At 60.4% G+C, this 56,108-nt stretch carries 53 protein-coding genes (2 of these 53 running past the window's edge); 19 read left to right on the plus strand and 34 right to left on the minus strand.

Annotated elements, in window-relative coordinates; all coding sequences use genetic code 11:
- A protein-coding gene (locus SLW74_RS03590; protein WP_410928153.1) for a heavy metal translocating P-type ATPase crosses the window boundary here: on the minus strand, positions 1 to 1,203 show its 5' portion. Its footprint begins 1,143 nt before the window's first position; only the first 1,203 of its 2,346 coding nucleotides appear in the window; its start codon is at positions 1,201 to 1,203; the stop codon falls past the left edge of the window.
- A gap of 83 nt (positions 1,204 to 1,286) precedes the next feature.
- On the opposite strand from SLW74_RS03590, the gene cadR reads away from it, so the two are divergent.
- Positions 1,287 to 1,745 (plus strand): Cd(II)/Pb(II)-responsive transcriptional regulator, encoded by a 459-nt coding sequence (gene cadR / locus SLW74_RS03595; RefSeq protein ID WP_410928154.1) that lies wholly within the window; start codon positions 1,287 to 1,289, stop codon positions 1,743 to 1,745.
- A gap of 178 nt (positions 1,746 to 1,923) precedes the next feature.
- Here the strand turns inward: cadR and SLW74_RS03600 are convergent, their stop codons facing one another.
- Together SLW74_RS03600 and lgt are read right to left on the minus strand one after the other, a co-directional pair.
- Positions 1,924 to 2,757: a thymidylate synthase gene (locus tag SLW74_RS03600; protein WP_065986719.1), complete on the minus strand. Its 834-nt coding sequence runs from the start codon at positions 2,755 to 2,757 to the stop codon at positions 1,924 to 1,926.
- Between the two features lie 73 nt (positions 2,758 to 2,830).
- Complete coding sequence (gene lgt / locus SLW74_RS03605; protein ID WP_410928155.1) at positions 2,831 to 3,637, minus strand: prolipoprotein diacylglyceryl transferase; 807 nt, start codon at positions 3,635 to 3,637, stop codon at positions 2,831 to 2,833.
- A 266-nt stretch (positions 3,638 to 3,903) separates the two neighbouring features.
- Here lgt and SLW74_RS03610 point away from each other — a divergent pair, with 266 nt between their 5' ends.
- Positions 3,904 to 4,650, plus strand: coding sequence for an NRDE family protein (locus tag SLW74_RS03610; RefSeq protein WP_369318308.1), 747 nt, complete (start codon positions 3,904 to 3,906; stop codon positions 4,648 to 4,650).
- 55 nt (positions 4,651 to 4,705) lie between these two features.
- Here SLW74_RS03610 and ptsP read toward each other — a convergent pair whose 3' ends face one another.
- Together ptsP and SLW74_RS03620 are read right to left on the minus strand one after the other, a co-directional pair.
- Entirely contained in the window at positions 4,706 to 6,985 is a 2,280-nt protein-coding gene (gene ptsP, locus SLW74_RS03615) for a phosphoenolpyruvate--protein phosphotransferase (RefSeq protein ID WP_065986723.1), read from the minus strand.
- 21 nt (positions 6,986 to 7,006) lie between these two features.
- Complete coding sequence (locus SLW74_RS03620) at positions 7,007 to 7,486, minus strand: RNA pyrophosphohydrolase (RefSeq protein ID WP_062379340.1); 480 nt, start codon at positions 7,484 to 7,486, stop codon at positions 7,007 to 7,009.
- A 166-nt stretch (positions 7,487 to 7,652) separates the two neighbouring features.
- Here SLW74_RS03620 and SLW74_RS03625 point away from each other — a divergent pair, with 166 nt between their 5' ends.
- On the plus strand, positions 7,653 to 8,309 hold the full coding sequence (locus SLW74_RS03625; RefSeq protein WP_410928156.1) for an HAD family hydrolase: 657 nt from the start codon (positions 7,653 to 7,655) through the stop codon (positions 8,307 to 8,309).
- A gap of 81 nt (positions 8,310 to 8,390) precedes the next feature.
- Here the strand turns inward: SLW74_RS03625 and SLW74_RS03630 are convergent, their stop codons facing one another.
- Positions 8,391 to 8,819: a DUF2269 family protein gene (locus SLW74_RS03630; protein WP_065986727.1), complete on the minus strand. Its 429-nt coding sequence runs from the start codon at positions 8,817 to 8,819 to the stop codon at positions 8,391 to 8,393.
- Between the two features lie 123 nt (positions 8,820 to 8,942).
- Positions 8,943 to 10,457, minus strand: a complete 1,515-nt coding sequence (gene ilvA / locus SLW74_RS03635; RefSeq protein WP_410928157.1) for a threonine ammonia-lyase, biosynthetic — start codon at positions 10,455 to 10,457, stop codon at positions 8,943 to 8,945.
- 154 nt (positions 10,458 to 10,611) lie between these two features.
- On the opposite strand from ilvA, the gene rpiA reads away from it, so the two are divergent.
- Positions 10,612 to 11,283: a ribose-5-phosphate isomerase RpiA gene (rpiA, locus tag SLW74_RS03640; RefSeq protein ID WP_410928158.1), complete on the plus strand. Its 672-nt coding sequence runs from the start codon at positions 10,612 to 10,614 to the stop codon at positions 11,281 to 11,283.
- Between the two features lie 107 nt (positions 11,284 to 11,390).
- On the opposite strand, the gene SLW74_RS03645 is transcribed toward rpiA, so the two are convergent.
- The 4 genes from SLW74_RS03645 to SLW74_RS03660 form a co-directional block, all read right to left on the minus strand.
- Positions 11,391 to 12,302, minus strand: coding sequence for an SdiA-regulated domain-containing protein (locus SLW74_RS03645; protein ID WP_410928159.1), 912 nt, complete (start codon positions 12,300 to 12,302; stop codon positions 11,391 to 11,393).
- A gap of 139 nt (positions 12,303 to 12,441) precedes the next feature.
- On the minus strand, positions 12,442 to 13,341 hold the full coding sequence (locus tag SLW74_RS03650; RefSeq protein ID WP_410928160.1) for an SdiA-regulated domain-containing protein: 900 nt from the start codon (positions 13,339 to 13,341) through the stop codon (positions 12,442 to 12,444).
- Positions 13,338 to 14,006 (minus strand): fumarylacetoacetate hydrolase family protein, encoded by a 669-nt coding sequence (locus tag SLW74_RS03655; RefSeq protein ID WP_065987348.1) that lies wholly within the window; start codon positions 14,004 to 14,006, stop codon positions 13,338 to 13,340. Before SLW74_RS03655 ends, SLW74_RS03650 begins: the two co-directional genes overlap by 4 nt.
- Before the next feature lie 38 nt (positions 14,007 to 14,044).
- A complete protein-coding gene (locus SLW74_RS03660) occupies positions 14,045 to 15,439 on the minus strand; it encodes an FAD-binding oxidoreductase (RefSeq protein ID WP_410928354.1) in 1,395 nt (464 codons plus the stop codon).
- Positions 15,440 to 15,609: 170 nt separating this feature from the next.
- On the opposite strand from SLW74_RS03660, the gene serA reads away from it, so the two are divergent.
- Positions 15,610 to 16,839 (plus strand): phosphoglycerate dehydrogenase, encoded by a 1,230-nt coding sequence (gene serA / locus SLW74_RS03665; RefSeq protein WP_065987350.1) that lies wholly within the window; start codon positions 15,610 to 15,612, stop codon positions 16,837 to 16,839.
- A 104-nt stretch (positions 16,840 to 16,943) separates the two neighbouring features.
- On the opposite strand, the gene SLW74_RS03670 is transcribed toward serA, so the two are convergent.
- Both SLW74_RS03670 and SLW74_RS03675 read right to left on the minus strand, forming a co-directional pair.
- Positions 16,944 to 17,381, minus strand: coding sequence for a DUF4399 domain-containing protein (locus SLW74_RS03670; protein ID WP_192130840.1), 438 nt, complete (start codon positions 17,379 to 17,381; stop codon positions 16,944 to 16,946).
- Between the two features lie 180 nt (positions 17,382 to 17,561).
- A complete protein-coding gene (locus SLW74_RS03675) occupies positions 17,562 to 18,200 on the minus strand; it encodes a 2OG-Fe(II) oxygenase (protein WP_065987352.1) in 639 nt (212 codons plus the stop codon).
- A gap of 195 nt (positions 18,201 to 18,395) precedes the next feature.
- Here SLW74_RS03675 and SLW74_RS03680 point away from each other — a divergent pair, with 195 nt between their 5' ends.
- Entirely contained in the window at positions 18,396 to 19,136 is a 741-nt protein-coding gene (locus SLW74_RS03680; RefSeq protein WP_410928161.1) for a DUF2059 domain-containing protein, read from the plus strand.
- Positions 19,137 to 19,271: 135 nt separating this feature from the next.
- On the opposite strand, the gene SLW74_RS03685 is transcribed toward SLW74_RS03680, so the two are convergent.
- Positions 19,272 to 20,213: an alpha/beta hydrolase gene (locus SLW74_RS03685; RefSeq protein WP_410928162.1), complete on the minus strand. Its 942-nt coding sequence runs from the start codon at positions 20,211 to 20,213 to the stop codon at positions 19,272 to 19,274.
- Positions 20,214 to 20,378: 165 nt separating this feature from the next.
- Between SLW74_RS03685 and SLW74_RS03690 the strand changes: the two genes are divergently transcribed.
- Entirely contained in the window at positions 20,379 to 22,796 is a 2,418-nt protein-coding gene (locus SLW74_RS03690; RefSeq protein ID WP_410928163.1) for a penicillin acylase family protein, read from the plus strand.
- 250 nt (positions 22,797 to 23,046) lie between these two features.
- On the opposite strand, the gene SLW74_RS03695 is transcribed toward SLW74_RS03690, so the two are convergent.
- The 7 genes from SLW74_RS03695 to SLW74_RS03725 form a co-directional block, all read right to left on the minus strand.
- Positions 23,047 to 23,937, minus strand: coding sequence for an ABC transporter permease subunit (locus tag SLW74_RS03695; RefSeq protein WP_410928164.1), 891 nt, complete (start codon positions 23,935 to 23,937; stop codon positions 23,047 to 23,049).
- On the minus strand, positions 23,934 to 24,854 hold the full coding sequence (locus SLW74_RS03700; protein ID WP_065987357.1) for an ABC transporter permease subunit: 921 nt from the start codon (positions 24,852 to 24,854) through the stop codon (positions 23,934 to 23,936). The genes SLW74_RS03695 and SLW74_RS03700 overlap by 4 nt, the downstream gene beginning before the upstream one ends.
- A complete protein-coding gene (gene potA, locus SLW74_RS03705; protein WP_065987358.1) occupies positions 24,851 to 25,993 on the minus strand; it encodes a polyamine ABC transporter ATP-binding protein in 1,143 nt (380 codons plus the stop codon). The genes SLW74_RS03700 and potA overlap by 4 nt, the downstream gene beginning before the upstream one ends.
- A 56-nt stretch (positions 25,994 to 26,049) precedes the next feature.
- A complete protein-coding gene (locus tag SLW74_RS03710; protein ID WP_065987359.1) occupies positions 26,050 to 27,144 on the minus strand; it encodes a polyamine ABC transporter substrate-binding protein in 1,095 nt (364 codons plus the stop codon).
- A 274-nt stretch (positions 27,145 to 27,418) separates the two neighbouring features.
- Positions 27,419 to 28,516 carry a polyamine ABC transporter substrate-binding protein gene (locus SLW74_RS03715; RefSeq protein WP_065987360.1) on the minus strand — a complete coding sequence of 366 codons (1,098 nt, stop codon included), beginning with the start codon at positions 28,514 to 28,516 and terminating at the stop codon, positions 27,419 to 27,421.
- Between the two features lie 73 nt (positions 28,517 to 28,589).
- The gene (locus tag SLW74_RS03720; RefSeq protein ID WP_410928165.1) at positions 28,590 to 29,954 is read right to left on the minus strand and encodes an aspartate aminotransferase family protein; all 1,365 of its coding nucleotides are present in this window, start codon (positions 29,952 to 29,954) and stop codon (positions 28,590 to 28,592) included.
- A 71-nt stretch (positions 29,955 to 30,025) separates the two neighbouring features.
- Positions 30,026 to 31,384 carry a glutamine synthetase family protein gene (locus SLW74_RS03725; RefSeq protein WP_037016227.1) on the minus strand — a complete coding sequence of 453 codons (1,359 nt, stop codon included), beginning with the start codon at positions 31,382 to 31,384 and terminating at the stop codon, positions 30,026 to 30,028.
- Positions 31,385 to 32,035: 651 nt separating this feature from the next.
- Between SLW74_RS03725 and SLW74_RS03730 the strand changes: the two genes are divergently transcribed.
- Together SLW74_RS03730 and SLW74_RS03735 are read left to right on the plus strand one after the other, a co-directional pair.
- Positions 32,036 to 33,412, plus strand: a complete 1,377-nt coding sequence (locus SLW74_RS03730; RefSeq protein ID WP_065987362.1) for a glutamine synthetase family protein — start codon at positions 32,036 to 32,038, stop codon at positions 33,410 to 33,412.
- A 158-nt stretch (positions 33,413 to 33,570) separates the two neighbouring features.
- The gene (locus tag SLW74_RS03735) at positions 33,571 to 34,209 is read left to right on the plus strand and encodes a TetR/AcrR family transcriptional regulator (protein ID WP_296313786.1); all 639 of its coding nucleotides are present in this window, start codon (positions 33,571 to 33,573) and stop codon (positions 34,207 to 34,209) included.
- Positions 34,210 to 34,259: 50 nt separating this feature from the next.
- Here the strand turns inward: SLW74_RS03735 and SLW74_RS03740 are convergent, their stop codons facing one another.
- From SLW74_RS03740 to SLW74_RS03765, 6 genes are all read right to left on the minus strand, one after another.
- Entirely contained in the window at positions 34,260 to 34,475 is a 216-nt protein-coding gene (locus SLW74_RS03740; protein WP_410928166.1) for a TOBE domain-containing protein, read from the minus strand.
- A gap of 51 nt (positions 34,476 to 34,526) precedes the next feature.
- A complete protein-coding gene (gene ssuB / locus SLW74_RS03745; protein WP_410928167.1) occupies positions 34,527 to 35,336 on the minus strand; it encodes an aliphatic sulfonates ABC transporter ATP-binding protein in 810 nt (269 codons plus the stop codon).
- Positions 35,333 to 36,121 (minus strand): aliphatic sulfonate ABC transporter permease SsuC, encoded by a 789-nt coding sequence (gene ssuC / locus SLW74_RS03750; protein ID WP_410928168.1) that lies wholly within the window; start codon positions 36,119 to 36,121, stop codon positions 35,333 to 35,335. Before ssuC ends, ssuB begins: the two co-directional genes overlap by 4 nt.
- 26 nt (positions 36,122 to 36,147) lie before the next feature.
- Entirely contained in the window at positions 36,148 to 37,113 is a 966-nt protein-coding gene (locus SLW74_RS03755) for a sulfonate ABC transporter substrate-binding protein (RefSeq protein ID WP_065987366.1), read from the minus strand.
- Between the two features lie 387 nt (positions 37,114 to 37,500).
- On the minus strand, positions 37,501 to 38,139 hold the full coding sequence (locus tag SLW74_RS03760; RefSeq protein WP_065987367.1) for a peroxiredoxin: 639 nt from the start codon (positions 38,137 to 38,139) through the stop codon (positions 37,501 to 37,503).
- A gap of 142 nt (positions 38,140 to 38,281) precedes the next feature.
- Positions 38,282 to 39,664: an OprD family porin gene (locus SLW74_RS03765; RefSeq protein ID WP_410928169.1), complete on the minus strand. Its 1,383-nt coding sequence runs from the start codon at positions 39,662 to 39,664 to the stop codon at positions 38,282 to 38,284.
- A 796-nt stretch (positions 39,665 to 40,460) separates the two neighbouring features.
- On the opposite strand from SLW74_RS03765, the gene tauA reads away from it, so the two are divergent.
- The 4 genes from tauA (at position 40,461) to tauD (ending at position 44,055) form a co-directional block, all read left to right on the plus strand.
- Positions 40,461 to 41,438, plus strand: a complete 978-nt coding sequence (gene tauA, locus SLW74_RS03770; protein WP_410928170.1) for a taurine ABC transporter substrate-binding protein — start codon at positions 40,461 to 40,463, stop codon at positions 41,436 to 41,438.
- Positions 41,439 to 41,519: 81 nt separating this feature from the next.
- Positions 41,520 to 42,311, plus strand: a complete 792-nt coding sequence (gene tauB, locus SLW74_RS03775; protein ID WP_192130822.1) for a taurine ABC transporter ATP-binding subunit — start codon at positions 41,520 to 41,522, stop codon at positions 42,309 to 42,311.
- Positions 42,308 to 43,153, plus strand: coding sequence for a taurine ABC transporter permease TauC (gene tauC, locus SLW74_RS03780; protein WP_065987371.1), 846 nt, complete (start codon positions 42,308 to 42,310; stop codon positions 43,151 to 43,153). Before tauB ends, tauC begins: the two co-directional genes overlap by 4 nt.
- A gap of 68 nt (positions 43,154 to 43,221) precedes the next feature.
- The gene (gene tauD, locus SLW74_RS03785; protein WP_410928171.1) at positions 43,222 to 44,055 is read left to right on the plus strand and encodes a taurine dioxygenase; all 834 of its coding nucleotides are present in this window, start codon (positions 43,222 to 43,224) and stop codon (positions 44,053 to 44,055) included.
- A 362-nt stretch (positions 44,056 to 44,417) separates the two neighbouring features.
- On the opposite strand, the gene SLW74_RS03790 is transcribed toward tauD, so the two are convergent.
- Positions 44,418 to 44,858 carry a hypothetical protein gene (locus SLW74_RS03790; protein WP_410928172.1) on the minus strand — a complete coding sequence of 147 codons (441 nt, stop codon included), beginning with the start codon at positions 44,856 to 44,858 and terminating at the stop codon, positions 44,418 to 44,420.
- Here SLW74_RS03790 and SLW74_RS03795 point away from each other — a divergent pair.
- A complete protein-coding gene (locus SLW74_RS03795; protein WP_037016260.1) occupies positions 44,857 to 45,312 on the plus strand; it encodes a tRNA (cytidine(34)-2'-O)-methyltransferase in 456 nt (151 codons plus the stop codon). The two genes, SLW74_RS03790 and SLW74_RS03795, sit on opposite strands and share 2 nt — an antisense overlap.
- Positions 45,313 to 45,389: 77 nt before the next feature.
- Here SLW74_RS03795 and secB read toward each other — a convergent pair whose 3' ends face one another.
- The 3 genes from secB to SLW74_RS03810 form a co-directional block, all read right to left on the minus strand.
- A complete protein-coding gene (gene secB, locus SLW74_RS03800) occupies positions 45,390 to 45,884 on the minus strand; it encodes a protein-export chaperone SecB (protein ID WP_065987376.1) in 495 nt (164 codons plus the stop codon).
- Positions 45,885 to 45,960: 76 nt separating this feature from the next.
- On the minus strand, positions 45,961 to 46,215 hold the full coding sequence (gene grxC / locus SLW74_RS03805) for a glutaredoxin 3 (protein ID WP_065987377.1): 255 nt from the start codon (positions 46,213 to 46,215) through the stop codon (positions 45,961 to 45,963).
- A gap of 1 nt (position 46,216) precedes the next feature.
- The gene (locus SLW74_RS03810) at positions 46,217 to 46,630 is read right to left on the minus strand and encodes a rhodanese-like domain-containing protein (RefSeq protein ID WP_065987378.1); all 414 of its coding nucleotides are present in this window, start codon (positions 46,628 to 46,630) and stop codon (positions 46,217 to 46,219) included.
- 161 nt (positions 46,631 to 46,791) lie between these two features.
- On the opposite strand from SLW74_RS03810, the gene gpmI reads away from it, so the two are divergent.
- The 4 genes from gpmI to SLW74_RS03830 all read left to right on the plus strand — a co-directional run bounded on the left by gpmI (position 46,792) and on the right by SLW74_RS03830 (position 51,952).
- Positions 46,792 to 48,327 (plus strand): 2,3-bisphosphoglycerate-independent phosphoglycerate mutase, encoded by a 1,536-nt coding sequence (gene gpmI / locus SLW74_RS03815; protein ID WP_410928173.1) that lies wholly within the window; start codon positions 46,792 to 46,794, stop codon positions 48,325 to 48,327.
- Between the two features lie 138 nt (positions 48,328 to 48,465).
- The gene (locus tag SLW74_RS03820; RefSeq protein ID WP_065987380.1) at positions 48,466 to 49,788 is read left to right on the plus strand and encodes a murein hydrolase activator EnvC family protein; all 1,323 of its coding nucleotides are present in this window, start codon (positions 48,466 to 48,468) and stop codon (positions 49,786 to 49,788) included.
- Between the two features lie 30 nt (positions 49,789 to 49,818).
- Positions 49,819 to 51,150: a S41 family peptidase gene (locus SLW74_RS03825; protein ID WP_065987381.1), complete on the plus strand. Its 1,332-nt coding sequence runs from the start codon at positions 49,819 to 49,821 to the stop codon at positions 51,148 to 51,150.
- Position 51,151: 1 nt separating this feature from the next.
- Positions 51,152 to 51,952 carry a divergent polysaccharide deacetylase family protein gene (locus tag SLW74_RS03830; protein WP_065987382.1) on the plus strand — a complete coding sequence of 267 codons (801 nt, stop codon included), beginning with the start codon at positions 51,152 to 51,154 and terminating at the stop codon, positions 51,950 to 51,952.
- Positions 51,953 to 51,986: 34 nt separating this feature from the next.
- Here the strand turns inward: SLW74_RS03830 and SLW74_RS03835 are convergent, their stop codons facing one another.
- Positions 51,987 to 52,769: a substrate-binding periplasmic protein gene (locus SLW74_RS03835; protein WP_065987513.1), complete on the minus strand. Its 783-nt coding sequence runs from the start codon at positions 52,767 to 52,769 to the stop codon at positions 51,987 to 51,989.
- A gap of 199 nt (positions 52,770 to 52,968) precedes the next feature.
- Between SLW74_RS03835 and SLW74_RS03840 the strand changes: the two genes are divergently transcribed.
- On the plus strand, positions 52,969 to 54,486 hold the full coding sequence (locus SLW74_RS03840; RefSeq protein WP_410928174.1) for a trypsin-like serine peptidase: 1,518 nt from the start codon (positions 52,969 to 52,971) through the stop codon (positions 54,484 to 54,486).
- Positions 54,487 to 54,562: 76 nt separating this feature from the next.
- Here SLW74_RS03840 and hisF read toward each other — a convergent pair whose 3' ends face one another.
- Both hisF and hisA read right to left on the minus strand, forming a co-directional pair.
- On the minus strand, positions 54,563 to 55,333 hold the full coding sequence (gene hisF / locus SLW74_RS03845; RefSeq protein WP_065987385.1) for an imidazole glycerol phosphate synthase subunit HisF: 771 nt from the start codon (positions 55,331 to 55,333) through the stop codon (positions 54,563 to 54,565).
- Between the two features lie 77 nt (positions 55,334 to 55,410).
- Positions 55,411 to 56,108: the 3' portion of a 1-(5-phosphoribosyl)-5-[(5-phosphoribosylamino)methylideneamino]imidazole-4-carboxamide isomerase gene (gene hisA, locus SLW74_RS03850; protein ID WP_065987386.1), read on the minus strand. It continues 52 nt past the right edge of the window; the window shows 698 of its 750 coding nt (coding positions 53-750); its start codon lies off the right edge, out of view; the stop codon is at positions 55,411 to 55,413.

Below are 56,108 nucleotides of genomic sequence, written 5' to 3' on the forward strand. Positions count from 1 at the left end.
GGCGGGCGTGTAGATTTTGGAAAAGCTGTCAACGAAACGCTGAGTCGGCGCGCGCGCACCTTGGGCCGCCTCGACGGCGTGGATGATCCGCGCCAACGTCGAGTTGCTGGCGGCGGCGGTCACTTTGTATTCCAGCGAACCGGCCTGGTTAATGGTGCCGGCGAAGACCTTGTCGCCCACAGTTTTCTCGACCGGCAGGCTTTCGCCCGTGATCGGCGCCTGATCGATGCTCGACTGGCCGGCAACCACTTCACCGTCCAGCCCGATGCGCTCGCCCGGCTTGACCCGGACGACGCTGCCCAACGCAATATCCTTGACCTCAAGCTCAAGCCACTCGCCGTTCTGCTGTACGGTGGCGGTTTCCGGCGTCAGCTGCATCAGGCCGCCGATTGCGTTGCGGGCACGGTCCAGCGACTTGGCTTCAATCAGCTCGGCGACGGTGAACAGAAACATCACCATCGCCGCTTCCGGCCACTGCCCGATCAGCACTGCACCGGTAACGGCAATGCTCATCAGCGCGTTTATATTCAGGTTGAAGTTTTTCAGGGCGATCCAGCCCTTTTTGTAGGTGGTCAGGCCGCCGCTGAAAATGGCGATCAGCGCGACGATGGCGACCAACCAGGTGGGTGCGGCGTTGGTGAAATGGATGACTTCCGCCGTCAACGCAGCGACACCCGACAACGCCAGCGGCCACCACGGTTTGTTGGCGGGCGGCAGCGACGCGGTTTCCTTGTCAGCGCCCTCCTCGATCAAGTCCGCCTGCATGCCCAGCGCGCCAATGGCTTCGCGGATGGGATCGGTGGACGGCAGCTCATGCCACACGCCCAGCACGCGATTGATCAGATTGAATTCAAGCTTCTGAATACCCTTCATCTTGCCGAGCTTGTTCTGGATAAGCGTCTGCTCGGTGGGGCAGTCCATGGCTTCGATGCGGAAGCTGCTGAGCTGACCTTCAGCGTCTGATGCGCCATCGATGGTCACGACGGACGGTGCGCTGTCGTGGGAGCAGCACGCGTGGGCAGCGTGGTCGTGTTTGTGCACGGGCGTGAGTTTGGCATGGCCGTGGTCATGACCGGCGTGATCGTGATCGCCGTGGTCATGGCCGGAATGATCATGGGCAGCTTGCTCGTGCTCGTGCTCGGCATGTTCGGGCGCGTCGTGAGCGGGTTTGTGCGAGGAAGATTTGTATACAGAGTCACTCATGGATTGAGTCTCTAAATGTGCGTGTTGCCAAGTGAACACCCTGTAGCCACTATAGGGTCAAGCGTCCTATTGAGGTCTTGCGCATGAATCCTTCATTTAAAATCGGCGAACTGGCGAAACTGACGGACTGCCCGGTGGAAACCATCCGCTATTACGAGCGCGAAGGACTGCTCAGTGAGCCTGCACGCAGCGACGGCAACTATCGGCTGTACACCCAAGAGCACGTCGAGCGCCTGACCTTCATCCGCAACTGCCGCAGCCTGGACATGACGCTCGACGAGATCCGCAGCCTGCTGGCGTTGCGCGACAGTCCGCGAGACCAGTGCGAGAACGTCAACGCGCTGATCGACGAACACATCGAGCACGTGAACGCCCGCGTCGCGAGCCTGCAAGCGTTGCAGGAGCAACTGGTCGACCTGCGCCAACGCTGCAGCGAAGGCGCGCCGGATCACTGCGGGATTCTGGATCGACTGGAAATCAGCGGGAGTGTCGTGGCTGCCGATGTCGAACACTCTCACGTAGGGCGCAGCCACGGGCATTGAACAGTTTGTGGTATGGCATACGACGCCTTCCCGGCTAAAGCCGGTCCCACTGTCAGGATGGGCGTAGGAGCGCGCTTGCCCGCGAACGCAGTGTGTCAGGCAATGTCGAGGCGCAGGCAAATCGCAATCGCGGGCAAGCGCGCTCCTGCAGGTCTAGCGAATGGCTTCGGATCAGCGCTTAAACAGCCACTGGCGCCTTGATGCTCGGATCCGCGTTATAACCCACGATCTCGAAATCTTCGAATCGGTAATCGTAGATGCTTTCCGGGCGACGCTTGATGCTCAGCTGCGGCAGCTGTCGCGGGGTGCGGGTGAGCTGCGTCGCGATCTGCTCCTCGTGGTTGGAGTAAGCGTGAGTGTCGCCCAGGCTGACGATGATCTCGTGGGGGATCAGGTCGCATTGCTGAGCCAGCATATGGGTCAGCAGCGCCAGCGCGGCGATGTTGTACGGCAGACCGAGGAAGACGTCGGAACTGCGGATGTACAACTGCATCGACAGCTTGCCGTCGGCCACGAAGGCCTGGTACAGCAAATGGCACACCGCAAGCGCTTGGCGCCCGGCCTTGACGTTCTCCTGCGGCGACAGCTTCTCGTCTGGCAGGTATTCGGTATTCCAGCCGTGGAACAGGATGCGGCGGCTGTTTGGGTTGTTCTTCAGGCAGTCGACCATGTAGTCGATCTGGTTGATCTTGCCGCCATCCTTGGTTGGCCAGCCGGTCCACTGCGCGCCGTACACCGGGCCCAGATCGCCGTCTTCAGTGGCCCACTCGTCCCAGATGGTCACGCCGTTTTCGTTGAGCCATTTGGTGTTGGTGTTGCCGCTGAGCATCCAGATCAGCTCGTTGGCGATGCTCTTGAAGTGCAGCTTTTTGGTGGTCAGCAGCGGGAAGCCATCGGCCAGATTGTGGCGAATCTGCCGACCGAACACGGCAGTGGTGCCGGTCCCGGTGCGGTCGCCCTTGCGGGTGCCGTTGTTGATGACGTCCTGCAGCAGTTCAAGGTATTGCTTCATGACCAGAGGCCCTCTGTTTCGGTGAATCCGCCGAACCCATAAGGTCCGGCGTTCAGCAGATGTACCCGGCGCGTCACACCGCAGCGTTGTTGGCAGCGGGCGCGCGGTGGTAAGCAAGCCAGATCAGCACCAGGCCGCCGATGATCATCGGCAGGCTGAGGATCTGCCCCATGGTGACCCAGCCCCAGGCCAGATAACCGAGCTGGGCATCCGGCACGCGGACGAACTCCACCACGAAGCGGAAGATGCCGTAGAACAGCGCGAACATCCCGGAAACAGCCATGGTCGGACGCGGCTTGCGGGAGAAGAAATAGAGAATGACGAACAGTGCCACGCCTTCCAGCGCGAACTGGTAGAGCTGTGATGGGTGGCGCGGCAGCTGCGCAGGGTCGGTGGGGAACACCATGGCCCAGGGCAGATCAGTCGGTTTGCCCCACAGTTCGGCGTTGATGAAGTTGCCGATGCGCCCGGCACCCAGACCGATCGGCACCATGGGCGCGATGAAGTCCATGAGCTGGAAGAACGACTTGCCGTTGCGCTTGCCGAACCAGTACGTCGCGATCATCACGCCGATGAAGCCGCCGTGGAACGCCATGCCGCCCTTCCACACTTCAAGGATCAGCAGCGGGTTGGCGATGTAGTTGGGCAGATCGTAGAACAGCACGTAGCCCAGCCGTCCACCGACGATGACGCCCATGGCGACCCAGAAAATCATGTCCGAGAGCTTTTCTTTGGTCCACGTCGGGTCAAAGCGATTCAAGCGACGGGATGCCAGGTACCAGGCACTGCCGATACCGACCAGATACATCAGGCCGTACCAATGGATTTGCAGCGGACCGATGGCCACGGCTACCGGGTCAATCTGCGGGTAAGGCAGCATTGCGACTCCTTGAAATAGAAGCGCTCATTGAGCGACGAAGCAGAACTATGCGGCGGCGGCAGCAGATCGTGCCACCCAATAATGATGAAATCTGGTGTAAGAGCGACCGCGATGAAAGCCTCGCACGCCGACGATGCCGCTCTCACTAGCACGGACATCTCTCAAAAACAGTGCGGCATGTTACCGGACCGCGCCGATCCGCTCTAGCAGCGTGCGATGGATGTCGGCGTGCGGGGTGGGTAAAGTGGCGCAAAAAGGAGTCATCCATGTGCCTTATCGTCTTCGCCTGGCGGCCGACGCACGCTCAGCCGCTGATTCTGGCGGCCAATCGTGACGAGTTCTACGCCCGTCCTACTCTGCCGCTGGCCCAGTGGGAAGACGCGCCGCAGGTGTATGCCGGGCGCGATCTAGAAGCGGGTGGAACGTGGCTGGGTATCAACGCTGGCGGACGATTCGCAGCGCTTACCAACATCCGCGAGCCGGGCAAGCCGCCTGGCCGTCGTTCGCGGGGCGAATTGGTTGCTCGTTTTTTGACCAGCGATGTGTCCATAGATGAGTACCTGAGTGAGATCGCAGCGAGATCAACGGAATACGGCGGGTTCAATCTGCTGGTGGGTGATCGTCAGCAGTTGCACTTCCTCAACGGCAACGATTCGACACCCCGCTGCTTGGAAGCAGGCGTTTACGGTGTGTCCAACGCCGGGCTCGACACGCCGTGGCCTAAGCTGGTGAAAGCCAAAGCCGCGCTGTCCGAACAGCTGAACAATCCTGACCCCGACGCGTTATTTGGCTTTCTCAGCGATCACGCGCCTGCGCCGGACGCTGAACTGCCAAGCACCGGCGTTGGGCTTGCGACGGAGAAATTGCTGTCGAGCGTGTTCATCGCCAGCCCCAATTACGGCACGCGGGCGAGCACGGTGTTGCGGGTGAATGCGGATGGCAGCCGGCGGCTGATCGAGCGTAGCTTTGGGCCGTATGGCGGGAGATTGGGTGAGGTGGACCTGCAGATTTGACTCCACCTCTTCCCGGCTGAAGCCGGTCCCACTAAGAGCAGCGCAGCGCCAGCCCTTAGTGCCCCTTCACAGACCCCGGATTGATCATCCGCGACAGGCCCAGATTCCTCAGCGCCAGCTGCAGCGAGCTGCTGATGACTTGCGGGTTATCGTTCTTCATCAGTTGGGCCAACAGGTCCTTGGCCATACTCAGGTTGATCTGACGCAGCATCCACTTCACTTTTGGCAAGTTGGTGGCGTTCATCGACAGGCTGTCGAAGCCCATCGCCATCAGCAGTACCGCCGCCGCAGGATCACCGGCCATTTCGCCGCAGATGCTCACCGGCTTGCCTTCGGCGTGGGCATCGCGCACCACGCTTTGCAACGCCTGGAGCACCGCCGGGTGCAGGTAGTCGTACAAATCCGCCACCCGCGGGTTGTTACGGTCGACCGCCAGCAAGTACTGGGTCAGGTCGTTGGAGCCGACAGACAGGAAATCCACCTGACGCGCCAGCTCACGGGTCTGGTAGACCGCTGCCGGCACTTCAATCATCACGCCCACTGGCGGCATCGGCACGTCGGTGCCTTCATCGCGCACCTCGCCCCATGCCCGGTGGATCAGGTGCAGGGCTTCTTCGGTCTCGTGGGTGCCGGAGATCATCGGCAGCAGAATCCGCAGGTTGTTCAAGCCCTCGCTGGCCTTGAGCATGGCGCGGGTCTGCACCAGAAAGATTTCCGGGTGGTCCAGCGTTACGCGAATGCCGCGCCAGCCGAGGAACGGGTTGTCTTCCTTGATCGGGAAGTACGACAGCGACTTGTCGCCGCCGATGTCCAGCGTTCGCATCGTCACCGGTAACGGGTGAAACGCCGCCAATTGCTCACGGTAGATGGCGAGCTGTTCCTTTTCGCTCGGGAACCGCTGCTGAATCATGAACGGGACTTCGGTGCGGTACAGACCGACGCCTTCCGCGCCTCGCTGTTGCGCGCGAGCAACGTCTGCCAGCAGACCGGTGTTGACCCACAGCGGCATACGGTGGCCGTCGAGGGTTACGCAGGGCAATTCACGCAGCGCGTCGAGGCCTTGAGAGAGCTGGCGCTCCTCTTCGACGACGACGGAATACTGTTTGATCAAAATCTCTGACGGGTTGGTGAAGACCTCCCCGTGGTAGCCGTCGACGATCAGCTGGATGCCGTCGACTTTCGAGTACGGCAGGTCCACCACGCCCATGACCGTGGGAATGCCCATGGCCCGGGCCAGAATGGCGACGTGGGAGTTACCCGAGCCGAGTACCGAAATCAGGCCTACCAACTTGCCTTCCGGCACCTCGCCGAGCATGGCGGGCGACAGCTCTTCGCTGACCAGGATGGTGTTGTCGGGGTAGACCAGTGTTTGCTGGCGCGCTTCCTGAAGGTAGGCGAGCAGGCGGCGACCGAGGTCTTTGACGTCCGATGCACGCTCACGCAGGTAGGCGTCGTCCATCAGCTCGAAGCGTTTGACGTGCTCGTTGACCACCGAACGCAACGCGCCCTGGGCCCACTGGCCGGTCTTGATGACGTTGGTGACTTCGCTGCCAAGCGACGCATCGTCGAGCATCATCAGGTACACATCGAACAACGCGCGCTCTTCTGGGCGCAATTGTGTGGCCAACTTCGCCGAAAGGGTGCGCATGTCATTGCGCACGCCTTCAAGGGCGGTCTGGAACAGTTTTAGTTCCGCAGTGATATCTGTGACGGTTTTGTCCGGCACGACTTCAAGGTCGGCCGGCGGCAGCATGACCAGCGCGGTACCGACGGCGGCTCCCGGCGAACCTGGCACTCCGACGAATCGGGCTTCCTGAATGCCCTTGCCCTGCCGACCGAGCCCGCGAATGGAGCCGGTGGCTTCTGCGTGGGCGATAACGCCGGCGAGCTGCGCGCTCATCGTCACAAGGAAGGCTTCTTCGCCCTCGTCGAACTGACGTCGCTCCTTTTGCTGGATGACCAGGACGCCCACTACCCTGCGGTGGTGGATGATCGGCGCACCGAGAAACGAGGCGTAGCGTTCTTCGCCGGTTTCGGCGAAGTAGCGATAACGAGGGTGATCGGCGGCGTTTTCGAGGTTCAGCGGTTCTTCACGCGTACCCACCAGACCCACGAGGCCCTCGTTCGGGGCCATGCTCACCTTGCCGATCGAGCGCTTGTTCAGGCCTTCGGTGGCCATCAGCACGAAGCGGTTCGCTTCAGGATCGAGCAGATAGACCGAGCAGACCTGGCTGCTCATGGCCTCTTTTACGCGCAATACAATAATGCCCAACGCCGCCTTGAGATCCTTGGCGGAGTTAACTTCCTGGACGATCTTGCGCAGCGTATTGAGCATGGCTCGGGGTCGAACTCCGTGTCAGTCGCGCGCCAACAGGCGCGGGGCAAGCTCTTTGAGTGCGCGGCGATATACCTCGCGCTTGAATGTCACCACCTGGCCCAGCGGGTACCAATAACTGACCCAACGCCAGCCATCGAACTCCGGTTTGCCGGTCAAATCCATCCGCACCCGCTGCTCGTTGGAGATCAGGCGCAGGAGAAACCATTTTTGCTTCTGGCCGATGCACAGCGGCTGGCTGTGGGTACGGACCAAACGTTGCGGCAGACGATAGCGCAACCAACCCCGGGTGCAGGCAAGAATTTCAACATCATGCCGTTCCAGCCCGACTTCTTCATTCAATTCACGGTAAAGCGCGTCTTCCGGGGTCTCCTGAGGGTTGATACCCCCCTGCGGAAACTGCCAGGCGTCTTGATTGATGCGCCGAGCCCATAAGACCTGGCCAGCATCATTTGTCAGAATTATCCCGACATTAGGGCGAAAACCATCGGGGTCGATCACGGCCACAACCTCGCAAACGCATGTCGCCGCATTGTTCCACAAAGATCGTGAAGGCAGCAACGAGGCTGCGACAGCTTATCGTGACAACTGCATTAATAGATGCGATCTCTCGGGCAAACCTCGTATTCTTGTGCTCTTTTTTCTGATATTTCAGCGAGTAAAGCCCATGCGTCTGGCCCTCTTCGACCTCGACAACACCCTCCTCGGCGGCGACAGCGACCACGCCTGGGGCGATTACCTGTGCGAGCGAGGCATCCTGGACGGTGCTGCGTACAAGGCACGCAACGACGCTTTCTATCAGGACTATCTGGCCGGCACGCTAAACCTGACCGACTACCTGAATTTCAGCCTGGAAATCCTCGGGCGCACTGACATGGCGCAGCTCGACGAATGGCACCGGGAATTTATGCGCGACTGCATCGAACCCCTGATACTGCCGAAGGCCATGGCCCTCATTTCCAAACACCGCGACGCTGGCGACAAGCTGGTGGTGATCACGGCGACCAACCGTTTCGTCACCGCGCCAATCGTGGCCCGGCTGGGTATCGACACGTTGCTGGCAACCGAGTGCGAGGTCGTCGACGGTCGCTACACCGGGCGCACCACTGACGTGCCGTGCTTCCGCGAAGGCAAAGTCACCCGTCTGAATCGCTGGATCGAAGAAAACGGCTTCAACCTGGACGACAGCTGGTTCTACAGTGATTCGATGAACGATTTGCCACTGCTGGAGCAGGTGGCCAATCCGGTCGCAGTCGATCCTGATGAGAAGCTGCGCGCCGAAGCCACCCGTCGCGGCTGGCCGGTGATTTCACTGCGCGGTTGAAAAGCCTTCGCGAGCAAGCTCGCTCCCACTGTTCTTTGTCGGCAGGTTGAGCTGCGGTGCCGCCAGCTTTGATGACGGGGGTTAAACCGGTTTGGCGCCCATCAGACCGGCGATCGCCACGAAGCAAACGACACTGAAGATGGCCAGGGCCAGGGTGAAGCGGGAATTGCCCACGATCACCGGCCGGCGCAGGCGGTTCACCCGCACCGCCAGCCAGGCCCAGCTCAAGGCGCCGAAGAGATACAGCACGCTCGCCGCCAGCAGCCAGGTCTGTCCCAGCGGCCAACCGGCGTAGTGGACCAGCCACCAGCCGCTGATCGGCAGGGTCAACAGGCACACGCCCATCAGCACCCAGACAAATGCCCACGGCCGTTGCATGGCGCGGTTCTGCACCGTCGCATCGCCGGCCCGACGGCCACGCACGATCCACACGATCAGCCCCAGCGCGCAGATGAACAGCAGCACCGTGCTGGCGATGTGCAGGATTTTCAGTGCAGCGAAGTGTTCCATTGTGTTCGTGTCCCTGTGTCTGGCGGTGTTTGAAGATTAGCAGCCGGTTGCATGTCGCCGCCGATGTTGATCCTGTAGGTCCGGGCATGAACCGCTGAAGTCAGCAGTGTCAGTCTTCGGAGCTCACCCCAAAAACAGCTTGTACGCCGGGTTCTTGGTCTCGTCCCAGTACGGGTAACCGATCTCCCCCAGCGCCTGTGGCACCAGATGCCGTTCATCCTCCGGCACCACCAATCCCGCCACCACTCGGCCATCCGCCGCACCGTGGTTGCGGTAGTGGAACATTGAAATATTCCATTTCCCGCCCAGCTTGTTCAGGAAATTGAACAGCGCTCCCGGTCGCTCCGGGAATTCGAAGCGCAGCACCACCTCGTCGCTGACCCGCTCCGAATGCCCGCCCACCATGTGCCGCAGGTGCAGCTTGGCCAGTTCGTTGTCGGTCAGGTCCAGCACCGGAAAACCCTGTTCTGTCAGGCTCGCGATCAGCGCTTTGCGAGGGTCCGTGTCGGGGTGGGTCTGCACGCCGACGAAGATGTGCGCCTCGCGGTCGGTGTGGTAGCGGTAGTTGAATTCGGTGATCTGCCGCTTGCCGATGGCCTCGCAGAAGGCCTTGAAGCTGCCCGCCTGTTCCGGGATGGTCACGGCAATGATCGCCTCGCGGCCTTCGCCCAGTTCGGCGCGCTCGGCGACGTGGCGCAGGCGGTCGAAGTTGACGTTGGCGCCAGAGTCGATGGCGACAAACGTCTGCCCGGTGACGTCGTACTGTTCGGCGTACTTCTTGATCCCGGCCACGCCCAGCGCGCCGGCGGGCTCGGTGATCGAGCGGGTGTCGTCGTAGATGTCCTTGATCGCCGCGCAGATTTCATCGGTGCTGACGGTGATGACTTCGTCGACGTAATCCTTGCAGATCTCGAAGGTGTACTGACCGATCTGCGCCACCGCGACGCCATCGGCAAACAGGCCGACCTGTTGCAGCACCACGCGCTCGCCGTAAGCCATGGCCTGTTGCAGGCAGTTGGAATCGTCCGGCTCAACGCCGATCACCTTGATTTCCGGGCGGAGGTATTTGACGTACGCGGCAATGCCGGCAATCAGCCCGCCACCACCGACCGGGACGAAGATCGCGTCCAGCGGCCCCTGATGCTGACGCAGGATTTCCATCGCTACCGTGCCTTGCCCGGCGATGGTGTCAGGATCGTCGTAGGGGTGGACGTAGACGTAGCCGTGTTCCTCGACCAGCTTCAGCGAATACGCCAATGCTTCGGGAAACGAGTCGCCGTGCAGTACGACCTTTCCGCCCCGGGAGCGCACGCCTTCGACCTTGATCTCCGGCGTGGTCTTCGGCATCACGATGGTGGCCGACACGCCCAAGGTCTTCGCCGCCAGCGCCAGGCCTTGGGCATGGTTACCCGCCGACGCCGTCACCACGCCCCGCGCCAGTTCTTCCGGGCTCAGCTGCGCCAGCTTGTTGTACGCGCCGCGAATCTTGAAGGAGTACACCGGCTGCAAGTCTTCGCGCTTGAGCAGCACGTTGTTGCCCAGGCGTTGGGAGAGTTGGCGGGCGGCGTGCAGCGGGGTTTCCACGGCAACGTCGTACACGCGGGAGTTAAGGATCTTTTTGACGTAGTGCTCGAGCATCGGGGAAGAATCGCTGGCGAAGGGGCAAGACCCGGAAGTCTACCCCTCGTCCCGGCGCACGACCATATCAAGACTCAGGCTTTGGCCACGGCATGTCGTTATACTGCCGGCCCTCGGACCTATCGCTATTCCCTGTAACCGGAGCCCACCTCGCATGACCCAGGATCAACTCAAACAGGCCGTTGCCCAGGCCGCCGTCGATTTCATCCTCCCGAAACTCGACGACAAAAGCGTCGTGGGCGTGGGCACCGGCTCTACCGCCAATTGCTTCATCGACGCACTGGCCCTGCACAAAGGCGCATTCGACGGCGCGGTCGCGAGCTCCGACGCAACGGCCGTACGCCTCAAGGGCCACGGCATTCCGGTGTATGAACTGAACACGGTCAGCGACCTGGAGTTTTATGTCGACGGCGCCGACGAAAGCGACGAGCACCTGAACCTGATCAAAGGCGGCGGCGCAGCCCTGACCCGCGAGAAGATCGTGGCCGCCGTGGCCAAAACCTTCATCTGCATCGCCGACGCCAGCAAGCTGGTGCCGGTGCTGGGCGCGTTTCCCCTGCCGGTGGAAGTGATCCCGATGGCCCGCAGCCACGTGGCCCGCGAACTGGTGAAGCTGGGCGGCGACCCGGTCTACCGCGAGGGCGTGCTGACGGACAACGGCAACATCATCCTCGATGTGCACAACATGAACATCACCAACCCGGTGGAAGCGGAAGCGCAGATCAACAACATCGTCGGCGTCGTCACCAACGGCCTGTTCGCCGCGCGCCCGGCGGATCTGCTGCTGCTGGGGACCCAAGAAGGCGTGAAAACCCTCAAGCGCTGATTGTTGCGGGGCAAGGCTGATTTTGCTGGACAGCGGTGGGCTGGATATCTCGGTCACGCCCACCCGTGATGCGCAGCTCTCCCAACCTCGCCACATCCAGCGCCGGGTTAGCGCTTCTTGAACACATAAAACAGGTTCGGCTCGCTCACCACGTACAACGTGCCGTCGTCCCCCATGGCGATGCCTTCAGCCTGGGGCACGCTTTTGCTCAGGCCCATGCTGCCCTTGGTCAGTGACACGTTAGCGACGGGCTTGCCGTCAGTGTCCAGCTCGAGAATCTGCCGCGACTCATCCGACAGCGCCAGCAAGTGCCCGCTGCGCTCATCGAACTGCAGACTGGAAAGGTCACGGACGAAGAGGCCGGCATCCCGCTGCTTGCTGGACGTCACTTCCAGGATGTTCGGGGAATGGGTTCCGGCGTCAGGAAAGCCGCGCACTTCGATGATCTGCACCGGCCGCCGCTCTTTGGCGACGAACAGGCGGCGGCCCTGATTATCGTAGGCCAGGCCTTCGAAGCCGTTATTGCCGCCGGCATCCATGCCCAGGGTCAACTGCTCGGCATCGGCGGCGTCGAGGAATGTCGTGTCGTCATCCACGTGAACCTTGATCAGCCGCTGACTGTGCTCGTCACTGATGACGTAAATCCCGGGGCTGATGTATTCGACCGCTTCAGCGTCTCCGAACCCGGTCAGGGGAATTCGTCTGAGAATCCGCCCTTCCAGGCTCAGCTCGACCAGCTCGGGATTTTTGTTGGTCACGGTAAAGAGGGTCTTGCGTTGCGGATCGAAGCTGAGGGCCGAGACGTTAGCCGTCAGGCCGTCGATGGCCCGCGCCTCAATCTCGACCTCATAGGCGTCGAGGCCCAGCGCTTGCGCGTCGCTGGATTGCCAGAACACGTACCAGTTGAACCAGAGCCGCTCGATGACCCGGTATTCGCGCGCCACGAAAAAGGACGCGGTCAGTATCAACAGGACAAGTAACGTGAGCAGGACGCTCTGGAACGGGGACACACGACGCATGCAGGGGGCTCGACTTCAGTGGGGCGGCTTTAATATCACCGTATTCTGAAGCCAAACTGAAAGCGATGTGACATCTCGTTCCACCTTTTCAGAGCTCAAGCGAAAGTGGGCAGACCATCAAGTCGAAACCGGCCCGGCGTCACTGCCGCTTGAAGGTGTAAAACAGGTTGGGCTCGCTGACCATGTAAATGGTGCCGTTCTCGTCCATCGCCACCCCTTCGGCGCGCGGGATGGTCTGGCTCAGCCCGTTGAAACCATGCAGCAGCGTCATGAAGCTGACCTGATTCCCCTTGCCGTCCAGTTCCAGCAGCATGTGCGACTCGGCGGACAGCACCAGCAAATGCCCGGTCCTCTGGTCCGCGTACAGGGACGACAGATTGCGCACGATCAGGTTGTCGTTGATCAGCTTGCGCTTCTCGCCCTTCACTTCGCTGCTGCCGTCGGCCTTCCAGCTGTACAACGCCGGCGGACGCTCTTCGCCAAACAGGAACTGCTGATCCCGAGGGTCCCAGGCGATGCCTTCGAAGGCTTTGTTCTGATCCTTCGAGGGACCCAGGTCGTACTTGGGGAAGTCGGCGATGTTGAGGGTTTTGGTTTCAGGCGTGACGTGGACGATGGTCATCAGGTGCTGACGCTCATCGACGATGGCAATCAGGCCGTCGCCCAGAACGGCTACACCCTCGGGGTTGCCCCAGCCTACAAGCGGGATTTTGCGAATGACGTCGCCGGTCAGCGTGATCTCGGAAAGGAAAGGGTTTTTGCCCATCACCGAATACAGGGTTTTGGTCGCCGGGTCGTAGGACAGGTCCGAGGCCTCGTCCTCTTCCATGCCGGCCAGCGGCTTGGCGTCGATGTCGACCTTGTAATCCGGCAGCCAGATGCCCGCTGCGCGCTCGGCCTGCGTGACGTTGCGCTCGCGCAGCCACAACAGGCCGCGATCGTCCCAGTGCCAGGCATAAGACAGACCGGCCAAAGTTACCAGCGCTGCAACGAGCAACCACCACCAGCGGAAACGCGCACGGCTTTTACGCTGTGTCATCCGCGCACGTCGCTTTCGAAACGGCTCTGGCCAGTCAGCTCCAGCACGATCTCATCGCCAACAGTGAACGGTCCTACGCCTGCGGGCGTGCCGGTCATGATCAGGTCGCCGGCCTGCAGCGAGAACTGCGAGGCCATGTGCTGGATCATCGGCACGATCGGGTTGAGCATGTGGCTGCTGTTGCCGTCCTGGCGGACTTCGCCGTTGATGGTCAGGCGAATCGCGATGTCGGTCAGATCGGGGTAGGCGTCAGCGGACACGAACGGCGCAATGACCGCCGCGCCGTCGAACGACTTGGCGATTTCCCACGGCAGGCCCTTCTCTTTCAGCTTCGACTGCACGTCGCGCAGCGTCAGGTCCAGGCCCGGGGCGAAGCCGGAGATTGCGTCGAGGACTTCTTCGCGGCTCGGGTTCTTGCTCAGCGGCTTGCCGATCAGCACGACGATCTCGGCTTCGTAGTGCACCGAACCTCGGTCCTGAGGAATGCTGAAGCCCCCCTCAATACCGACCACGCAGCTGCCCGGTTTGATGAACAGCAATGGCTCGGTCGGTACCGGATTGTCCAGCTCCTTGGCGTGCTCGGCGTAATTGCGGCCGATGCAAACGACTTTACCGAGCGGAAAGTGAACCTTGGTGCCGTCGACGTACTTGTGCTGATAGCTCATGAGCGCTCCTGAGAAGCTTGTTGTAATGGGGGAACCGCTTACACCGCGAAGATTTTGCCGGGGTTCATGATGCCGTTCGGGTCGAACACCGCTTTGACGGCCTTCATGTATTCGATTTCCACCGGCGAACGGCTGTAGTGCAGGTAGTCACGCTTGGTCATACCGACGCCGTGTTCTGCGGAGATCGAGCCGTTGTACTTCTGGACGATCTCGAACACCCACTTGTTCACCGTTGCGCACTTGGCAAAGAACTCGTCCTTGCTCAGGTTTTCCGGTTTGAGGATGTTCAGGTGCAGATTGCCGTCGCCGATATGGCCGAACCACACGATTTCGAAATCCGGGTAATGCTGGCCAACGATCGCGTCCACTTCAGCAAGAAACGCCGGGACCTTCGAAACGGTGACCGAGATGTCGTTCTTGTACGGCGTGAAGTGGGAGATGGTTTCAGAAATGTATTCGCGCAGTTTCCACAGATTTTGCAGTTGTTGTTCGCTCTGGCTCATCACGCCATCCAGCACCCAGCCCTGCTCAACACAGTGCTCGAAGGTTTCCAGCGCGTGGTTGGCCACTTCTTCGGTGGTCGCTTCGAATTCCAGCAGCGCGTAGAACGGGCACTCGGTTTCGAACGGGGACGGCACGTCACCGCGCGCCATGACCTTGGCCAGCGCCTTGTCCGAGAAGAACTCGAATGCGGTCAGGTCCAGCTTGCTCTGGAATGCGTGCAGCACCGGCATGATGGCGTTGAAATCGGTGGTCCCGAGGACCATCGCGGTGAGGTTTTTCGGCGCGCGGTCCAGACGCATGGTCGCCTCGACCACAAACCCCAGCGTGCCTTCAGCGCCAATGAACAGCTGACGCATGTCGTAGCCGGTGGCGTTTTTGATGAGGTCTTTGTTCAGCTCGAGAAGGTCGCCCTTGCCGGTGACGACTTTGAGGCCCGCGACCCAGTTGCGGGTCATGCCGTAGCGAATCACTTTGATCCCGCCGGCGTTGGTGCCGATGTTGCCGCCGATATTGCTGGAGCCTGAAGACGCGAAGTCCACCGGGTAATACAAGCCGTTTTCTTCGGCGAGATTCTGCAGCTGCTTGGTGACCACGCCTGGCTGGCAGATGGCAGTGCGGTCTGTCAGGTTGAGTTCGAGCACCTGATTCATGTAATCGAAGTTGACGACCACCTCACCGTTGGCGGCAACGGCGGCGGCGGACAACCCGGTGCGACCACCCGACGGCACCAGCGCAACCTTGCGTTCGTTGGCCCAGCGGACGATCGCCTGCACCTGTTCGGTGGTCTTGGGAAACACGATGGCGGTGGGCGTCGGGGCGAAATGTTTGGTCCAGTCCTTGCCGTAGGTTTCGAGGGAATCGGCGTCGGTCAGGACCTTGCCGGGCTCAACCAGGGTCTTCAGCTCATCTATCAGCGCAGGATGGGTCATCAACAGAACTCTCGAACAATTCATGGTCATCCTGAGAACGGCTCACGTCCAGGAATGGGGTGTTTCGCGGGGTGCATATGCTAGCATACGCCCCCCGCCAATCGAGCTTTCGGCCGATTGGCGCGCGCTTCACTTACTGCCATTTCTCTCCGGGACACAGGTTTACGCAGATGAGCAAGACTTCCCTCGACAAGAGCAAGATCAAGTTCCTTCTTCTCGAAGGCGTCCACCAGTCCGCGGTCGACGTCCTCAAGGCCGCCGGTTACACCAGCATTGAGTACCACACCAAGTCTCTGCCGGAAGCCGAACTGAAGGAAAAGATTGCCGACGCTCATTTCATCGGTATTCGTTCCCGCACCCAACTGACTGAAGAACTGTTCGACAGCGCCAAGAAACTGGTCGCGGTCGGCTGCTTCTGCATCGGTACCAACCAGGTTGATCTGAACGCAGCCCGCGAACGCGGCATCGCTGTGTTCAACGCCCCCTACTCCAACACCCGTTCGGTGGCGGAGCTGGTGCTGGCCGAGGCCATCCTGTTGCTGCGCGGTATCCCGGAGAAGAACGCTTCCTGCCATCGCGGTGGCTGGATCAAGAGCGCAGCCAACTCGTTCGAGATTCGCGGCAAGAAGCTCGGCATCATCGGCTACGGCTCGATCGGCACTCAGCTGTCCGTCCTGGCTGAAGGCCTGGGCATGCAGGTGTACTTCTACGACACCCTGACCAAGCTGCCGCTGGGCAACGCCACTCAGGTATCCAGCCTGAACGAGCTGCTGGGCATGTCCGACATCGTCACCCTGCACGTTCCGGAAACCAACGAAACCCAGTGGATGATCGGCGAGAAAGAAATTCGCACGATGAAGAAGGGCGCCATCCTGATCAACGCAGCGCGCGGCACGGTGGTCGAGCTCGACGCCCTGGCTGAAGCGATCAAGGATCAGCACCTGATCGGCGCGGCCATCGACGTGTTCCCGGTCGAGCCCCGCTCCAACGACGACGTGTTCGAAAGCCCGCTGCGCGGCCTGGACAACGTGATCCTGACCCCGCACATCGGCGGCTCGACCGCTGAGGCCCAGGCCAACATCGGTCTGGAAGTGGCAGAGAAACTGGTCAAGTACAGCGACAACGGTACGTCGGTTTCTTCCGTCAACTTCCCGGAAGTGGCCCTGCCGGCTCACCCGGGCAAGCACCGCCTGCTGCACATCCACCAGAACATCCCGGGCGTACTGATGGAGATCAACAAGGTCTTCGCGGAAAACGGCATCAACATCTCCGGTCAATTCCTGCAGACCAACGAGAAAGTCGGTTACGTGGTCATCGACGTTGACGCCGAGTACTCCGATCTGGCGCAAGAGAAACTGCAGCACATCAACGGCACCATCCGTAGCCGCGTTCTGTTCTAGGACGTTGGTTCCAGGGTGATAAAAAAGGAGACCTTCGGGTCTCCTTTTTTGTGCGCGAATCAGGCAACACGCCGGCTGTGCGCAAGACACCCTTCTGCAGCGTGTCATTTCACCGTGATGGTGATCTTCTGCGACTCGACCGGTGGATTCAGCGGAACGTGGTTCTTGTCGCCGACCAGCAGTTGCAGGGTGTGCTGACCCGGCGTGAGGTTCAGCTCGGTTTCGGTCTGGCCTTTGCCGAAGTGGCGGATGTTGTCGGTGGTCGGCAGCGGCGCGGTCATGTCGGGCTGATCCTTGACGTCGATCAGCAGGTGGTGATGACCGGTGTCCGGGACGTCCACACCGGCCGGGGCGACGCCCATGCCCTTGAGACCGAATTGCACCTTGAATGCGCCGTTGACGGTCGCGCCGTCCTTCGGCGAGATGATGTAAACCTCTGCGCCCGCTGGGGAGGCAGTGCGCGGCATGTCGGCGGCCTGGGCCAGCAAGCTCGCCGCCAACAGCAGTCCAGTCAGGGCAGTTCTCGCGAATAACGTCTTCATGATCTCTCCGTTTTTATCGATGTGCGATTGGCGGGTTCGGGGATTGAAGCCTCTTCATCCCGACAGCCAACCGCTCAGGAACGACCTCTACCTTAGCTGCGGTTGGCCGTGAAGTATTTCGCTGAGTGGCTGGATGTAGAAGATTTCATGTTGGGCGGATGCAGACGGACAGCAAGCCAGTTACAACTCGAACGGCTCGTTCCCGCGCCGCCTGAACCAGCCGGTCAGCGACAGCCGCTCACGGGTGGACGGCATGACTTCGTGGGGCATGTCGCCCGAGAGGAACACCACCAGACAGCCGCCGGTGGGCTGCACGTCATACTCGACGCCGTCCTTGAGGTACATCCGCAACTGGCCGCCGTGCTCCGGCAACCAGCCGTCGTTGAGATAAACAACCGCCGAGACCATGCGTTTGTCGTCATCGCGAAAACGGTCCACGTGCTTGAGGTAGAAGGCCCCTGGCGGATAGAGCGCGAAGTGGCTTTCGTAGTCCTCAAGGCCCAGAAACAGGCCTCGGTTCAGCGCCTGACGCAGGCTCTCCATCAGATCCAGATAGCGATCGCACGGCTCGGCCTGCCCCGCTTCCAGCCACTGAATGTGATCGCCACGAATCCCCTCGCGAACCTCCTGCGCCGGCCCGCGCCCCACTGCGGCAGGCGCGAGCTCGCCCTGAACGGCACGCGTGCGGCATTCAAGCGCCAGCTCGCGGGTCAGGGTGTCGGGCAGGAAGATGTTCTGCTGCGACCAGCCACGCTCGGCCAGGTCGTCGACGATTCGCAACAGCAGCGGGTGATCAGGGGATATGCGCATGGCGCGCATAGTATCCATACGCCGATTAATCCGACAGGGCCTGCAGTCCGGCGAATGAGGAATATTTTTACGGGTTTGAATACGCCCGGCGGTTTTGCCCTGCCGCTGATCGAACCCGAGGTTTTTAGCGGGGTCTGGCAAGTGTTAACTCGACAAATCCCCGCTGCCCCACCGAGAATGGCGGCCTGCCGACAGGAGTCTCTAATGCGCCGTCTGTTTTTCCTGCTGTTGATGTTCTGCACTTTGCCCGCCTGGGCAGACGGCCACGCTCAGCTTTACACGCTCGCCGGCTGGCCGGAGCAACGCGCTCATTTTGTCGATGCCCTCAAAGCCGCCCAGCAGCGTTACCGCAACAGCCTTCCACCGGCCGTGTTCGACGCTCTGGTGAGCAACAGCAATCAGCGTTTCGCGCCGCAGGCGATGGACCAGCGCGGGGAGCAAATGCTGCGCCAGACGCTGCAGGACCCGAACCCGGCGCTGCAGTTTTTCCAGTCGCCCCTGGGCCGCAAGATCGTCAACGCCGAGCTCACCGCCACGCGCCCGGACCAACTGGCCAAAAACGCCCAAGGCCTGCCGCACATCCAGGCGGATGACAATCGTCTGCTGATCATCGGCCACCTGGCCAACGCCCTTCCCGCCAAGGAAGCGGGCGCTGAGGTCAGCATGGCGATTGCTGGCGTCGCTGCCGACAGCCTGAGTTCGATGATTCCAGGCCTGATGGGCGGCGGAACGACCCAGGCGATGCTCGACAGTCAGCGTCAGCGGCTCATGGGGCAGATCGGCAAGGACGTGAACAACACGCTGCTTTATGTGTACCGCGACCTGTCGGACGGCGAGCTGGACGAGTTTGCCACCTTCGCCGAGTCCAACGAAGGCAAGGCCTATTACAAGGCGGCGCTGGCAGCTGTTCGCGCGGGATTGGCGGTCGGGCAGACGGTCAAATGACGTTGGTAGGACCGGCTTCAGCCGGGAAGGGGACTGTTGGCACACCCTCCATTCTTCCGGTGTGACGACTCAAGCCTTGCCGGCTAAAGCCGGTCCTGCATTCGTCATGTCAGCCGGCAAGCCGGCCTTGGAGCCCTACCCCATCCGCTGGGTCAGAAACTCAAAAAACCGCGCGCGCAGCTCCGGTGACTCGTTGACCAGATGGTGACGCGCGTCGTGCAGCATGAAGATCTGCGGCTCGGCGAACTTGTCCTTGAGCACCGGCAGATTGTGTTTCCAGTCCACGGTCATGTCTGACTCGCCCTGCACGATCAACGGGCTGCGAAGGCTGCGCGGCGCGCGCTCGATGCGCTCGATCCATTTCGCCAGCGCGCCCACCCACACCGTTGGCAAGCGTCGCGGCTGCAACGGGTCCGCCAGCAGAAAAGGCAGAAAGGTCGGGGCATTTGAGTTTTCGCTGAAGCGCCGGTCGATGGCTTTGACGAAGCCGCGCAGCAGGTAATAGCTGAGTTTCGACAAGGCCCAGCCACGCGGTCTCACCAGCGGCGCCAGCAGGATGATCTGACCCTGCGCCGGGCTGGCATCGCCATGATGAAGCAAGTGGTCGATGACAATCGCGCCGCCAGTGCTTTGCCCGCACAGGTGCCACGGCTTGGGCAGCGTGAGGCGCTCGGCTTCGACAAACAGCCGATCCAGCACCGCCTGATACTCTGCGAAGTCGGTAATGCTCGCCCGCGCCCCACTGGACAGTCCATGGCCCGGCAAGTCGCAGGCAATCACCGCCAGCCCAAGCCCCAACGCCCAGTCGATGACGTGACGGTACAGCCCGACGTGATCGTAAAAGCCGTGCATCAGCACCAGCGTCCCGACCGGCTGATCAGGCACCCACAGCTGCGTGACGATGTCGTAGCCGCCCACTTCAACGCGCCCGATCCGGCTACTGGTCGCGCCATTGGGCCCGAGCGCATTCAAACCGTAGAAACGCTGATAAGCCTGGGCCTCTTCAGATGGCGCCTGCAACGTGCTCAGCGGCAAGAGCTCAGCACGCAAATGGTCGGGGTCGAACGTGTCGGACATCGGAATTCCAGATGAGGGAGTGTAGGAAGCGGCCGCACGGAAGTGTCATCTGTCCGCAGCGGCGTGGCAAGTTGCGCCACTTAAATCCATGGGCGCTCCGTCTACCCAGTCGCGAGACAAATCTGTAGCCTGCAAAACCTTCCCGATTCTCATTTGAGCCCCCGGATGAAACGCAGCCTTTACGTCGTCGTCGCAGTGTTGGTGCTCATCGGGGGCGCAGGCGCGTGGTACATCCACGGCAAGCAGCCGGTCCGCGATGGCGAGATGAGCCTCACCGGGCTGCAGGCCCCGGTCACCGTGCGTTACGACGAGCGGGGCGTGCCGCATATTCGCGCCGACAATCAGGACGATCTGTACCGCGCGCTGGGCTACGTTCACGCTCAGGACCGCCTGTTCCAGATGGAAATCCTGCGCAGGCTGGCGCGCGGGGAGCTCGCTGAAGTCCTTGGCCCCAAGCTGGTCAACACCGACAAGCTGTTCCGCAGCCTGCGCATCCGCGAACACGCCGATGCCTACGTCGCGCGCCAAAATAAAAACACGCCGGCGTGGAAGGCGCTGCAGGCGTATCTGGACGGCATCAATCAATACCAGGCGACGCATCCCAAACCGATCGAGTTCGACGTGCTGGGCATTCGCGAGCGGCCGTTCACGGCGCAAGACACCCTCAGCGTCGGCGGGTATCTGGCGTACAGCTTCGCGGCCGCTTTTCGCACCGAGCCATTGATGACCTATGTGCGGGATCAACTGGGCCCGGAATACCTGAAAATCTTCGATCTGGACTGGCAGCCCAAAGGCGCGCTTGGGCAGTCTTCCGGGGGCAATCAAACGCCTGCGCTGACCGGCAACGACTGGGAAGGCCTCAATGACCTGGCGCTGCTCAGCCAGCAGGCACTGGAGAAAGCCGGCCTGCCGCAGTTCGAGGGTAGCAATGCCTGGGCGGTCTCCGGCAGCCGCACCCAGAGTGGCAAACCGCTGCTGGCGGGTGATCCGCACATTCGTTTCTCGGTACCGGCGGTCTGGTACGAAGCGCAGCTTACGGCGCCGGGCTTTGAGCTATACGGGCATTTTCAGGCGCTCAACCCCTTCGCCCTGCTCGGCCACAACCTGGACTTCGGCTGGAGCCTGACCATGTTCCAGAACGATGATCTGGACCTGATCGCCGAGAAAACCAACCCCGACAATCCCGATCAAGTCTGGTATCACGGGGCCTGGGTGGACATGACGTCCCGCACCGAACAGATCGAGGTCAAGGGCGAACCTCCCGTCACCCTGACCCTGCGGCAGTCACCCCACGGCCCAATCGTCAATGACGCGATGGGTGGCAATGGGGCGCGACAGCCGAGCGATACGCCGATTGCGATGTGGTGGTCGTTTCTCGAGTCGGACAACCCGATCCTCCAGGGCTTCTATGAAGCCAACCGCGCCGACACGCTGGACAAGATGCGCAGCGCCGCCGAGAAGATCCAGTCGCCGGGCCTGAACGTCGTTTACGCCAACGCCAGGGGTGATATCGGCTGGTGGGCTGCGGCACAGTTGCCCAGGCGGCCTGCGGGGGTCAATCCGACGTTCATTCTCGACGGCGCCTCCGAGCAGGCCGACAAGAACGGTTTCTACCCCTTCAGCGCCAACCCGCAGGAAGAGAACCCGACACGGGGTTATATCGTCTCGGCGAACTTCCAGCCGGTGTCGCCTACGGGGATGGAGATTCCGGGCTATTACAATCTCCCCGAACGCGGTCGTCAGCTGAATAACCAGCTGAGCGACGACAAGGTGAAATGGAATCTGGAGAACAGCAAGGCGCTGCAGCTCGGCACCCGGACGGACTACGCCGCACAGATGCTCACGCCGTTGATTCTGGTGCTGCGCCGGGTGGTGAGCGAGCCGGAGGAGCACGACTTGCTGGAGCGCATGGCGGCGTGGAACGGTGACTACTCCGTGGATTCGGTGGGGGCGACGCTGTTCAATCAGTTCCTGTTCAACCTGACCGATGAGGCTTTCCATGACGAGCTGAGCGACGGGCTATTCACCACGCTGCTGTCGACCCGCCTCATTGACCTGGCGCTGCCGCGACTGGCGGCCGACGCGAATTCGCCGTGGTGGAACAATCGCCATTCTCGAGAGCCCGAGAGCCGCGACAACACGGTGAAGGTCGCCTGGCATGCCGCGGTCTCGCATTTGAAATCGCTGTACGGGCAGAACCCGGATGAGTGGACGTGGGGCAAGGCGCACACGCTGACCCACGAACATCTGCTGGGCAAACAGCCGCCGCTGGACATGCTGTTCAATGTCGGGCCGTTCGCGGCGCCCGGTACACATGAGGTGCCGAACAACCTGTCAGCGAGCCTGGGCCCCGCGCCGTGGCCGGTCACTTACGGGCCATCGACGCGCCGCCTCATCGACTTCGCCGACCCGGCCCATGCTCTGGGCATTAACCCGGTGGGCCAGAGCGGCGTGCTGTTCGACAAGCACTACGCCGATCAGGCGCAACGCTACGTCAACGGCGAGTACGTGCCGGAGCGGTTCAGTGAAGGGGATGTGGCGGGCAACAGCAAAGAGGTATTGAGGTTAGTGCCGGGGCGTTAACCCCGTGTGAGTGATGATCGTCCCCACGCTCCGCGTGGGGATGCCGCCCGGGACGCTCCGCGTCCATCGCTGTGACGCGGAGCGTCAGGAGATGCATTCCCACGCAGAGCGTGGGAACGATCATTGATCCGGTGAGACCGGCTAGAGCCCCAACCTGTGGGACCGGCTTTAGCCGGGAAGGCGTAGTGCGTTACGCCGCAGATCCATAGCGCACGCACTGGCCTCTTCCCGGCTGAAGCCGGTCCTACTATCAAACCGACTCGACCACCTTCGCACGGCGTATGTCCGGCTGTTTCCAGCCGTCTGCTGCGGTTTCTTCGATGGCTTGCTGGATCGCGCGTTTGCGGTTGTTTTCCGCGCGGCGGCTGAAGAACCAGACCAGGAAGGTCGCAATCGACACCGCCAGCAGAATCAAGCTAGCGATCGCGTTGATCTCAGGCTTCACGCCCAGGCGCACTGCCGAGAACACTTCCATCGGCAGGGTTGTCGAGCCCGGGCCGGAGACGAAGCTCGCCAGCACCAGGTCGTCCAGCGACAGCGCGAAGGACATCATCGCCCCGGCTGCCAGCGATGGCGCGATCATCGGAATGGTGATCAAAAAGAACACCTTCCATGGCCGTGCACCCAGGTCCATTGCCGCCTCTTCGATGGACATGTCCAGCTCACGCAGACGCGCCGACACCACCACCGCCACATACGCCGCACAGAACGTCGTGTGAGCGATCCAGATGGTGACGATGCCACGCTCCTCGGGCCAGCCGAGCAACTGCGCCATCGCCACGAACAGCAGCAACAGCGACAGACCGGTGATCACTTCCGGCATCACCAGTGGCGCGGTGACCAGGCCGCCAAAGAACGTCTTGCCCTTGAAGCGGGTGATGCGCGTCAGCACGAACGCCGCCATGGTGCCCAGCGCCACGGCAGCGATTGACGTGTAGAGGGCGATTTCCAGCGAGCGCATGACCGCGCTCATCAATTGCGTGTTGTCGAGCAGCCCGACATACCACTTCACCGACCAGCCACCCCAGACCGTTACCAGCTTGGAGGCGTTGAACGAGTAGATCACCAGAATGACCATGGGCGCGTAGATGAAGATCAGGCCCAGCACCAACATCAGGTTCGAGAATCGGAAGCCTCTCATGCCTTGCCCTCCAGCTCTTTGGCCTGACTGCGGTTGAACAGAATGATCGGGACGATGAGGATCAACAGCATCACCACCGCCAGCGACGACGCTACCGGCCAGTCACGGTTGTTGAAGAATTCCTGCCACAGCACTTTACCGATCATCAGCGTCTCGGGGCCGCCCAGCAGTTCGGGGATGACGAACTCGCCCACCACCGGAATGAACACCAACATGCAGCCAGCGATGATGCCGTTCTTGGACAGGGGTACGGTGATCTTCCAGAAGCTGTTGAAGGTGCTCGAACCCAGGTCCGATGCGGCTTCCAGCAGACTTTGATCGTGCTTCACCAGATTCGCGTACAGCGGCAGGATCATGAACGGCAGATACGAATACACGACGCCGATGTACACCGCGAGATTGGTGTTCAGGATCTGCAACGGCTCGCTGATCACGCCCAGCCACATCAGGAAAGCGTTGAGCAGGCCGTTGTTGCTGAGGATGCCCATCCATGCGTAGACGCGGATCAGGATCGCGGTCCAGGTCGGCATCATGATCAACAGCAGCAACACCGTCTGTATTTCTTTGCGGGCGATGGAGATGCCGTACGCCATCGGATAGCCGATCAACAGGCACAACACCGTGCTGATGAAGGCCATCTTCAGCGAACCCAGGTACGCCGAGATGTACAGGTCGTCACTGGTCAGCAGCGCGTAGTTGGCGAAGTTGAGCACGATGTCGAGCTTCTGCTCGACGAAGGTGAAGATCTCGGTGTACGGCGGAATCGCTACATCGGCTTCAGCGAAGCTGATCTTGATAACGATCAGAAACGGCAGCGCGAAAAACAGAAACAGCCAAAGGAACGGCACGCCGATAACGGCTTGGCGCCCGGTGGGTTTTATTCGATTGAAAGCCCGTTTTATTTTTCGGATTTTCATGAGCGCAATACCACGCCGCTGTCGTCTTCCCACCAGACGAAGACTTCGTCGTCCCAGGTCGGCCGTGTGCCCTGGCGCTCGGCGTTGGCGACAAACGACTGCACCAGCTTGCCCGACGGCAGCTTCACATAGAACACCGAGTGACCGCCCAGATAGGCGATGTCGTGTACCTTGCCCCGGGACCAGTTGTGCTCGAATGACGGCTGTTCGGTGGTCACCAGCAGCTTTTCGGGACGCAGGGCGTAGGTAATGCGCTTGTCTTCCACTGACGTGGTGACGCCGTGGCCGACGTAGATCTTGCGCTCCAGCTCAGGGCTGCTGATCAGGGCGTGGCCTTCCATGTCTTCGATGACTTCACCGTCGAACAGGTTGACGTTACCGATGAACTCGCACACCAGGCGGCTGGTCGGCGTTTCGTAGATATCAATTGGGCTGCCGATCTGCGCGATCCAGCCCAGGTGCATGATCGCGATGCGCTCGGCCATGGTCATGGCCTCTTCCTGGTCGTGGGTCACCATCACGCAGGTCACGCCGACGCGCTCGATGATTTCCACCAATTCCAGCTGCATCTGCGAACGCAGTTTTTTGTCCAGCGCGCCCATGGGCTCGTCGAGCAGCAGCAGTTTCGGCTTCTTCGCCAGCGAACGCGCCAGTGCCACACGCTGACGCTGACCGCCGGACAACTGATGCGGCTTGCGCTTGGCGTACTGGGTCATCTGCACCAGTTTGAGCATCTCGGCGACCCGCGCTTCGATCTCGGCCTTGGGCAGTTTGTCCTGCTGCAGACCGAAAGCGATGTTCTGTGCCACAGTCATGTGCGGAAACAACGCGTAGGACTGGAACATCATGTTGATCGGACGTTCGTACGGCGGCATGTCGGTGATGTCGACGCCGTCGAGGTAAATGCGCCCTTCGGTCGGGCGTTCGAAGCCGGCAAGCATGCGCAGCAGGGTCGATTTCCCCGAGCCGGAGCCGCCGAGCAGGGCAAAAATTTCACCCTTGTTGATCTGCAGAGACACGTCGTCCACAGCAATCGTCTCATCGAACTTCTTCGTGACCCGATCGATTTTGACCAGCACCTGTTTCGGTTGCTGACCACCCTCAAGGGATTTCTTGTAGGCGCCGGAGGCAACTGCCATGGGTGAAACTCCCAACTGTTTTTGCGCCCGGCCAATGGGGTCGGGCGCCAAGGTCTTTATTTACCGGTTTTGATCTTCGTCCAGCTGCGCGTCATGATGCGCTGGATCTTGGGCGGCAGCTCGGAGTTGACGTACAGGCGCGCCTGTATGTCCTTCGAAGGATAAACCGCCTCGTCGTTGCGAATGTCCTGATCCATCAAAGCGCCCGAAGCCGGGTTCGGGTTGGCGTAACCCACCTGGTCACTGACCTTGGCGATCACGTCGGGTTTGAGGATGTAGTTGATAAACGCATGAGCGGCCTTCACGTCCGGCGCATCCGAAGGAATGGCGAGCATGTCGAACCACAGGTTGCCGCCCTCTTTCGGGATCGAGTAGGCAATCTTGACGCCCTTGCCGGCTTCTGCGGCACGGGCCTTGGCCTGGAAGACGTCACCGGAGAAACCGGCCGCGATGCAGATGTCGCCGTTGGCCAGGTCAGTGATGTACTTGGACGAGTTGAAATAGGTCACGTACGGGCGGACCTTGAGCAGCTTGGCTTCGGCCGCCTTGTAGTCTTTCTCGTCGGTGCTGTTCGGATTCATACCCATGTAGTTGAGGACTGCGGGCAGCATCTCGTCAGCCGAGTCGAGGAACGCGACGCCACATTTCTGCAGCTTCTTGATGTTCTCGGGCTCGAACAGCGTGGCCCAGGAATCGATGGTGTCGACGCCCAGCACTTCCTTGATCTTGTCGACGTTGTAGCCGATGCCGTTGGTGCCCCACAGGTACGGCACGGCGTACTGGTTGCCCGGGTCGTTCTTCTCCAGGCGCTTGAGCAGTTCCGGGTCGAGGTTGGCGTAGTTGGGCAGCTGCGATTTGTCGAGCTTCTGAAACGCCCCGGCCTTGATCTGTTTGCCGAGGAAGTGATTGGACGGCACAACCACGTCATACCCGGTGTGGCCCGCCAGCAGCTTGCCTTCCAGGGTTTCGTTGGAGTCGAAGACGTCGTACTTGGTCTTGATCCCGGTGCTGGACGTGAAGTCCTCCAGCGTTGTGGTGCCGATGTAATCGGACCAGTTATAAATGCGAACGGTGGAATCCGCGTAGGCACCGGCAGCGAGCGTAAGCCCGGCCCCGAGTAGCAAGCCTTTTGAAAATAAAGAAATAGACACGTGTGCAGTCCTTTTTTAGTAGGTGGGCCTGTTGCCCGTACCGATGACAGTGACGACTGCCTGTGACACATCCGGCGCGCAACTTACCTTCGATAAACCCTTCTCGCAAAAAAACTTTTTGTGACGCGGGTGTCATGACGGCTGACGCAACCTGTAGGAGTGAGCTTGCTCGCGATTGCGGTGTGTCAGCCCTGCATTCATTTGAAGCAGTCAGCATTTGCGAGCAAGCTCGCTCCCACGGGTGCGCCGTACAGGACGACGCACCCGGTCAGGCTTATTTACCCGATTTGATGTTGGTCCAGCTGCGGGTCATCAGGCGTTGAGTCGCAGCCGGCAAGTCGGCGATCGCGTACAACTTGGCCAGAACGTCCGCTGGCGGGTATACGCCCGGGTCAGACGTGATGTCCTTGTCGACGAACTCGGTGGCCGCCTTGTTGCCGTTCGGGAAGTGAACGGAGTTGGTGATTTCAGCCATTACCTTCGGTTGCAGGATGAAGTTCATGAACTTGTAGGCGCCTTCGACGTTTTCGGCATCTTTCGGGATGGCGACCATGTCGTAGAAGCTGCCTGCACCTTCCTTCGGAATGTTGTAGCTGACTTTGACCTTGCCGCCCGCTTCTTCAGCGCGCGCCTTGGCCTGGTAGATGTCACCCGAGTAACCCACGGCGACGCAGATGTTGCCGTTGGCCAGGTCCGAGATGTACTTGGACGAGTGGAAGTAGGTGATCGAAGGACGAATCTTCTTGAACAGATCCTCGGCCTTCTGCAGGTCTTCCTTCTTCTGACTGTCGGTCGGCAGGCCCAGGTAATGCAGCGCCACTGGCAGCATTTCGGTTGGCGAGTCCAGGAAGCTGATTCCGCAGCCTTTCAGCTTGGCAGCGTTTTCCGGCTTGAACAGCAGGTCCCACGAGTTGACCGGTGCATCAGCGCCCAAGGCAGCTTTGACCTTTTCAGCGTTATAGCCGATGCCGATCGAGCCCCACATGTACGGGAATGCGTGCTTGTTGTCCGGGTCGCTGATCGACACAGCTTTCAACAAGGCAGGGTCGAGGTTTTTGTAATTTGGCAGCTTGGACTTGTCCAGCTCCTGGTAGACGCCGGCCTTGATCTGCTTGGCCAGGAAGTTGTTCGACGGTACGACGATGTCGTAACCCGACTTACCGGCCAGCAACTTGGCTTCCAGGGTCTCGTTGCTGTCAAACACGTCGTACACCACTTTGATGCCCGACTCTTTCTCGAAATCGGCGATGGTGTTGGGTGCGATGTAATCGGACCAGTTATAGACGTGCAGGACTTTGTCATCGGCGTGTGCAGCGGCGGCCACTGCGCCCATGAGGGACAAGGCCAGGAGGGTTTTGCCAAATTTCTTCATTCGTACGGCTCCAGTGTTTTTTATGTAAGCGGCGTCTAGACGGCGGACAGTCTGGCAATTTCCCGATAAAAATTCAGCCCTGCAATGACTCAAGCGTCAGGTCCAGGCACTTGCGCGCCTTTTCAATCAGCTCGTCGATCTCGGCGGAGGTAATCACCAGCGGCGGCGAGATGATCATGGTGTCGCCCACGGCCCGCATGATCAGGCCATTGTTGAAGCAAAAAGTGCGGCAAATCATGCCTGCTCCTTTGCCGACATAGCGCTCCCGAGTGGCCTTGTCCTTCACCAGTTCGATAGCGCCCAGCATGCCGACGCCCCGCACCTCACCCACCAGCGGGTGATCGCTCAGCTCGCGCAGACGCTTTTGCAAATAGGGTGCCGTTTGAGACTTCACCCGTTCGACGATCTTTTCTTCACTCAGAATGCGAATGTTCTCCAGCCCCACGGCTGCTGCCACCGGGTGACCGGAGTAGGTGAAACCGTGGTTGAAGTCGCCGCCCTCGTTCAGCACCTTGACCACTTCGTCGCGCACGATGACGCCACCCATGGGGATGTAGCCGGAGGTCAGGCCTTTGGCAATGGTCATGAGGTCAGGCTTGAGGTCGTAGAAGTCGCTGCCGAACCATTCGCCGGTGCGGCCAAAGCCACAGATGACTTCGTCGGCCACAAAGAGGATGTCGTATTTGGCCAGGATCTCTTTGATCTTCGGCCAGTAGGTGTCGGGCGGAACGATGACTCCGCCGGCGCCCTGAATCGGCTCGGCGATAAATGCGCCGACATTGTCCACGCCCAGTTCGAGAATCTTCTTCTCCAGCTGTTCGGCCGCCCAGACGCCGAACTCGTCGGGGGTCATGTCGCCGCCTTCACCGAACCAGTAAGGCTGCGGAATGTGCACGATGCCCGGAATCGGCAAATCGCCCTGCTCGTGCATGTAGGTCATGCCGCCCAGGCTCGCGCCGGCGACGGTCGAGCCGTGGTAACCGTTGACGCGGCTGATGATGACCTTCTTGCTCGGCTGGCCCTTGATCGCCCAGTAGTGACGCACCAGACGCAGCACCGTGTCGTTGCCTTCGGAGCCTGAACCGGTGAAGAACACGTGGTTCATGCCCTCGGGGGCAATGTCGGAAATGGCCTTGGCCAGTTGCAGTGCCGGCGGGTGAGCGGTCTGGAAGAACAGGTTGTAATAGGGCAGTTCGCGCATCTGCTTGCTGGCAGCATCCGCCAGTTCTTCGCGACCGTACCCGATAGCAACACACCAGAGCCCGGCCATGCCGTCGAGGATCTTGTTGCCTTCGCTGTCCCAGAGGTAAACGCCCTTGGCGTGGGTGATGATGCGCGGGCCTTTCTCTTTCAACTGCTTGAAATCGCTGAACGGCGCCAGGTGATGATCACTGCTGAGGGCTTGCCATTCGCGGGTTTGCGGGTTGTTGGAACTCATGAATCACTCCATTGTGGTATCGCGTGTGGAGCGCCGTCGACTCACTGGGAGTCCGGCGACGCCCCGGGACGTCAGACGGCAAAGAGCAGGAATTCCCGCTCCCACGAACTGATCACACGCTTGAAGTTCTCGTGCTCGGCACGCTTGACCGCGACGTAGCCGGTGATGAATTTCTTGCCGAGGTACTTCTCGACCGTCTTGCTGTTTTCCATGCGCTCCAGCGCGTCTTCGATGGTCAACGGCAAGCGCAGGTTGCGGCGTTCGTAACCACGACCGACCACGGGAGCACTGGGGTTGAGGCCCTCGACCATGCCGATGAAACCGCACAACAGGCTGGCGGCGATGGCCAGATACGGATTGGCATCGGCGCCAGGCAGACGGTTTTCCACGCGACGGTTCTGCGGGCCGGCATCCGGCACACGCAGGCCAACGGTGCGGTTTTCTTCGCCCCACTCCACGTTTACCGGCGCAGAGGTGTCCGGCAGGAAGCGGCGGAACGAGTTGACGTTGGGCGCGAACAGCGGCAACAGCTCGGGGATCAGCTTCTGCAGTCCACCGATGTGCTGCAGGAACAGCTGACTCATCGTGCCGTCTTCATTGGAGAAGATGTTTTTGCCGGTCTCGATGTCGATGATGCTCTGGTGCAAGTGCATGGCGCTGCCGGGCTCGCCGGTCATGGGCTTGGCCATAAAGGTCGCGGCCACATCGTGCTTGAGGGCGGCTTCGCGCATGGTGCGTTTGAACACCAGAATCTGGTCCGCCAGAGACAGGGCGTCGCCGTGACGGAAGTTGATCTCCATCTGCGCCGTGCCGTCTTCGTGAATCAGCGTGTCCAGGTCGAGGTTCTGCAGTTCACACCAGTCGTAGACGTCTTCGAACAGCGGGTCGAATTCGTTGGCGGCCTCGATCGAGAACGACTGACGACCGGTTTCCGGACGACCCGAGCGACCCACCGGTGGCTGCAGCGGGTAGTCGGGGTCGTCGCTGCGCTTGGTCAGATAGAACTCCATCTCCGGCGCAACGATCGGCTGCCAGCCTTGGTCGGCATAGAGCTTGAGCACTTTCTTGAGGACGTTGCGCGGGGACAGCTCGATGGGGTTGCCTTGCTTGTCGTAGGTGTCGTGAATCACCTGCGCAGTCGGCTCGATGGCCCAGGGCACCAGAAACACCGCGCTCTGGTCAGGACGGCAAAACATGTCGATGTCTGCGGGGTCCAGCAATTCGTAGTAGATGTCGTCTTCGACGTAATCGCCCGTCACGGTCTGGAGCAATACACTTTCCGGCAAGCGCATGCCCTTCTCGGCAATGAACTTGTTGGTCGGTGAAATCTTGCCCCGTGTGATACCGGTGAGGTCGGCGATCATGCACTCGACTTCGGTAATCCTGTGTTCTTTCAACCAATCGGTGAGCTGGTCGAGGTTGGTACTCATAAATACCTCAGGGTTTTAATTCCTGGTCGCCGTCATGGCGGTCAGGCGTTCTTTGAAGCGCTGGCGTCAGGGTGTCGCATATTGAATTCAGGCATCGCCAAATGCCTGGAAGACTCAAAGATAGTCGTGCTTGTGCAAAACGCGCGGTCGCGGATGCCGCAGACAGCCTGGGCCGGGTCAGTCAGCCGAAGCAAAAGACGCGCCCGGTGGAATGGGGGCGTGGATAAAGAGTAAGGTGTCGAGGTGCCACGCAGAGACACGCGCAGCGCCCGCCGCGCTGGCTGGACCGCTACACTGAAAGCGTATGAAGTGAAAAGCCGGTGCCCGAATGGCTGAGTGCAGGCGGTAAGGCCGATCAGCGGAAGGCGAAGCATGGGACCCTCGGTATTATTGCTGTTATGGGTTGCAATCGAGCTTAGCGTTGTTCATTTTTTTCCACAACACGCCCGTAAAAAATAAAACACGCCCTGCTCAAACCCGCAGTTTGCATCACGTTAGGTGCGTCACATTTGCCCTAAAGTGCGGCAAAAATGGCTTTTTGGCGCCCTTTTAGGGCAAATCAGGGCTCCCTTGACTTCGTCTGGCCTTTCGGATTGACTGAAACCCGTAATGCTCGATGATTGATATTTTCAACAACAAAGGTGTTGCATCATGTCGGTACCCCCGCGTGCCGTTCAGCTCAACGAAGCGAACGCGTTCCTTAAGGAACATCCTGAGGTTCTATACGTTGACCTTCTGATTGCAGATATGAATGGAGTGGTGCGCGGCAAGCGCATCGAACGCACCAGCCTTCATAAGGTTTACGAGAAAGGCATCAACCTCCCAGCTTCCCTATTCGCACTGGATATCAACGGCTCGACGGTGGAAAGCACCGGTCTGGGTCTGGACATCGGCGACGCTGACCGAATCTGCTATCCAATCCCCGACACTCTCTGCAATGAGCCCTGGCAGAAGCGTCCTACCGCACAACTTCTGATGACCATGCACGAGCTGGAAGGCACGCCCTTCTTTGCCGATCCGCGCGAAGTGCTGCGCCAGGTTGTCAGCAAGTTCGACGAGATGGGCCTGACCATCTGCGCTGCATTCGAGCTTGAGTTCTACCTGATCGATCAGGAAAACGTGAACGGCCGCCCGCAACCGCCGCGCTCGCCTATTTCCGGCAAACGTCCGCACTCGACACAGGTTTACCTGATCGACGATCTGGACGAGTACGTCGACTGCCTCCAGGACATTCTGGAAGGTGCGAAAGAGCAAGGCATCCCTGCCGACGCGATCGTCAAGGAAAGTGCTCCGGCGCAGTTCGAAGTGAACCTGCACCACACCGCCGACGCGCTGAAAGCCTGTGATTACGCGGTGCTGCTCAAGCGCCTGATCAAGAACATCGCCTACGACCATGAGATGGACACCACCTTCATGGCCAAGCCTTATCCAGGCCAGGCAGGCAACGGTTTGCACGTGCACATTTCGATCCTTGATCGTGATGGCAAAAACATCTTCACCAGTGAGGATCCCGAGCAGAACGCCGCATTGCGTCATGCGATCGGCGGTGTGCTCGAGACCCTACCCGCGCAGATGGCGTTCCTTTGCCCGAACGTCAATTCGTACCGCCGGTTTGGTGCTCAATTCTACGTTCCGAACTCGCCGTGCTGGGGTCTGGACAACCGGACCGTGGCCGTGCGCGTACCGACCGGTACCGCCGATTCGGTACGTATTGAACACCGGGTTGCCGGTGCGGATGCCAACCCGTATCTGCTGATGGCATCGGTGCTGGCAGGCATTCACCATGGCCTGACCAACCAGATCGAGCCCGGCCCTCCCGTGGAAGGCAACTCCTACGAGCAGAACGAGCAGAGCCTGCCGAACAACCTGCGTGATGCACTGCGCGAGCTGGACGACAGCGAAGTCATGGCCAAGTACATCGATCCGAAGTACATCGATATCTTCGTTGCGTGCAAGGAAAGTGAGCTGGAGGAGTTCGAGCACTCCATCTCTGACCTCGAGTACAACTGGTATCTGCACACGGTTTGATGGCTGCACGGGTTAAGAAAACGCCACCTTTTCGAGAGAATCGGTGGCGTTTTTCATTCATGAGTTGCGCGGACACCCTGTGGGACCGGCTTCAGCCGGGAAGGCAATCTCCCGGCTGCCACTGTAGAATGCCCGCGCCACCGACCGAGAGAGCGCCGATGACCCGCCTTGCCCCGCCCCGCAAACCTCGTGCACGCAGTCAGGCGCGGATCGACTCGATCCTCGATGCCGCACGTGCGCTGCTGGCCTCGGACGGCGTGGCGAGCCTCTCCATCTACAGCGTCGCCGAGCGCGCCGAAATACCGCCTTCTTCCGTGTATCACTTCTTCGCCAGCGTTCCCGCGCTGCTCGAAGCGCTGACGGCCGATGTCCACGAGGCCTTTCGCGAAAGCCTGCAGCAGCCCATCGATCATGATCGGTTGAATCAGTGGCGTGACCTGTCGCACGTGGTGGAATCGCGCATGCTCGCGATTTACAGCGACGACGCCGCCGCACGGCAGTTGATCCTCGCCCAGCACGGTCTGACCGAAGTCACCCAGGCGGATCGTCAGCACGACATTGAACTGGGCAACCTCATGCATGAGCTGTTCGCCCGGCATTTCCAACTGCCGACGCTGCCCGATGATGTTGAGGTGTTCGCCTTGGCGCTGGAACTTGCGGATCGGGTGTACGCGCGCTCGGTGCAACTGCACAACGCGATTACCCCGCGCATGGCCGAGGAAGGATTGCGGGTGTTTGATGCGTATCTGGGTTTGTACCTGCCGCCGTATTTGCCGAAGCGCTCAATAGAGCAATAACGTGCATCCATTGAGCGCTGCGTAGGAGCGCGCTTGCGATTCAGCATCGATCACAACTTGGCGATCGACACCTCGGTGGACTTCACGAAGGCGATCACTTGGCTGCCGACTACCAGTTCCAGCTCTTTCACGGAGCGGGTGGTGATGACGGAAGTGACGACGCCCGAAGCGGTTTGCACGTCGATCTCGGACAGCACGTCGCCGGTGACGATTTCCTTGATGGTGCCTTTGAACTGGTTACGCACGTTGATGGCTTTGATAGTCATGGTAAGGCTTCCTTTGTGAGATCAGTTCCGGGGGCGTGATTGCCTCTGGAGTTAGTTGGCCCAACGCAATTGCGTGGGCAGCGGTGAAGTCGGTTCGGGGTCGGGCGGGTTGCCGGGCAGCGACAACACGCGGTTGAGCACATCGGTTTCCAGCGCGGCCAGTCGGTAGGAGCCGCGCGCCCTCGGACGGGCCAGATCAACCTGTAAATCAAGACCGATGCGGCCTTCTTCGATCAGCAAGACCCGGTCGGCAATGGCGACCGCCTCGCTGACATCGTGGGTCACCAGCAGTACGGTGAAGCCGTGTTTCTTCCACAGGTTTTCGATCAGCTGCTGCATCTCGATTCGGGTCAGGGCATCCAGCGCACCAAGGGGCTCGTCGAGCAGCAACAAGCGTGGCTGGTGAATCAGCGCACGGGCCAGCGCCACACGTTGTTTTTGCCCACCCGATAACGCCGCCGGCCATTCATTGGCGCGCTCCACCAAACCCACTGCCTCCAGCGCTTCCAGTGCTTTGCCGCGCCAGTCGCCGGTGAGGCCAAGGCCCACGTTGTCGATGATCTTTTTCCAGGGCAGCAAGCGCGCCTCCTGGAACATCAGTCGCGTGTCTTCCCGCGCATCCGACAGCGAGCCGTTACCGGCCAGCAATTGGCCGCTCGATGGCTGATCGAGGCCCGCCAGCAGGCGCAGCAAGGTGCTCTTGCCGCAACCGCTTCGGCCCACGACGGCGACGAACTGCCCGGCCGGGATGTGCAGATCGATGTCTTTCAATACCTCCCGCGAGCCGAAGGTCTTCTTGAGCTTGCGGACCTGCAAGGGAATCCCGCGCAACAGGTTTGCCGGTTGTTGGAGATTGCTCATTGCGCACCACCTTTAACCACTTGATACGCCGGGTGCCAACGCAGGCAGACCCGTTCCAGACCACGCGCCGCGAGGTCTGCCAGTTTGCCGAGGACGGCGTAAAGCACGATTGCCAGCACTACGACGTCGGTCTGTAGAAACTCCCGGGCGTTCATCGCCAGATACCCGATGCCGGAGCTGGCCGAGATGGTTTCCGCAACGATCAGCGTCAACCACATGAAGCCCAGCGCAAACCGCACGCCGACCAGAATCGAAGGCATCGCGCCCGGCAGAATCACATAGCGGAACAGCCCGAAGCCGCTCAAACCGTAGCTGCGGGACATTTCCACCAGCGCCGGGTCGATGTTGCGAATGCCGTGATAGGTGTTCAGGTAAATCGGAAACAGCGTGCCCAGCGCGACCAAAAATATCTTCGCGGTCTCGTCGATGCCGAACCACAGGATGACCAGCGGAATCAGCGCCAGATGGGGCACGTTGCGGATCATCTGCACAGAGCTGTCGAGCAGGCGCTCGCCCCATTTCGACAGCCCGGTGATGAAGCCGAGCGCCAAACCAATCCCGCCGCCGATGGCAAAGCCGATACCGGCACGCCAGCCACTGATCGCCAGATGGGTCCAGATTTCGCCGCTGCGTACCAACGTAACGCCGGCCTCAATCACAGCGCTAGGCGCCGGCAGAATGCGGGTTGACAGCCAGCCCGCGCTGACCGCCAGTTGCCATATCGCCAACAGCAGGACCGGTAGCAACCAGGGCGCCAGTCTGTGGGTGATTCTTTCCACGCTCATGGAGTTGTCTCCTTCCAATGCCGGGCTTACTGGGCTTTCGCGACAGCAGCGGGTGGCGTCCAGATCACATCAGCAATGCGCAATGGTTTAGGGATCAGCTTGAGCTGGTAGAAGGTGTCGGCGATTTTCTGTTGCGCAGCGACGGTTTCAGGCGTGATGAACAACGCCCCATAGCCCTGACGCTTCACCGACAGGCGGGTGATGTCTTCTGGCAGGCCGAGCAGCGGCGCGACCTGTTTGGTGACCTCTTCCGGGTTGGCCTTGGACCATTCGCCGACAGCGCGCACTTCTTCCACCAGGGTCTGGATCACCTTGGGGTGCTGCTGCGCATAGGGTTTGGTCGCCAGGTAGAACTGGTTGTTGTCGACGATGCCTTTGCCGTCGCGCAGGGTTCTCGCCTGCAATTGCTGTTCGGCGGCGGCCTGGTACGGATCCCAGATCACCCAGGCATCGACGCTGCCACGCTCGAAAGCGGCACGGGCATCGGCGGGCGGCAGGAAAACGGTCTGGATATCGGTGTACTTCAAGCCGGCTTCTTCCAGCGCGCGCACCAGCAGGTAATGCACGTTCGAGCCCTTATTGAGAACGACTTTCTTGCCCTTGAGGTCTTTGACCGAAGAGATCGGCGAATCCTTGGGCACCAGAATCGCTTCGCTGGTCGGCGCTGGCGGTTCGGAGGCGACATACAGCAGATCAGCGCCAGCGGCTTGGGCAAACACGGGCGGGGTTTCGCCCGTCACACCGAAGTCGATCGAGCCCACGTTCAGGCCTTCAAGCAACTGCGGGCCACCGGGAAATTCGGTCCACTGGACTTGCACGCCTTGATCGGCGAGTTTTTTCTCGAGCGAGCCTTTGGCCTTGAGCAGCACCAGCGTGCCGTATTTCTGGTAACCGATGCGCAAGGTATCGGCCTGGGCCTGAGTAACGACGCCGAAAGAAACCGCCGCAGCAAACAGAGCGACCAGGCCTCGACGCAAAATAACGGTGCCCATGGCACGCTCCTTTGGTGTGTAGCTAAGAGGTGGCACCTGCTCGTCCGATGGCGGACCAGTAAGGCAGAAAGGGATTCATGGCCGGCAATCTCGCCAGGACGGAGAGACCATAACAGGGGATGGTTATTCTCTAAAATCATATTTATTCATTTGGTTAGCACCAAAAGGAATATATAGATTGCTAAGTTCTTCGGTAATACGCGATCCCGTGGGAGCGAGCTTGCTCGCGAAGACTGACCTTCATTCTCCAGAGAAAGTGGCTGCATGCCCCGGCCCCGTCGTGAGCAAGCTCACTCCCACATAGGAGGGAATTCCTTCGTGGATGGCGTTTACAGCATAAAAAAGGACCGATAAATCGGCCCTCATTTAGTGCTCAAAGCGGGTGTATCAGCGATTCGGCTGTGGCGTCAGGCGCAGGTACGGCGTAACGGCTGTATAGCCTTTGGGGAAACGCTCCTTGATCTCCGCTTCGTCCTTGATCGACGGCACGATCACGACGTCTTCACCGTCCTTCCAGTTCGCCGGCGTGGCGACTTTGTAGTTGTCGGTCAGTTGCAGCGAATCGATCACCCGCAGGATCTCGTGAAAGTTGCGCCCGGTGCTGGCCGGGTAGGTGATGGTCAGGCGGACCTTCTTGTTCGGGTCGATCACGAACAGCGAGCGCACGGTCAGGGTCTCGCTGGCATTCGGGTGAATCAGGTCGTAAAGCTCGGAAACCTTGCGATCTTCGTCCGCCAGTATCGGGAAATTCACAAGGGTGTTCTGTGTGGTGTTGATGTCACCGATCCACTTGGTGTGGGATTCGGCCGAGTCCACGGACAGGGCAATCGCCTTGACGTTGCGCTTGTCGAATTCGTCTTTGAGTTTTGCGGTAAAGCCAAGCTCAGTGGTGCAGACGGGCGTGAAGTCGGCGGGGTGCGAAAACAATACCGCCCATTTGCCGTCCAGCCATTCGTGAAACCTGATCGGTCCTTCGCTGGAGTTCTGTTCGAAGTCGGGTGCGATGTCGCCGAGTTTAAGGCCCATTGAGTCGTGCTCCTTGGATAATGAGTTATCAATCACTGTGCATCCCAGCATCTGAAAACAAAAGGAACGATTGGTGCTGGATAACATTATTTCGGGCATAAAAAAGCCCCGCCGAAGCGGGGCTCTTTTCAACACATCACGCTTATTTGAAGGCGTAGGTGTAGTTGAGGACCAAACGGGTCTGGTCAGTGTCTTGCTGGCTAGCGTACAGATCGGAATCCGAACGCAGGTTGGCGCGACGCAGGGTCACGCCGAAGCCTTTCATGAAGCCGTCCTGGAACACGTAGTCGATACGCATGTCACGTTCCCACTCCGAACCACGACCCAGCGATGCGCTTTGCAGACGGATCTGATCGCCGTACAGGTAAGCAATGGCAGCTTTCAGGCCAGGCACGCCCAAACGTGCGAAGTCGTAGGAGTACTGACCAAACTTGGTCTGTTCGCCAGTGCGGGTGAAGTTGGTGATCATGCTGTCAGTGAACAAGTAAACGCTGTTACCACCTTCACCTTCGTTACGACCGTTGGAGAGGCCGTTGCGGGTCACGCTACCGTTGTTCATGACTGGCATGGCGCCGCTGTCACTGACAGACTGGTAGCCCAACAGAAATGCGTTACCACCCAGGGTGTAGGTGAACATCGCAGTCCAGGTGTTGTTGTCCACTTCGCCGTTGTCACTGTAGCCGTTGTTGAACTTGTAACCGGTATTGACAGTTTGGCCGTTCTTGCCATCGGAGGTGCTATGGAAGTAACGCAGGTCGGTCTTGAACGACTGGTCTTCAGCGATTGGCAGGACGTGTACCAGACCGAGGAACTGCTGCTTGTAATAATCTTCCAGGTTGGCGTAGTAGTACTGAACGGTCAGATCTTTGGTGACTTTGTAATCGCCGCCAGCGAACTGGAAGTTGTTGGAGCCTTCGGTGCCAGCGTTGAGGGACATATCAGCATAGTTGCTGGACGCACGACCCGCAGCCTTTGTCAGCTTACCGGCGGTTAGAGTCAGGCCGTCGATTTCTTTGGAAGTGACGATGCCACCCTCGAAGGTCTGAGGCAGGAGACGACCGTCGTTCGCTACGAGGATAGGCAGGTTAGGCTGCAGCGCGTTACCCACTTTCAGCTCAGTCTTCGACAGCTTGACCTTGGCGTTTGCACCGGCACGTGCCCAGTCAGCCACCGGCGTGCCGTCGGAAGTTGTAGGGGTAATGCTGTTAGCAGTAGTGCCGTTGGCGGCACGGTTGTCGATACCGCCGCTCAAGTTAATGCCGTACATGCCTTGAACGTCGAGACCAAAGCCAACAGTACCCGGGGTGTAGCCGGAAATGAAGTTGAACAGGAAGCCCTGGGTGGTCTGGCGCTGATCCTGACCTTTGAGAGTACCGCTAGCGTTACGGTTCTCACGCGGATCTTGTTCGAAATAAAGGGTACGGGAACTGAGTGTCGCTTTGCTGTCATCCAGGAAACCAGCTGCACCAGCCTGAGTAGCCAAGACACCTGCGTATACGGCCAAGGCCAGGGTGGACTTCTTCATTGTGTATCGCTCCTCATGAATCTAATTTTTGTAGTTCCCGGGCCCGAGCGTAAGGCTCAAAGCCGAGGATGCGCGATTAGCGCCGGACCTGACTCGGCGAGTCAATGGCCCCAAGACTAATTGACTAGACCGCGTTACAGCTGGCTGCAAGGTAAGGTAAATCCTTTAAACCCAAAAAGACTTGTTAGACCAGCTTTTATGCCAAGCAGTTATATGTCACAAGCCGTTTCAGCCGTCCGTTGCGGAGTGTATCGGCCCGAATCCCTAATTCCCAAAACATATTTCAGTGCCGTTCGTCAGATCGATACGTTTAGTGCTGTCGTACAACAGGAACTTGACCGGCAAGTCACGGTCCGCCTGCGAAACTGGGTGAGAACTGCCTTCCTAACTCACTGAAAACAATCAGATTTCATGTGCAGTAGACGCAAACATTGCAGTTGTCACCCTGCTGTCCGTCACTTTTCCGCTGACGCCGCAGAAAAATGGATAAAGCGCGTCATTCAGCCCGCTCATTCACCCATCGCGCTGATCAGCCGTCTAAATCTGCTCACAAGACGACCACACATCCCCGCAGCACATCCTTAAACAGGCGTCGCGATCGTATTTACAAATTGTGACGATTCGATGACCTCCCATCGCAGCAGGCGCTTTCTCAAGGACTCCATGCGGGGGAAGACACCTACCCGTATGGAAATAAACGCTAAGCACATTCCAAAAGGTTATTTATTTCGAGTTTCTTAGATCATTTAAGCTCTGCGCCATTCGAAGGCGGTGTGCCTTGCCACGGAGCGTCACCATGAAACTGCTCAAGCCCCTACGCGTCCTCGCGGCCTTATCGCTCGCCGGCTCGGCGCTGTTCGTTCAGGCCGCCGACTTTACGGTCGCCTACCAGACCACCGTGGACCCGGCAAAGGTCGCCCAGGCCGATGGCGCCTATGAAAAGGCGACGGGCTCAAAGATTTCATGGCGTAAATTCGATAACGGGGCGGACGTGATCACCGCGATCGCGTCGGGTGACGTACAGATCGGCTATCTCGGCTCCAGCCCTCTCACCGCGGCGGCCACGCGAAAAGTACCCGTGGAGACGTTCCTGATTGCCACCCAGATCGGCGCTGCCGAGGCGCTGGTTGCGCGTAATGGCTCCGGCATCAACAGCCCACAGGATTTGATCGGCAAGAAGATCGCCGTGCCGTTCGTATCGACCGGCCACTACAGCCTGCTCGCCGCCCTGAAGCACTGGAAGATCGACCCGGCAAAAGTGACCATTCTCAACCTCGCCCCACCGGCCATTGCGGCGGCGTGGAAACGCGGTGACATCGACGCCACTTACGTCTGGGACCCGGCACTCGGCGTCGCCAAGGAGACAGGCAAAGTGCTGATCACGTCGGGCGAGCTGGCGAAGGTCGGCGCGCCGACCTTTGATGCGTGGATCGTGCGCAAAGACTTCGCCGACAAGCATCCTGAGGTCGTCAAAGCCTTCGCCAAAACCACCCTGGACGCCTACGCCGCCTACCGCAAGGATCCAGCGGCCTGGCTGGCCAACGCGAGCAACGTCGACAAGCTGGTGAAGCTGTCCGGCGCCAAACCGGGCGACATCCCCGGCCTGTTGCAGGGCAACGTCTACCCACTGGCGGCCGATCAGGTCAGTGAGCTGGGCGCGCCAACCACCGACGCGATCACCAAGACCGCCGCGTTTCTCAAGGAGCAGGGCAAGGTCGACGCCGTGCTGGCCGATTACAGCCCTTATGTGAGCGCGAAGTTCGTCACCCCGTAAGCGCAAGCGTCATCCGGGTACCGCGCCGGCTTCGACAGCCATGGCCGTTCATGCACATCTATCAGAAGCGGAGCCCATGCCATGGCCCTGTTACAACTGGAGCGCATCAGCGCACAGTATCCCGGTGCGGCCTCGCCGGTGCTGTCGGATATTTCCCTGACCCTCGGTCCGCAGCAACTGCTGGTTGCCCTGGGCCCATCCGGCAGCGGCAAGACTTCGTTGCTGAACCTGATTGCCGGGTTCGTCGCGCCCAGCGCAGGCCGCATTACCCTCGATGGCGTGCCGGTGAGCGGGCCGAGCGCCGAGCGTGGCGTCGTGTTTCAGGATGACGCTCTGCTGCCTTGGCAGGATGTACTGGCCAACGTCGCATTCGGGCTGGAGCTGGCGGGCATCGCCCGTGAAAAACGCGAGGCCAAAGCGCGCGATATGCTGGCGCTGGTCGATCTCGCCGGCTTCGAGAAGCGGCGTATCTGGGAATTGTCAGGCGGGCAGAAGCAACGTGTGGGCCTCGCCCGCGCATTGGCGGCCGACCCACGTGTGCTGCTGATGGACGAGCCTTTCGGCGCGCTGGACGCCTTTACCCGTGAACAGATGCAAGAGCTGCTGCTGCAGGTCTGGCAACGCAGCGCCAAGCCGGTCTTCCTTATCACCCACGACATTGAGGAAGCGGTGTTCCTGTCGACCGATCTGATTCTGCTTGCGCCCAACCCCGGTCACATCGTCGAGCACCTGAAGCTCGACTTCGGTCAGCGTTACAGCGCAGGTGAATCGGCCCGCGCCATCAAGTCCGACCCTCGCTTCATCGAAACCCGCGAGCACGTGTTGGCGCGGGTATTTTCCCAGCGGCAGAGCGTTCGGGAGCAACGGGCATGAGTCTTTATCAATCGCCGGAGCCGGCGCTCACCCGCGCGCCGGCAAACACCGCACGCCATCAGCCCTCTTCTTTTTATCTGAGCACGCGCACCATCAGCGCCCTTACCCTCGCCGTCCTGCTGGGCGGCTGGTGGGTGATCACAGCCCTTGAGTGGGTCGAACCGCTGTTTCTGCCGCCGCCCGCCGCTGTGCTGGAAAAAGCCTGGTTGCTGATGACCAAGGGCTATATGGACTCCACGCTCTGGCAGCACTTGGGCGCGAGTTTGCAGCGCATCGGCCTGGCGCTTTTCTTCGCCGTGCTGACGGCCATCCCCATCGGCATCGCCATTGGTCACAACCGAATCGCGCGAGGCATTTTCGACCCGCTGATCGAGTTCTATCGTCCGGTGCCGCCGCTGGCCTACCTGCCGTTGATCGTGATCTGGTGCGGCATTGGCGAATTCTCCAAAGTCCTGCTGATTTATCTGGCGATCTTCGCGCCGATCGCCATTGCCACCGCCACCGGTGTGCGCACGGTCGACAGCGCAAAACTGCGCGCGGCTCAATCCCTGGGTGCCACCCGCTGGCAACTCATTCGCTACGTCATTCTGCCCAGCGCCCTGCCCGACATCCTCACCGGCGTGCGCATCGGCCTCGGCGTGGGGTGGTCGACGCTGGTGGCTGCCGAGCTGATCGCCGCCACCAGTGGCCTGGGTTTCATGGTCCAGTCAGCCGCGCAATTTCTGGTGACCGACGTGGTAGTGCTGGGGATTCTGGTCATCGCGCTGATCGCTTTCGCGCTGGAAATGGGCCTGCGCGCGCTGCAACGCAAGCTCGTGCCCTGGCATGGCCAGAACCACTGAATCGACAACCTTATGACTGACTACGCCGACACCTCGGCGCCGAACACACGAGCACACTCGAGACCATCATGAGCATCGACATCCACCCGCTCAGCCCGGCACTGGGCGCACAGATCAGCAGCGTTGACCTCAGCCGCGACCTGACCGGCGAACAACGCAACGCTATCGAACAGGCGCTGCTTGATCATCAGGTGCTGTTCTTCCGCGACCAGCCGATCACGCCGCAGCAGCAAGCGCGCTTCGCCGCCAACTTTGGTGACCTGCACATTCATCCGATCTACCCGAACGTGCCGGAACAGCCTGAAGTGCTGGTTCTCGACACCGCGGTCACCGAAGTGCGCGACAACGCCATCTGGCACACCGATGTCACCTTTCTGCCGACGCCTGCGCTGGGGGCGGTGCTCAGCGCCAAGCAGGTGCCGGCTTACGGTGGAGATACGTTGTGGGCGAGCGGCATCGCCGCGTTCGAAGCGCTGTCCGGGCCGATGCAGACCTTGCTCGACGGCTTGACCGCGACCCATGACTTCACCCGGTCATTTCCGCTGGAGCGTTTTGGCAACACGGCTGAAGACCTCGCGCGCTGGGAGGAGACGCGCCGTAAGAACCCGCCGCTGTCGCACCCGGTCATTCGCACGCACCCGGTCAGCGGTCGCAAAGCGTTGTTCGTGAACGACGGTTTCACCACCCGGATCAATGAACTGGAAGCTGCTGAAAGCGAGGCGATTCTGAAGTTGCTGTTCGCCCATGGGACGCGCCCGGAGTTCACCCTGCGCTGGCGCTGGCAGGCAAACGACGTGGCCATGTGGGACAACCGCGTGACCCAGCATTACGCGGTGGACGATTACCGCCCGCAGCGCCGTGTGATGCACCGTGCGACGATCCTGGGTGATGCGCCGTTCTGATAAAAGGCCGGCAGATGCGCTGATGCTTTTAGTGGGACCGGCTTCAGCCGGGAAGAGGCCGGTGAGTGCGCTATAGATTTGCCGCTGCGTTAGGGAGTGCATCACTTTGGTCACTCGACACGGGTAAATGCGCGAATAGCGTGCAAAAACGCTCATCAAACGTCCAACTCCGAAAGCCGATTCGAACCTCAGCTCGATGCAGGCATTGAAAAGGCACGGTCTCCAAGGCCCTAAACCCGACGCCTGCGGGACATTACGAATATTCCTACAGACTTTTCTGAAAACTGGCACGCAGGCTGCAATAGGTTATACATCACCAGTTTTGGGGACCTTGGTACAGGCAGGCCGGGGATTCCCCTCTTTTAATCCTCTCGGAGACTGACCTCCAGTCTCCAGCGCCCGTCCTGGGTTGCACCGCGCCAGTCGCCGTGCAGAGGACGGGCCGCCAGCAGGTTCAGCAACAATCCCTTATCGCTTCGTTGCACCCTCCAGCGCACGTTTTTGCCGTTGAGCTTCAGTTCGCCCTTCTGCGGCTGACCCTGGGCGTTGAACAGCAACGCCACCGCGCCATCGATGTGTTCACCGTGGAGCTGCGGCTCGCGGTTGAACCACACGGCAACGCCGCTGGGTAACACTTCGATGCTTTGCAGCTGAATCGGGTCCGGGGTCGTCACGCGGCCGATCATCAGCCCGACCATGACGCCGACAATCGCCACCGAGCCCAGAAACTTGGGCCACAGCTTCGGTCTGGGGTCTTCTTCAGGGGTAGAATGCATCCCGTCCTTTCGTTCGGAGCCGTGCATGTTTCACGTGATCCTTTTTCAACCAGAAATTCCGCCGAATACCGGCAACATCATCAGGCTCTGCGCCAACAGCGGCTGCAGCCTGCATTTGATCGAGCCGCTGGGCTTCGAGCTGGATGACAAGCGCCTGCGTCGAGCCGGCCTTGATTACCACGAATACGCCACGCTGCATCGTCACGCCGACCTGCCGAGCTGCCTTGAAAGCATCGGCCATCCGCGGTTGTTCGCTTTTACCACAAAGGGCTCACGGGTTTTCCACGATGCGCAATTCGAGGAGGGTGATGCCTTCCTCTTCGGCCCGGAAAGCCGAGGCCTGCCACCGGAGGTGCTGGATCCGCTGTCGAGCGATCAACGCCTGCGCCTGCCGATGCGCGAAGGCTGCCGCAGTCTGAACCTGTCGAATACTGTGGCGGTTGCCGTGTATGAGGGCTGGCGGCAGTTGGGGTTCAAGTAGCCGTTACGCGCCGAAAGTCATACGCCGCCCACAAAAAAGCGCCCATCACAGGCGCTTTTTCATTGCAGCGACAACGCTTACTGAACGGTAGGCGTTGGCGTTTCGCCGCTTTCCTGCATGCGTTGCAGTTCTTGCGCATACAGGGCGTCGAAGTTCACCGGGGCCAGCATCAGCGCAGGGAACGAGCCACGGACAACCAGGCTGTCGATGGTTTCGCGAGCGTATGGGAAAAGGATATTCGGGCAGAACGCGCCCAGGGTGTGGCTCATCGAGCTGGCATCCAGGCCCTTGATCAGGAAGATACCGGCTTGCTGCACTTCAGCGATGAAGGCGATTTCTTCGCCGTTCTTCACTTCGACCGACAGGGTCAGCACGACTTCGTAGAAGTCATTTTCCAGCTGCTTCTGGCGGGTGTTCAGGTCCAGGCTGACGCTCGGGGTCCATTCCTGACGGAAGATCGCCGGGCTTTTTGGCGCTTCGAACGACAGGTCGCGAACATAGATGCGCTGCAGGGAAAACTGCGGTGCTTCTTCTTCGTTGGAAATGGCGCCGTTATTCGGTTGATCAGTCATCTCAAATCCTTACATTGAGGTCTTGTAGGCTTCCGGGCTGTGCGACGAACCATCGCTTCCACATCCCGGCTCGAATTCAGGCGCTCAGCAGCTTATCCAGCTTGCCGGCGCGCTCCAGGGCGAACAGGTCGTCGCAACCGCCCACATGGACCGAGCCGATCCAGATCTGCGGAACCGAGGTACGCCCGGATTTTTTGGTCATTTCAGCGCGAATCTGTGGCTTGCCGTCGACCTTGATCTCTTGGAAGCCGACGCCCTTGCCCGCCAGCAGCGACTTGGCGCGGGAGCAATATGGGCAGTAATCGCTGGAGTAGACGACGACGTCGGTCATGTCACTTCACCAACGGCAGGTTGTCGCCGCGCCATGATGAGACACCACCGGACAGCTTGGCGGCGTTGAAGCCCGCTTTCAGCAGCTCACGGGCGGTGTGGCCGGCGTGCTGGCCAGCGGCATCAACGATGATGAGGGTTTTAGGCTTGAATTTCTCCAGCTCCGCGGTGCGGGTCAGGATTTTGTCCTGAGGGAAATTCACGGCACCGACGATGTGGCCAGCCGTGAAGTCTTTCTTGGCGCGCACGTCGATAACAACGGCTTCATCGCGGTTGACCATGGCGGTCAGTTCACCGGTGCTCAGGCTGCGGCCACCTTTGCTAAGCTCCGTTGCGATCAGCAGGCCCAGCAGGATGACGAAAGCACCCGTCAGCAAATAGTGATTCGTGGCAAATTCAATCAGGTGAGCAACCATCATCAGGTTCCAGGGCGTTAAAATGTCGGCCAGTATACACAGCCCCCAAGGTGGGCCAAAGCCCGTACGGCAGTCACTCCGTTTAGCTTGTCGCTGATTTGAACTTGTCCCTAAACTGTCGATCTTTTTTCTACTTCACCTATTAGCCAAGAGTGGGATTCATGACTACCACGCCTAAACCTTTGGTTCTGATCATCCTGGATGGCTTCGGTCACAGCGACAGCCACCACGGCAATGCGGTCTACGCAGCGAAGATGCCGGTCTTCGATCGCCTGTACCAGACCATGCCAAACGGCTTGATCTCCGGGTCCGGCATGGATGTCGGTCTGCCTGACGGGCAGATGGGCAACTCCGAAGTCGGCCACATGAACCTGGGCGCCGGCCGAGTGGTGTATCAGGACTTCACCCGCGTGACCAAAGCGATCCGCGACGGCGAGTTCTTCGAAAATCCCGCCATCTGCAAAGCCGTCGATCAGGCCGTGGGCGCTGGCAAGGCCGTACACATCCTCGGCCTGTTGTCCGACGGCGGCGTTCACAGCCATGAAGATCACCTGGTGGCGATGGTTGAGCTGGCTGCCCAGCGCGGCGCCGACAAAATCTACCTGCACGCCTTCCTCGATGGCCGCGACACGCCACCGCGCAGCGCCCATCAATACCTCGCCACCATGGAAGCCGCTTACGCGCGCCTGGGCAAAGGTCGCACCGCCACGATCATCGGCCGCTACTTCGCCATGGACCGCGACAATCGCTGGGACCGTGTCGAGTCGGCCTATAACCTGATCGTTGACGGCACGTCGGAATTCCACGCCGACACCGCCAAGGCCGCGCTGGACGCTGCTTATGAGCGCGGCGAAAACGACGAATTCGTCAAAGCCACCCGCATTGGCGCGCCGGTGACAGTGGAGGACGGCGACGCGGTGGTGTTCATGAACTTCCGGTCCGACCGTGCCCGCGAATTGACCCGCGTGTTCGTCGAAGACGATTTCGCAGGCTTCGCCCGTCGTCGTCAGGCCAGACTGGCCGGTTTCGTCACGCTGACCAAGTACGCCGCCAACATCGACGCACCCGCGGCGTTCGAAAAAGCCGGCCTGCACAACGTGCTAGGCGAATACCTCTCGAACAACGGCAAGACGCAGCTGCGCATCGCCGAAACCGAGAAGTACGCCCACGTGACGTTCTTTTTCTCGGGCGGCCGTGAAGAACCTTTCCCCGGCGAAGAACGCATCCTGATCCCGTCCCCGAAAGTCGCGACCTACGACCTGCAGCCGGAAATGAGCGCGCCGGAAGTCACCGACCGAATCGTCGACGCCATCGAGCATCAGCGTTACGACGTGATCGTCGTCAACTACGCCAACGGCGACATGGTCGGCCACAGCGGGATCATGGAAGCAGCGGTCAAGGCAGTCGAATGCCTGGACGTCTGCGTCGGCCGCATCACCCAGGCGCTGGAAAAAGTCGGCGGCGAAGCGCTGATCACGGCCGACCACGGCAACGTCGAACAGATGACCAACGAGGAGACCCATCAGCCTCACACTGCTCACACCACTGAGCCGGTGCCTTTCGTTTATGTAGGCAAGCGTGACCTGAAGGTGCGCGAAGGCGGCGTGTTGGCCGACGTGGCACCGACCATGCTGATGCTGCTCGGCATGGAAATCCCGCAAGAGATGACCGGCACCCCGATTCTGGTCGCCAAGTAAGCCTCTTGAACCGGCCCGCCAGTCGCTGGCGGGCCGGTTTTGTATGAAATGTCTGACGGCCACGTCGTCCGAGCGTTTTTTTTGCAGCCACCGCCGGGCATACTAGGCCCGTCTTTACTCCTGGTATCGCCCAACCTCATGCTTCGCGCCCTGATCACCCTCGCCTTGATTTGTCTGCTCAATCCGGCCTTCGCCGACGATGATCGCGCACAAACGCAGAAACAGCTGGATGCCACGCGTCAGGACATCACCGAACTGAAGAAAGCGCTGGGCCAGTTGCAAGAAGAAAAGTCCGGGGTCCAGAAAGACCTGCGCTCCACTGAAACCGAGATGGGCAAGCTGGAAAAGCAGGTGGAGGCCCTGCAAAAGGAACTAAAAAAGAGTGAAAGCGAGCTGCAACGGCTCGACCAGGAGAAAAAAAAACTCCAGAGCGCACGCGTTGAACAACAACGATTGATCGCCATCCAGGCCCGCGCTGCTTATCAGAGCGGCCGCCAGGAATACCTCAAACTGCTGCTCAATCAGCAGAACCCTGAAAAATTCGCCCGCACCCTCACCTATTACGATTACCTGAGCAAGGCACGCCTGGAGCAGTTGCGCAGCTTCAACGAAACCCTGCGCCAGCTGGCCGGCGTCGAGAAAGACATCGACCTGCAGCAAGCGCAGCTTCTGGTGCAGAAGAGTTCGCTGGATGACCAGAAGGCCCAGCTCGACACCGTCCGCCAGGAACGTCAGGTGGCGCTGGCCAAGCTGAATCAGGATTACAAAGCCCGCGACCAGAAGCTGCAGTCGCGGCAGCAGGATCAGGCCGACCTGACCAAGGTCCTCAAGACCATTGAAGAAACCCTTGCCCGTCAGGCCCGCGAAGCCGAAGAGGCGCGTCAGAAAGCGCTGTTGGCGCAGCAAGAAGCCGAGAAACGGCAACGCGAGCAGGAAGCGCTGGCGAAAAACCGCGCGAAAGACGACGCGAAGGACGACAGCGATGTGGCCCCTCGGCGCCCGACCAAGGCGCCCGGCGCGATGGTTTCCAGTGCCGGTCAGTCTTACGGCGGCGCTTTTGAGCAAGCAAGGGGAAAACTTCCTTGGCCCGTCGATGGTCGATTGTTGGCGCGATTCGGCGAAAGCCGTGGCGATGACGAGCGCACCAAGTGGGACGGTGTGTTGATCAGTGCGGCTGCAGGCAGCCAGGTCCGCGCGGTGCACGGTGGTCGGGTGGTCTTCGCCGACTGGTTGCGCGGCGCCGGGCTTCTGGTCATCCTCGACCACGGCAATGGTTATTTGAGTCTGTACGGTCACAACCAGAGCCTGTTGAAAGAGGCCGGTGACGTCGTAAAAGCCGGAGAAGCGATCTCCACTGTCGGTAACAGTGGTGGCGGTCAGGACACTCCGGCGTTGTATTTCGCTATTCGTCAGCAGGGTCGCCCTAGTGATCCGGCCCAATGGTGTCGCACTCAAGGATAAGTCGACACCTCACTCAGGAGTTCGTAAGACATGCTGTTTTCGTCCCGCCTCACCTCGCTGGCCCTGACTATCGCCGTGGTTATCGGCGCTCCTCTGGCCCAGGCTGCCGGCGCCACCCCAGCTGCTGTGCCTGCCGCCACTGCGCCCGCCAACGCCGCGAATATCAAGGCGCCGCTGCCGCTCGACGAGCTGCGCACTTTCGCCGAGGTCATGGACCGGATCAAAGCGGCTTACGTCGAGCCCGTTGATGACAAGACTCTGCTGGAAAACGCCATCAAGGGCATGCTCAGCAACCTCGACCCGCACTCCGCCTACCTGGGCCCGGAAGACTTCCAGGAGCTGCAGGAAAGCACCAGCGGCGAGTTCGGCGGGCTGGGTATCGAAGTGGGCGTCGAAGACGGCTTTGTAAAAGTCGTCTCCCCCATCGATGACACCCCTGCGTCCAAGGCTGGTATCGAGGCTGGAGACTTGATCGTGAAGATCAACGGCACGCCGACCCAGGGCCAGACGATGCAGGAAGCCGTGGACAAGATGCGCGGCAAGCTGGGCGAGAAAATCACCCTGACGCTGGTGCGTGACGGCGGCAATCCGTTCGACGTGACACTGGCGCGCGCCACCATCCAGGTCAAAAGCGTGAAAGCGCAGATGCTGGAGCCGGGTTACGGCTATATCCGCATCACCCAGTTCCAGGTCAAAACGGGTGAAGAAGTCGGTAAGGCACTGGCCAAGCTGCGCAAAGACAACGGCAAGAAGATGAGCGGCCTGATCCTCGACCTGCGCAACAACCCGGGCGGTGTGTTGCAGGCGGCAGTTGAAGTGGCTGACCACTTCCTGACCAAGGGCCTGATCGTCTACACCAAAGGTCGCATCGCCAATTCCGAACTGCGCTTCTCGGCAGACCCGGCCGACGCCAGCGAGGGCGTGCCTCTGGTTGTGCTGATCAACGGCGGCAGCGCCTCGGCGTCTGAAATCGTCGCCGGCGCGTTGCAAGACCAGAAGCGCGGCATCCTGATGGGTACCGATACGTTCGGCAAAGGCTCGGTGCAGACCGTTCTGCCGCTGGCCAACGACCGCGCGCTGAAGATCACCACTGCGCTGTATTACACGCCTAACGGTCGCTCGATTCAGGCCCAGGGGATCAACCCGGACATCGAAGTCAAACGCGCCAAGCTCACCGCCGAAGCCGATGGCGACAACTACAAAGAGGCCGATCTGCTCGGCCACCTGGGCAACGGCAACGGCGGCGCAGACAAGCCGACCACCAAGGCGAAGGCTGGCAAGGCGCGTCCGCAGGACGATGACTACCAGATGAACCAGGCCCTCAGCTTGCTCAAGGGTTTGAGTGTCACGCGCGGCAATTGAGATGCGCGTCTGGTTGACCGGGCTGATCTGCGCCCTGGCCTTCACAACGGGTGCTGCACATGCAGCGCCCGCCGAGTCCTCAGCGACCGTCGGCAAAGCGCCGAAGGTCGCCTATCTCAGTTTGATCATCGACGATCTCGGACAGAACCCTGATCGGGACAGCCGCGCGCTGGCCCTTCCCGGCCCCGTGACGCTGGCAATCATGCCCGACACGCCCCACGCCACCGAGTTTGCCCGTCAGGCGCACAAGGCTGGCAAGACCGTCATGCTGCACATGCCCATGGACCCCGCGACCGGGCCGTACGCCTGGCATCCCGAATTGCCACTCCCCGAACTCGAATCGCGTCTGAACGCCGCGCTGCTGAAAGTCCCTTTTGCCGCTGGCATCAACAACCACATGGGCAGCCGCATGACGGCAGAGCCGGTGGCCATGGGCTGGCTAGTGGGCGAATTGCAGCGCCGCCATCTGTTTCTGGTCGACAGCCGCACCAGCGCCAAAACCGTTGCCGCTGCCGAGGCGCAGAAGATCGGTCTCGCCAGCGTGTCCCGCGACGTCTTCCTGGACGACGAGCGCACCGCAGAGGCCATTAGCGGCCAGCTCCAGACGGCGATCAAACTGGCGCACAAGCAGGGCTCGGCCGTGATGATCGGCCACCCCTATCCAGTGACGCTCGATGTGCTCGAGCGCGAGCTGCCCAAGCTTAAATCCCAAGGTATAGAGCTGATCGAGATCCGCCACATGGTCACTGAGCGCGGAAATGAGGCGATGGCCGGCCATGGCAAGAACGGGCGTTATCGCTAGGCCGAAGGCGCTTCGCCAGAGGTGCTGGCAGTCCTTAGAGATATTCGGCGAAAATCGAATCGACCACGCCTTCCTTGCGCAGCTGATCCAGCGCACGTTGCAGCCGCTGGACTACTGCATCCGGGGTGTCTTTGTTCAATGCCAGAAACAGTTCGGCGCTGTTAAAGCGCAGCACGGTTTTCAATCCCGTGATGCCTTCCTGCCGCGCCAGGTATCGCCCCGCCGGATCGCCGGTGGCCCACAGGTCGAGCTGACCGTCGACCAGCTTCCGGGCGTTATCCTTGTCGCTGAGCACCGTGATCGGCTTCATGCCCTGACGCGCAAGCTCCATCGCAATGGCGTCGCCCTTGTAGGCGCCGATTCGATAAGACCGCGCGGCTTCAAGCGTGCTCAGCTGGATTGGGCTGTCAGCCCGCGCCAGCAAAATCCAGTCGTCGGGGCCGATCGGTCCGACCCACTTGAAGAGCTTTTCGCGCTCGGGCAATCGCGCGGTCACGAACACGCCGTAGCCGGGATTTTCCATCGCCAGTTTGTAGATGCGATCCCAGGGGAAGCGCAGGGTCAGGTTGTAGCCGATACCGGCGCGCTTGAAGGTCTCGCGCACCACCTCGACGGCGATGCCCTTGATGTTGCTTTCCTGGGCGAAGTTTTTCCCGTCCGTGGCCATGTTGTAAGGCGGGAAGTTCTCTGTCAGCAGGACAAACGAGGTGTCCGCCCGCGTGCTTCCGCCAGCAGAGCCGTTCAGCTCTTCTGCATGAATCACTGCGCTTGCAACACAACCGAACAGCGCAAAAAGAAAAGCTGAAATTCTCAGCATTTGACTCATCTCTATCCATGACTTCACACAGGGTGCAGGCCCTCCGCACCGTTGTCCAGAGCCTTCGGCCGGCAGCCGTGCTTTGTCGCTGAAGCCATAAATATGTATGTGACCCGAGCGCATTTTATCTGACTACCTGACGGCCTCTTTCCAACCGCCCGCACCAGACGCGGGCGCCAACAGACCAGACAGGTATTCAATGAAAAATCTCACACATGCTGTGTGCAGCGTCGCGCTCATCGGCCTCATGGGCGCAGGCATTAGCCAGGCAAGCGATTATGGCCAGGGACTGGAGAATGACTCGGCGGCCATCCCTCTCGATAACGCGCAAAACCGTCACGCCCCATGGAGGGCGGTAGGCCGTCTGCAACCCAGCAAAGAGAGGCCCGACATCCATTGCAGCGCGTCCTTGATTGATTCACGCAACGGCAGTCCGGTTGCATCAGGGCCTGCTTACATCCTCACCAGTGGCCATTGCGTGAGTCAGGACGCCATGAATATCTCGAGCGACATCCCTTTGGATGGCCATATCGATTTTGATTACTTCCTGGGCAACCTGCAAAACACCGAGCGTTCCCGGTTGAAAAGACTGGTGCGAGCGACCACACGTGGTGCAGACCTGGCCATTATCGAGCTGGACACATCGCTGCAGTCACTCCTCGACAAAGGCATCGAGCCACTGAGCATCAGTACCCATGCACCTGGCAATGGCGTGAATCTGGTGATCGTCGGCGTCCCTTCAGGCCACGAAGACGCACCTGCATTACGCCTGTCGGCATGCCCACTGGAAGGTAGCGCGGACCTGCTGGAGGATGTGTATATCTTCCGCGGATTTCATAAACATCGCTGCCAGGGTGTGGCGCCGGGAAGTTCCGGCAGCCCCGTCCTGGACAGGGTTTCCAATCAGATCGTTGGCGTACTCAGCACGTCCACGAAGGGCGTCAAAGAGGAAAATCGCTGCCAGCCGAACGCGCCCTGCGAGATCAACAACGGGCAACCGGTGCTATCCCCAGACACCTCTTATTCCAGCCCGGCGCTGGGCCTCAAGACCTGCTTCAGCCAAGGCGTATTCAACCCGCTGGACATTGAATGCACGTTGCAATCGACGCTCAAGATGACATTGGGGGCGAGCTACTCGCCAAACCCCTATAGCCGGGTAACCCTCGACGATCAGGGCCGTACCGTTTTGCCCACGTGGTCGTGGCCGTTCTCGCTGGACACCCCTCTCTACCGCTACAAAGCCGTTCGCACGCCGACGGAATGTGAAAGCCCGCATCACTACAGCAACGCCCAGGGCGCCACGCAGGCGTTGATCGATGATCGCGTAGGCCCGGAGGCCGGCCTGTATTTTCTGTGCATCATCGGTGTGGACTCCCCTGACCAGCGACCCGCGCAAGAGATGATGAACAAGCCGGTGATTGTGGCAATGGAAATCGCGCCGCCGGGTCCGACCCGAATGCCGGAACTGACCATCGAGCGCATGGCCGATGGCGGCTACAAAGTGATGCCGTACTACTCCAACCCGACGCTTTGGGTGTACACGTTCAAATCCGGCCCGGCTGACACTGTGCAGTGCGATGACCCGCAGGGTTACAGACCTGAATTCGACGAGGTGATGATCATCGAGGCGACACCATCACCGATGACGCTGTGCTCCAAGGCCTACGACATGGCCAGTCAGGCATCGTCGCCGCGCACCGATCTATTGCTGCCCTGATCGGAGAGTCGCCGGGTAAGCTGGATCATGGAAGTGGCGCTGGCTGACCAGGCTATGGTCAGCCAGCGCATCAGGGTCAGCGAACCACAATCCCTTGCCTGGCCATGAACGCCTTGGCTTCTGGCACGGTGTATTCGCCGAAGTGGAAAATGCTCGCTGCCAGCACCGCGCTGGCATGACCTTCCAGCACGCCATCTGCCAGATGCTGCAGATTGCCGACGCCACCGGAAGCAATGACCGGGATGCCGAGGGCATCGCTGATCGCCCGGGTCACGCCCAGGTCGAAGCCGCTCTTCATGCCGTCCTGGTCCATGCTGGTCAGCAGGATTTCGCCGGCACCGAGGTCTTCCATCTTCTTCGCCCACATCACCGCGTCCAGGCCAGTCGGCTTGCGACCGCCGTGGGTGAAGATTTCCCAGCGTGGGGTTTCGCCGGGCAGCGAAACCTTCTTGGCGTCGATGGCCACGACGATGCACTGCGAGCCGAAGCGGGCGGCGGCTTCGCCGACGAACTCGGGGTTGAACACCGCAGCGGTATTGATCGAGACCTTGTCGGCACCGGCGTTGAGCAGGTTTCGAATATCCTGCACGGTGCGCACGCCGCCACCCACGGTCAGTGGGATGAACACCTGACTGGCCATGCGTTCGACGGTGTGCAGCGTGGTGTCGCGGCCGTCGACGCTGGCGGTGATATCGAGGAAGGTAATCTCATCGGCACCCTGCTCGTCATAACGCCGGGCGATCTCGACCGGATCACCGGCGTCGCGGATGTTCTCGAACTTCACGCCCTTGACCACGCGGCCGTTGTCGACGTCCAGGCAAGGGATGATGCGTTTGGCGAGGGCCATGGTTAGTCCTTAAGTAACAAGCTTCAAGCTTTAAGCTGCAAGTAGAAGCGGATCGAGGTCAGCTTGCAGCTTGAAGCTTACTGCTCGGAGCTGACTGCGTAGCTGTCACAAAACGCCTGGGCTTCAGCCACATCCAGCGTGCCTTCATAGATCGCACGGCCGGTAATTGCGCCGATGATGCCCGGTGCTTTTGCGTCGAGCAGCGCCTTGATGTCGCCCAGGTTATGAATGCCGCCCGAAGCGATCACCGGAATGCGGGTCGCGGCAGCCAGCGCGGCGGTGAACGGGACATTGCAGCCCTGCATCATGCCGTCTTTGGCGATGTCGGTATAAACGATGGCCGAGACGCCGTCTGCTTCAAAGCGCCTGGCCAGGTCGATCACCTGCACCGTGCTGACTTCAGCCCAGCCGTCGGTGGCGACGAAGCCGTCTTTGGCATCCAGGCCCACGATCACTTTGCCCGGGAACGCGCGGCAGGCTTCGGCGACGAAGTCAGGGTCCTTGACCGCCTTGGTACCGATGATCACGTAACTTACGCCGGCTTTGACGTAGTGCTCGATGGTGTCCAGCGAGCGGATACCGCCGCCGATCTGGATCGGCAGGTTCGGGTAACGACGGGCAATCGCGGTCACGACATCACCATTGACCGGCTGGCCTTCGAATGCGCCGTTCAGGTCAACTAGGTGCAAGCGACGGCAACCGCCCTCGACCCACTTGGCAGCCATGCTCACCGGATCATCGGAGAACACCGTGGAATCTTCCATCCGACCCTGGC

Origin of the sequence: Pseudomonas sp. W5-36, assembly GCF_046540455.1 — a bacterium.
Lineage (GTDB): Bacteria > Pseudomonadota > Gammaproteobacteria > Pseudomonadales > Pseudomonadaceae > Aquipseudomonas > Aquipseudomonas graminis_B.

Excerpts from the sequence above, each read along its gene's own strand:
- cadR (WP_410928154.1), top strand. The coding sequence starts at position 1,287 with ATGAATCCTTCATTTAAAATCGGCGAACTGGCGAAACTGACGGACTGC.
- SLW74_RS03600 (WP_065986719.1), bottom strand. The coding sequence starts at position 2,757 with ATGAAGCAATACCTTGAACTGCTGCAGGACGTCATCAACAACGGCACC.
- lgt (WP_410928155.1), bottom strand. The coding sequence starts at position 3,637 with ATGCTGCCTTACCCGCAGATTGACCCGGTAGCCGTGGCCATCGGTCCG.
- SLW74_RS03610 (WP_369318308.1), top strand. The coding sequence starts at position 3,904 with ATGTGCCTTATCGTCTTCGCCTGGCGGCCGACGCACGCTCAGCCGCTG.
- ptsP (WP_065986723.1), bottom strand. The coding sequence starts at position 6,985 with ATGCTCAATACGCTGCGCAAGATCGTCCAGGAAGTTAACTCCGCCAAG.
- SLW74_RS03625 (WP_410928156.1), top strand. The coding sequence starts at position 7,653 with ATGCGTCTGGCCCTCTTCGACCTCGACAACACCCTCCTCGGCGGCGAC.
- SLW74_RS03630 (WP_065986727.1), bottom strand. The coding sequence starts at position 8,819 with ATGGAACACTTCGCTGCACTGAAAATCCTGCACATCGCCAGCACGGTG.
- ilvA (WP_410928157.1), bottom strand. The coding sequence starts at position 10,457 with ATGCTCGAGCACTACGTCAAAAAGATCCTTAACTCCCGCGTGTACGAC.
- rpiA (WP_410928158.1), top strand. The coding sequence starts at position 10,612 with ATGACCCAGGATCAACTCAAACAGGCCGTTGCCCAGGCCGCCGTCGAT.
- SLW74_RS03645 (WP_410928159.1), bottom strand. The coding sequence starts at position 12,302 with ATGCGTCGTGTGTCCCCGTTCCAGAGCGTCCTGCTCACGTTACTTGTC.
- SLW74_RS03650 (WP_410928160.1), bottom strand. The coding sequence starts at position 13,341 with ATGACACAGCGTAAAAGCCGTGCGCGTTTCCGCTGGTGGTGGTTGCTC.
- SLW74_RS03655 (WP_065987348.1), bottom strand. The coding sequence starts at position 14,006 with ATGAGCTATCAGCACAAGTACGTCGACGGCACCAAGGTTCACTTTCCG.
- SLW74_RS03660 (WP_410928354.1), bottom strand. The coding sequence starts at position 15,439 with ATGACCCATCCTGCGCTGATAGATGAGCTGAAGACCCTGGTTGAGCCC.
- serA (WP_065987350.1), top strand. The coding sequence starts at position 15,610 with ATGAGCAAGACTTCCCTCGACAAGAGCAAGATCAAGTTCCTTCTTCTC.
- SLW74_RS03670 (WP_192130840.1), bottom strand. The coding sequence starts at position 17,381 with ATGAAGACGTTATTCGCGAGAACTGCCCTGACTGGACTGCTGTTGGCG.
- SLW74_RS03675 (WP_065987352.1), bottom strand. The coding sequence starts at position 18,200 with ATGCGCGCCATGCGCATATCCCCTGATCACCCGCTGCTGTTGCGAATC.
- SLW74_RS03680 (WP_410928161.1), top strand. The coding sequence starts at position 18,396 with ATGCGCCGTCTGTTTTTCCTGCTGTTGATGTTCTGCACTTTGCCCGCC.
- SLW74_RS03685 (WP_410928162.1), bottom strand. The coding sequence starts at position 20,213 with ATGTCCGACACGTTCGACCCCGACCATTTGCGTGCTGAGCTCTTGCCG.
- SLW74_RS03690 (WP_410928163.1), top strand. The coding sequence starts at position 20,379 with ATGAAACGCAGCCTTTACGTCGTCGTCGCAGTGTTGGTGCTCATCGGG.
- SLW74_RS03695 (WP_410928164.1), bottom strand. The coding sequence starts at position 23,937 with ATGAGAGGCTTCCGATTCTCGAACCTGATGTTGGTGCTGGGCCTGATC.
- SLW74_RS03700 (WP_065987357.1), bottom strand. The coding sequence starts at position 24,854 with ATGAAAATCCGAAAAATAAAACGGGCTTTCAATCGAATAAAACCCACC.
- potA (WP_065987358.1), bottom strand. The coding sequence starts at position 25,993 with ATGGCAGTTGCCTCCGGCGCCTACAAGAAATCCCTTGAGGGTGGTCAG.
- SLW74_RS03715 (WP_065987360.1), bottom strand. The coding sequence starts at position 28,516 with ATGAAGAAATTTGGCAAAACCCTCCTGGCCTTGTCCCTCATGGGCGCA.
- SLW74_RS03720 (WP_410928165.1), bottom strand. The coding sequence starts at position 29,954 with ATGAGTTCCAACAACCCGCAAACCCGCGAATGGCAAGCCCTCAGCAGT.
- SLW74_RS03725 (WP_037016227.1), bottom strand. The coding sequence starts at position 31,384 with ATGAGTACCAACCTCGACCAGCTCACCGATTGGTTGAAAGAACACAGG.
- SLW74_RS03730 (WP_065987362.1), top strand. The coding sequence starts at position 32,036 with ATGTCGGTACCCCCGCGTGCCGTTCAGCTCAACGAAGCGAACGCGTTC.
- SLW74_RS03735 (WP_296313786.1), top strand. The coding sequence starts at position 33,571 with ATGACCCGCCTTGCCCCGCCCCGCAAACCTCGTGCACGCAGTCAGGCG.
- SLW74_RS03740 (WP_410928166.1), bottom strand. The coding sequence starts at position 34,475 with ATGACTATCAAAGCCATCAACGTGCGTAACCAGTTCAAAGGCACCATC.
- ssuB (WP_410928167.1), bottom strand. The coding sequence starts at position 35,336 with ATGAGCAATCTCCAACAACCGGCAAACCTGTTGCGCGGGATTCCCTTG.
- ssuC (WP_410928168.1), bottom strand. The coding sequence starts at position 36,121 with ATGAGCGTGGAAAGAATCACCCACAGACTGGCGCCCTGGTTGCTACCG.
- SLW74_RS03755 (WP_065987366.1), bottom strand. The coding sequence starts at position 37,113 with ATGGGCACCGTTATTTTGCGTCGAGGCCTGGTCGCTCTGTTTGCTGCG.
- SLW74_RS03760 (WP_065987367.1), bottom strand. The coding sequence starts at position 38,139 with ATGGGCCTTAAACTCGGCGACATCGCACCCGACTTCGAACAGAACTCC.
- SLW74_RS03765 (WP_410928169.1), bottom strand. The coding sequence starts at position 39,664 with ATGAAGAAGTCCACCCTGGCCTTGGCCGTATACGCAGGTGTCTTGGCT.
- tauA (WP_410928170.1), top strand. The coding sequence starts at position 40,461 with ATGAAACTGCTCAAGCCCCTACGCGTCCTCGCGGCCTTATCGCTCGCC.
- tauB (WP_192130822.1), top strand. The coding sequence starts at position 41,520 with ATGGCCCTGTTACAACTGGAGCGCATCAGCGCACAGTATCCCGGTGCG.
- tauC (WP_065987371.1), top strand. The coding sequence starts at position 42,308 with ATGAGTCTTTATCAATCGCCGGAGCCGGCGCTCACCCGCGCGCCGGCA.
- tauD (WP_410928171.1), top strand. The coding sequence starts at position 43,222 with ATGAGCATCGACATCCACCCGCTCAGCCCGGCACTGGGCGCACAGATC.
- SLW74_RS03795 (WP_037016260.1), top strand. The coding sequence starts at position 44,857 with ATGTTTCACGTGATCCTTTTTCAACCAGAAATTCCGCCGAATACCGGC.
- SLW74_RS03790 (WP_410928172.1), bottom strand. The coding sequence starts at position 44,858 with ATGCACGGCTCCGAACGAAAGGACGGGATGCATTCTACCCCTGAAGAA.
- secB (WP_065987376.1), bottom strand. The coding sequence starts at position 45,884 with ATGACTGATCAACCGAATAACGGCGCCATTTCCAACGAAGAAGAAGCA.
- grxC (WP_065987377.1), bottom strand. The coding sequence starts at position 46,215 with ATGACCGACGTCGTCGTCTACTCCAGCGATTACTGCCCATATTGCTCC.
- SLW74_RS03810 (WP_065987378.1), bottom strand. The coding sequence starts at position 46,630 with ATGGTTGCTCACCTGATTGAATTTGCCACGAATCACTATTTGCTGACG.
- gpmI (WP_410928173.1), top strand. The coding sequence starts at position 46,792 with ATGACTACCACGCCTAAACCTTTGGTTCTGATCATCCTGGATGGCTTC.
- SLW74_RS03820 (WP_065987380.1), top strand. The coding sequence starts at position 48,466 with ATGCTTCGCGCCCTGATCACCCTCGCCTTGATTTGTCTGCTCAATCCG.
- SLW74_RS03825 (WP_065987381.1), top strand. The coding sequence starts at position 49,819 with ATGCTGTTTTCGTCCCGCCTCACCTCGCTGGCCCTGACTATCGCCGTG.
- SLW74_RS03830 (WP_065987382.1), top strand. The coding sequence starts at position 51,152 with ATGCGCGTCTGGTTGACCGGGCTGATCTGCGCCCTGGCCTTCACAACG.
- SLW74_RS03835 (WP_065987513.1), bottom strand. The coding sequence starts at position 52,769 with ATGCTGAGAATTTCAGCTTTTCTTTTTGCGCTGTTCGGTTGTGTTGCA.
- SLW74_RS03840 (WP_410928174.1), top strand. The coding sequence starts at position 52,969 with ATGAAAAATCTCACACATGCTGTGTGCAGCGTCGCGCTCATCGGCCTC.
- hisF (WP_065987385.1), bottom strand. The coding sequence starts at position 55,333 with ATGGCCCTCGCCAAACGCATCATCCCTTGCCTGGACGTCGACAACGGC.